This is a genomic window from Hyphomicrobium sp. NDB2Meth4 (assembly GCF_900117445.1).
GTDB lineage: Bacteria > Pseudomonadota > Alphaproteobacteria > Rhizobiales > Hyphomicrobiaceae > Hyphomicrobium_A.
In genome coordinates this window covers 1095242-1149301 of sequence record NZ_FPEJ01000001.1, presented here as the reverse complement: position 1 = coordinate 1149301, position 54060 = coordinate 1095242, and the positions used below count along the sequence as shown (strand labels likewise).

At 63.4% G+C, this 54060-nt stretch carries 63 protein-coding genes (2 of these 63 only partly in view); 30 read left to right on the top strand and 33 right to left on the bottom strand.

Translation table 11 applies throughout. The features are described 5' to 3' along the window. From creD to NDB2M4_RS05475, 3 genes are all read left to right on the top strand, one after another. Positions 1-356 carry the 3' end of a cell envelope integrity protein CreD gene (gene creD, locus NDB2M4_RS05485; protein ID WP_171988028.1) on the top strand. 1030 nt of this gene lie to the left of the window's left edge, so only the last 356 of its 1386 coding nucleotides appear in the window; the start codon falls outside the window, past its left edge; the stop codon is at positions 354-356. A 125-nt stretch (positions 357-481) separates the two neighbouring features. After that, a complete protein-coding gene (locus NDB2M4_RS05480; protein ID WP_072371120.1) occupies positions 482-685 on the top strand; it encodes a hypothetical protein in 204 nt (67 codons plus the stop codon). Between the two features lie 42 nt (positions 686-727). Further along, complete coding sequence (locus tag NDB2M4_RS05475) at positions 728-1981, top strand: aminotransferase class I/II-fold pyridoxal phosphate-dependent enzyme (protein ID WP_072371117.1); 1254 nt, start codon at positions 728-730, stop codon at positions 1979-1981. Between the two features lie 36 nt (positions 1982-2017). Here NDB2M4_RS05475 and NDB2M4_RS05470 read toward each other — a convergent pair whose 3' ends face one another. Then, the gene (locus NDB2M4_RS05470) at positions 2018-3001 is read right to left on the bottom strand and encodes an Ntn hydrolase family protein (protein WP_244536047.1); all 984 of its coding nucleotides are present in this window, start codon (positions 2999-3001) and stop codon (positions 2018-2020) included. A gap of 293 nt (positions 3002-3294) precedes the next feature. On the opposite strand from NDB2M4_RS05470, the gene rplU reads away from it, so the two are divergent. The 7 genes from rplU to NDB2M4_RS05435 all read left to right on the top strand — a co-directional run bounded on the left by rplU (position 3295) and on the right by NDB2M4_RS05435 (position 10247). Beyond that, positions 3295-3606 carry a 50S ribosomal protein L21 gene (rplU, locus tag NDB2M4_RS05465; protein WP_072371111.1) on the top strand — a complete coding sequence of 104 codons (312 nt, stop codon included), beginning with the start codon at positions 3295-3297 and terminating at the stop codon, positions 3604-3606. Positions 3607-3640: 34 nt separating this feature from the next. Further along, positions 3641-3913 carry a 50S ribosomal protein L27 gene (gene rpmA, locus NDB2M4_RS05460; protein ID WP_072371108.1) on the top strand — a complete coding sequence of 91 codons (273 nt, stop codon included), beginning with the start codon at positions 3641-3643 and terminating at the stop codon, positions 3911-3913. A gap of 113 nt (positions 3914-4026) precedes the next feature. After that, the gene (locus NDB2M4_RS05455; RefSeq protein WP_072371106.1) at positions 4027-4551 is read left to right on the top strand and encodes a GNAT family N-acetyltransferase; all 525 of its coding nucleotides are present in this window, start codon (positions 4027-4029) and stop codon (positions 4549-4551) included. Beyond that, the gene (gene obgE / locus NDB2M4_RS05450; protein ID WP_072371103.1) at positions 4548-5591 is read left to right on the top strand and encodes a GTPase ObgE; all 1044 of its coding nucleotides are present in this window, start codon (positions 4548-4550) and stop codon (positions 5589-5591) included. Before NDB2M4_RS05455 ends, obgE begins: the two co-directional genes overlap by 4 nt. A gap of 172 nt (positions 5592-5763) precedes the next feature. After that, positions 5764-7974, top strand: coding sequence for a bifunctional diguanylate cyclase/phosphodiesterase (locus NDB2M4_RS05445; RefSeq protein WP_083555816.1), 2211 nt, complete (start codon positions 5764-5766; stop codon positions 7972-7974). Positions 7975-8073: 99 nt separating this feature from the next. Further along, positions 8074-9636, top strand: a complete 1563-nt coding sequence (locus NDB2M4_RS05440; RefSeq protein WP_072371099.1) for a phytoene desaturase family protein — start codon at positions 8074-8076, stop codon at positions 9634-9636. Between the two features lie 53 nt (positions 9637-9689). Then, positions 9690-10247, top strand: a complete 558-nt coding sequence (locus NDB2M4_RS05435; protein ID WP_072371097.1) for an HdeD family acid-resistance protein — start codon at positions 9690-9692, stop codon at positions 10245-10247. A gap of 22 nt (positions 10248-10269) precedes the next feature. Here the strand turns inward: NDB2M4_RS05435 and NDB2M4_RS05430 are convergent, their stop codons facing one another. Together NDB2M4_RS05430 and NDB2M4_RS05425 are read right to left on the bottom strand one after the other, a co-directional pair. Then, positions 10270-10863, bottom strand: coding sequence for a class I SAM-dependent methyltransferase (locus tag NDB2M4_RS05430; protein ID WP_072371095.1), 594 nt, complete (start codon positions 10861-10863; stop codon positions 10270-10272). Positions 10864-10872: 9 nt separating this feature from the next. Further along, the gene (locus tag NDB2M4_RS05425; protein ID WP_072371093.1) at positions 10873-12012 is read right to left on the bottom strand and encodes a WD40 repeat domain-containing protein; all 1140 of its coding nucleotides are present in this window, start codon (positions 12010-12012) and stop codon (positions 10873-10875) included. Positions 12013-12225: 213 nt separating this feature from the next. Between NDB2M4_RS05425 and proB the strand changes: the two genes are divergently transcribed. The 4 genes from proB to NDB2M4_RS05405 all read left to right on the top strand — a co-directional run bounded on the left by proB (position 12226) and on the right by NDB2M4_RS05405 (position 15962). Next, positions 12226-13359: a glutamate 5-kinase gene (proB, locus tag NDB2M4_RS05420; protein ID WP_072371905.1), complete on the top strand. Its 1134-nt coding sequence runs from the start codon at positions 12226-12228 to the stop codon at positions 13357-13359. Then, positions 13356-14642 carry a glutamate-5-semialdehyde dehydrogenase gene (locus NDB2M4_RS05415; protein ID WP_072371090.1) on the top strand — a complete coding sequence of 429 codons (1287 nt, stop codon included), beginning with the start codon at positions 13356-13358 and terminating at the stop codon, positions 14640-14642. The genes proB and NDB2M4_RS05415 overlap by 4 nt, the downstream gene beginning before the upstream one ends. 17 nt (positions 14643-14659) lie before the next feature. Beyond that, positions 14660-14878 carry a hypothetical protein gene (locus tag NDB2M4_RS05410; protein ID WP_072371087.1) on the top strand — a complete coding sequence of 73 codons (219 nt, stop codon included), beginning with the start codon at positions 14660-14662 and terminating at the stop codon, positions 14876-14878. Between the two features lie 82 nt (positions 14879-14960). Then, positions 14961-15962, top strand: coding sequence for an NADPH-dependent aldehyde reductase Ahr (locus NDB2M4_RS05405; RefSeq protein WP_072371084.1), 1002 nt, complete (start codon positions 14961-14963; stop codon positions 15960-15962). Positions 15963-16045: 83 nt separating this feature from the next. Here NDB2M4_RS05405 and NDB2M4_RS05400 read toward each other — a convergent pair whose 3' ends face one another. The 4 genes from NDB2M4_RS05400 to NDB2M4_RS05385 form a co-directional block, all read right to left on the bottom strand. After that, a complete protein-coding gene (locus tag NDB2M4_RS05400; RefSeq protein ID WP_083555808.1) occupies positions 16046-18244 on the bottom strand; it encodes a putative bifunctional diguanylate cyclase/phosphodiesterase in 2199 nt (732 codons plus the stop codon). A 306-nt stretch (positions 18245-18550) separates the two neighbouring features. Further along, positions 18551-19117, bottom strand: a complete 567-nt coding sequence (locus NDB2M4_RS05395; protein ID WP_083555806.1) for a PRC-barrel domain-containing protein — start codon at positions 19115-19117, stop codon at positions 18551-18553. Positions 19118-19177: 60 nt separating this feature from the next. Next, positions 19178-19657 (bottom strand): YybH family protein, encoded by a 480-nt coding sequence (locus NDB2M4_RS05390; RefSeq protein WP_171988027.1) that lies wholly within the window; start codon positions 19655-19657, stop codon positions 19178-19180. A 21-nt stretch (positions 19658-19678) separates the two neighbouring features. Further along, complete coding sequence (locus NDB2M4_RS05385) at positions 19679-20686, bottom strand: serine hydrolase (RefSeq protein WP_083555803.1); 1008 nt, start codon at positions 20684-20686, stop codon at positions 19679-19681. Positions 20687-20924: 238 nt separating this feature from the next. Between NDB2M4_RS05385 and NDB2M4_RS05380 the strand changes: the two genes are divergently transcribed. The 16 genes from NDB2M4_RS05380 (at position 20925) to NDB2M4_RS05305 (ending at position 33058) form a co-directional block, all read left to right on the top strand. Further along, on the top strand, positions 20925-21557 hold the full coding sequence (locus NDB2M4_RS05380; protein ID WP_072371073.1) for a nicotinate-nucleotide adenylyltransferase: 633 nt from the start codon (positions 20925-20927) through the stop codon (positions 21555-21557). 216 nt (positions 21558-21773) lie between these two features. Beyond that, positions 21774-22187, top strand: a complete 414-nt coding sequence (rsfS, locus tag NDB2M4_RS05375; RefSeq protein WP_072371071.1) for a ribosome silencing factor — start codon at positions 21774-21776, stop codon at positions 22185-22187. A 72-nt stretch (positions 22188-22259) separates the two neighbouring features. After that, the gene (rlmH, locus tag NDB2M4_RS05370) at positions 22260-22739 is read left to right on the top strand and encodes a 23S rRNA (pseudouridine(1915)-N(3))-methyltransferase RlmH (RefSeq protein ID WP_072371068.1); all 480 of its coding nucleotides are present in this window, start codon (positions 22260-22262) and stop codon (positions 22737-22739) included. A gap of 166 nt (positions 22740-22905) precedes the next feature. Beyond that, complete coding sequence (locus NDB2M4_RS20325; RefSeq protein WP_210186507.1) at positions 22906-23331, top strand: hypothetical protein; 426 nt, start codon at positions 22906-22908, stop codon at positions 23329-23331. 382 nt (positions 23332-23713) lie between these two features. After that, positions 23714-25600 (top strand): methyl-accepting chemotaxis protein, encoded by a 1887-nt coding sequence (locus NDB2M4_RS05360; protein ID WP_072371062.1) that lies wholly within the window; start codon positions 23714-23716, stop codon positions 25598-25600. Beyond that, positions 25575-25901 (top strand): STAS domain-containing protein, encoded by a 327-nt coding sequence (locus NDB2M4_RS05355; protein ID WP_072371059.1) that lies wholly within the window; start codon positions 25575-25577, stop codon positions 25899-25901. Before NDB2M4_RS05360 ends, NDB2M4_RS05355 begins: the two co-directional genes overlap by 26 nt. Next, the gene (locus NDB2M4_RS05350) at positions 25901-26266 is read left to right on the top strand and encodes a response regulator (RefSeq protein ID WP_072371055.1); all 366 of its coding nucleotides are present in this window, start codon (positions 25901-25903) and stop codon (positions 26264-26266) included. The genes NDB2M4_RS05355 and NDB2M4_RS05350 overlap by 1 nt, the downstream gene beginning before the upstream one ends. 33 nt (positions 26267-26299) lie before the next feature. After that, a complete protein-coding gene (locus NDB2M4_RS05345) occupies positions 26300-28525 on the top strand; it encodes a chemotaxis protein CheA (protein WP_083555925.1) in 2226 nt (741 codons plus the stop codon). 5 nt (positions 28526-28530) lie between these two features. Then, complete coding sequence (locus NDB2M4_RS05340) at positions 28531-29013, top strand: chemotaxis protein CheW (protein WP_072371049.1); 483 nt, start codon at positions 28531-28533, stop codon at positions 29011-29013. Further along, positions 29010-29903 carry a CheR family methyltransferase gene (locus tag NDB2M4_RS05335; protein ID WP_072371046.1) on the top strand — a complete coding sequence of 298 codons (894 nt, stop codon included), beginning with the start codon at positions 29010-29012 and terminating at the stop codon, positions 29901-29903. Before NDB2M4_RS05340 ends, NDB2M4_RS05335 begins: the two co-directional genes overlap by 4 nt. Next, entirely contained in the window at positions 29900-30970 is a 1071-nt protein-coding gene (locus NDB2M4_RS05330; RefSeq protein ID WP_072371044.1) for a protein-glutamate methylesterase/protein-glutamine glutaminase, read from the top strand. Before NDB2M4_RS05335 ends, NDB2M4_RS05330 begins: the two co-directional genes overlap by 4 nt. Further along, the gene (locus NDB2M4_RS05325; protein WP_072371042.1) at positions 30970-31359 is read left to right on the top strand and encodes a response regulator; all 390 of its coding nucleotides are present in this window, start codon (positions 30970-30972) and stop codon (positions 31357-31359) included. Before NDB2M4_RS05330 ends, NDB2M4_RS05325 begins: the two co-directional genes overlap by 1 nt. After that, entirely contained in the window at positions 31359-31889 is a 531-nt protein-coding gene (locus NDB2M4_RS05320; protein WP_072371039.1) for a chemotaxis protein CheD, read from the top strand. The genes NDB2M4_RS05325 and NDB2M4_RS05320 overlap by 1 nt, the downstream gene beginning before the upstream one ends. Before the next feature lie 31 nt (positions 31890-31920). Then, a complete protein-coding gene (locus NDB2M4_RS05315; protein WP_072371036.1) occupies positions 31921-32295 on the top strand; it encodes a hypothetical protein in 375 nt (124 codons plus the stop codon). Next, complete coding sequence (locus NDB2M4_RS05310) at positions 32280-32732, top strand: hypothetical protein (RefSeq protein ID WP_072371033.1); 453 nt, start codon at positions 32280-32282, stop codon at positions 32730-32732. The genes NDB2M4_RS05315 and NDB2M4_RS05310 overlap by 16 nt, the downstream gene beginning before the upstream one ends. 137 nt (positions 32733-32869) lie before the next feature. Further along, positions 32870-33058, top strand: coding sequence for a hypothetical protein (locus NDB2M4_RS05305; protein WP_072371030.1), 189 nt, complete (start codon positions 32870-32872; stop codon positions 33056-33058). 28 nt (positions 33059-33086) lie between these two features. Here the strand turns inward: NDB2M4_RS05305 and NDB2M4_RS05300 are convergent, their stop codons facing one another. The 26 genes from NDB2M4_RS05300 to motA form a co-directional block, all read right to left on the bottom strand. Beyond that, complete coding sequence (locus NDB2M4_RS05300; RefSeq protein ID WP_072371027.1) at positions 33087-33446, bottom strand: hypothetical protein; 360 nt, start codon at positions 33444-33446, stop codon at positions 33087-33089. A gap of 47 nt (positions 33447-33493) precedes the next feature. After that, a complete protein-coding gene (locus tag NDB2M4_RS05295; protein ID WP_072371025.1) occupies positions 33494-34057 on the bottom strand; it encodes a transglycosylase SLT domain-containing protein in 564 nt (187 codons plus the stop codon). After that, positions 34014-35453, bottom strand: coding sequence for a flagellar hook-length control protein FliK (locus NDB2M4_RS05290; protein WP_072371022.1), 1440 nt, complete (start codon positions 35451-35453; stop codon positions 34014-34016). The genes NDB2M4_RS05295 and NDB2M4_RS05290 overlap by 44 nt, the downstream gene beginning before the upstream one ends. After that, positions 35450-36625 carry a hypothetical protein gene (locus NDB2M4_RS05285; RefSeq protein ID WP_072371020.1) on the bottom strand — a complete coding sequence of 392 codons (1176 nt, stop codon included), beginning with the start codon at positions 36623-36625 and terminating at the stop codon, positions 35450-35452. Before NDB2M4_RS05285 ends, NDB2M4_RS05290 begins: the two co-directional genes overlap by 4 nt. Beyond that, complete coding sequence (locus tag NDB2M4_RS05280) at positions 36625-37731, bottom strand: flagellar motor protein MotB (RefSeq protein ID WP_072371016.1); 1107 nt, start codon at positions 37729-37731, stop codon at positions 36625-36627. Before NDB2M4_RS05280 ends, NDB2M4_RS05285 begins: the two co-directional genes overlap by 1 nt. Continuing rightward, a complete protein-coding gene (locus NDB2M4_RS05275; protein ID WP_072371013.1) occupies positions 37728-38336 on the bottom strand; it encodes a hypothetical protein in 609 nt (202 codons plus the stop codon). Before NDB2M4_RS05275 ends, NDB2M4_RS05280 begins: the two co-directional genes overlap by 4 nt. Position 38337: 1 nt before the next feature. After that, positions 38338-39984 carry a flagellar basal-body MS-ring/collar protein FliF gene (gene fliF, locus NDB2M4_RS05270; RefSeq protein ID WP_072371010.1) on the bottom strand — a complete coding sequence of 549 codons (1647 nt, stop codon included), beginning with the start codon at positions 39982-39984 and terminating at the stop codon, positions 38338-38340. Between the two features lie 136 nt (positions 39985-40120). Then, complete coding sequence (locus NDB2M4_RS05265; protein WP_072371007.1) at positions 40121-41059, bottom strand: flagellin N-terminal helical domain-containing protein; 939 nt, start codon at positions 41057-41059, stop codon at positions 40121-40123. A gap of 309 nt (positions 41060-41368) precedes the next feature. Further along, positions 41369-42307: a flagellin N-terminal helical domain-containing protein gene (locus NDB2M4_RS05260; protein ID WP_072371004.1), complete on the bottom strand. Its 939-nt coding sequence runs from the start codon at positions 42305-42307 to the stop codon at positions 41369-41371. A gap of 210 nt (positions 42308-42517) precedes the next feature. Continuing rightward, positions 42518-43459, bottom strand: coding sequence for a flagellin N-terminal helical domain-containing protein (locus NDB2M4_RS05255; RefSeq protein ID WP_072371002.1), 942 nt, complete (start codon positions 43457-43459; stop codon positions 42518-42520). Between the two features lie 130 nt (positions 43460-43589). Then, positions 43590-44384: a flagellar type III secretion system pore protein FliP gene (locus NDB2M4_RS05250; protein WP_072371000.1), complete on the bottom strand. Its 795-nt coding sequence runs from the start codon at positions 44382-44384 to the stop codon at positions 43590-43592. Further along, the gene (locus tag NDB2M4_RS05245; RefSeq protein ID WP_083555798.1) at positions 44381-44869 is read right to left on the bottom strand and encodes a flagellar basal body-associated FliL family protein; all 489 of its coding nucleotides are present in this window, start codon (positions 44867-44869) and stop codon (positions 44381-44383) included. Before NDB2M4_RS05245 ends, NDB2M4_RS05250 begins: the two co-directional genes overlap by 4 nt. Positions 44870-44882: 13 nt before the next feature. After that, positions 44883-45599: a flagellar basal body L-ring protein FlgH gene (gene flgH / locus NDB2M4_RS05240; RefSeq protein ID WP_072370997.1), complete on the bottom strand. Its 717-nt coding sequence runs from the start codon at positions 45597-45599 to the stop codon at positions 44883-44885. Continuing rightward, positions 45596-46450 carry a MotE family protein gene (locus NDB2M4_RS05235; protein WP_139247089.1) on the bottom strand — a complete coding sequence of 285 codons (855 nt, stop codon included), beginning with the start codon at positions 46448-46450 and terminating at the stop codon, positions 45596-45598. The genes flgH and NDB2M4_RS05235 overlap by 4 nt, the downstream gene beginning before the upstream one ends. After that, positions 46450-47523, bottom strand: coding sequence for a flagellar basal body P-ring protein FlgI (gene flgI / locus NDB2M4_RS05230; RefSeq protein WP_244536067.1), 1074 nt, complete (start codon positions 47521-47523; stop codon positions 46450-46452). The genes NDB2M4_RS05235 and flgI overlap by 1 nt, the downstream gene beginning before the upstream one ends. 95 nt (positions 47524-47618) lie before the next feature. Beyond that, complete coding sequence (flgA, locus tag NDB2M4_RS05225) at positions 47619-48098, bottom strand: flagellar basal body P-ring formation chaperone FlgA (protein WP_072370992.1); 480 nt, start codon at positions 48096-48098, stop codon at positions 47619-47621. Between the two features lie 2 nt (positions 48099-48100). After that, positions 48101-48883, bottom strand: a complete 783-nt coding sequence (gene flgG / locus NDB2M4_RS05220) for a flagellar basal-body rod protein FlgG (RefSeq protein ID WP_072370989.1) — start codon at positions 48881-48883, stop codon at positions 48101-48103. Between the two features lie 12 nt (positions 48884-48895). Continuing rightward, positions 48896-49216: a flagellar hook-basal body complex protein FliE gene (locus tag NDB2M4_RS05215; RefSeq protein WP_072370986.1), complete on the bottom strand. Its 321-nt coding sequence runs from the start codon at positions 49214-49216 to the stop codon at positions 48896-48898. After that, on the bottom strand, positions 49216-49635 hold the full coding sequence (flgC, locus tag NDB2M4_RS05210) for a flagellar basal body rod protein FlgC (RefSeq protein ID WP_072370983.1): 420 nt from the start codon (positions 49633-49635) through the stop codon (positions 49216-49218). Before flgC ends, NDB2M4_RS05215 begins: the two co-directional genes overlap by 1 nt. A 2-nt stretch (positions 49636-49637) precedes the next feature. Further along, entirely contained in the window at positions 49638-50018 is a 381-nt protein-coding gene (gene flgB, locus NDB2M4_RS05205) for a flagellar basal body rod protein FlgB (RefSeq protein WP_072370980.1), read from the bottom strand. Between the two features lie 42 nt (positions 50019-50060). Continuing rightward, complete coding sequence (locus NDB2M4_RS05200; protein ID WP_244536046.1) at positions 50061-50549, bottom strand: hypothetical protein; 489 nt, start codon at positions 50547-50549, stop codon at positions 50061-50063. Continuing rightward, complete coding sequence (flhB, locus tag NDB2M4_RS05195; protein WP_072370975.1) at positions 50546-51640, bottom strand: flagellar biosynthesis protein FlhB; 1095 nt, start codon at positions 51638-51640, stop codon at positions 50546-50548. The genes NDB2M4_RS05200 and flhB overlap by 4 nt, the downstream gene beginning before the upstream one ends. Positions 51641-51648: 8 nt before the next feature. Beyond that, the gene (locus NDB2M4_RS05190; protein ID WP_072370972.1) at positions 51649-52677 is read right to left on the bottom strand and encodes a flagellar motor switch protein FliG; all 1029 of its coding nucleotides are present in this window, start codon (positions 52675-52677) and stop codon (positions 51649-51651) included. Positions 52678-52686: 9 nt separating this feature from the next. Then, positions 52687-53061, bottom strand: a complete 375-nt coding sequence (fliN, locus tag NDB2M4_RS05185) for a flagellar motor switch protein FliN (RefSeq protein ID WP_072370970.1) — start codon at positions 53059-53061, stop codon at positions 52687-52689. Positions 53062-53099: 38 nt separating this feature from the next. Beyond that, the gene (locus tag NDB2M4_RS05180) at positions 53100-54032 is read right to left on the bottom strand and encodes a FliM/FliN family flagellar motor switch protein (protein ID WP_083555793.1); all 933 of its coding nucleotides are present in this window, start codon (positions 54030-54032) and stop codon (positions 53100-53102) included. A 3-nt stretch (positions 54033-54035) separates the two neighbouring features. Next, positions 54036-54060: the 3' end of a flagellar motor stator protein MotA gene (gene motA, locus NDB2M4_RS05175; protein ID WP_072370967.1), read on the bottom strand. Its footprint extends 866 nt past the window's final position; 25 of the gene's 891 nt are visible here — the last part of the coding sequence; its start codon lies beyond the right edge, outside the window; its stop codon occupies positions 54036-54038.

Genomic DNA, 54060 nt, shown 5'->3' with positions numbered 1-54060 from the left:
CGGGACGGAGCGTGCATCCGGTGCAGTACTTGTTCGTCGGACTGGCGATGACGTTCTTCTATGTGCTTCTGTTGTCGTTTGCCGAGCAGGTCGGCTTTCTTGCAGCGTATCTGGTAGCGGCCCTGGCGACGGGCGGGCTGATCTCGCTGTACGTGGCAAAGGTTCAGCAGAGCTTCGGCAAAGGCCTGATCATGGCGGGCGTCCTCGCGGTGCTATACGGCCTGCTCTACATGATCCTGCAGCTGGAAGACTATGCGCTGATGGCAGGCGCCATTGCCGGCTTCGTGATGCTGGCCATCGTGATGTTCGCGACGCTCAACGTCGACTGGTCGGGCAAGTCGCGCAGCGCAGACTGACGGCTAGTGCCGATTGATTGGCGGATGGCGTCGTGTTCCAGCCGGAACAGCGGCGCCTAAGCATTTTCATAAAACTCTCCCCGACTGGCGCCGCGTAGCAAGGCGCAAAGCACAGGGAGAGTAACATGAATGCTCCTTCTGACCCGCACGCCGGCAGCGAACCATCGCCACCCTATCCGGGTCATCCTTTCGGCGGCCTGATCCGCGACGGCGGCGCCGGCATGCGCGCCGTCGATCCACGCGATGACAATGCTCGCCGCGACGAGCGGGCCGCTGAAGAAGAATCCGGCGGCTTCGATTTTCACCTCGGTGTCTACGCACGATTTTGATCAACGAGCGCGCGCAGGACGCGCGTCGCGAGGAGTATCGCCATGAACATCATGCCTCAGGCGCTCAACAAACTGCGCGCCAAGCTCGACTACGATCTCGTCGCCAGCCCGTTTTCGGCACTGCCGGAATACAAGGCCGTCCGGAACCACGAGAACCTCGGCGCGCTACTGGGCATCAAGAACCCCTTCTTCCGTTCGACAGAGGGACTGCAGGGGCGGCACACGCTGATCGACGGCAAGCCGGTGCTGAACTTTGCATGGTGCGATTATCTCGGCCTCAGCCAGCACCCGGAACTGATCGCGGCGTCGAAGGCGGCCATCGACACATATGGCACGTCGGTGTCGGCGAGCCGCATGGTTTCGGGCGATACGCCGCTGCATCGCGAACTGGAGAATGAGATTGCGGCAACGATCGGCGTCGATGCGGCGCTGGTGTTCGTCAGTGGCCATGCGGCCAACGTCTCGACGATCGGCACGATCATGACGGCGGACGATCTCATCGTGCATGACGAGTTCGTGCACAACAGCGCCGTGGTCGGCATGCGCCTTTCGGGCGCCACGACAATGAGCTTCAAGCACAATCGGCTCGACCAGCTGGAACGTATTCTGCGCGAGGAGCGCACGAAGTACAAAAACGCGCTCGTCGTCATCGAAGGGCTCTATTCGACGGAAGGTGACATTCCCGACCTAGCGCGCGTGATCGAGCTGAAGGAACGCTATGGCGCTTGGCTGATGGTCGACGATGCGCACGGATGCGGCGTGCTGGGCAAAACCGGAGCGGGGCTCGCGGAGCACTGCGGCGTTGCCGGCGACAAGGTCGATATCTGGATGGGCACGCTGAGCAAAGCATATGCCTCATGCGGCGGCTACATCGCGGGAAGCTCCGACCTGATCCAGGCGTTGCGCTATTCGGCTCCGGGGTTCGTGTTCTCCGTCGGCCTGCCGCCGAGCATGACTGCGGCGGCGCTCGCCGCAATGCGCGTCGTGAAGCGGGAGCCGCACCGGGTGGCAAGGCTGCATGAAAACGGCGCCTACTTCCTGCGCGAAGCCAAGCTGCGCGGCCTCGATACCGGGCGCGCAGTCGGGATCGGCATGCTGCCGGTGATGGTCGGCGCCACGACCCGCGCGGCGAAGGCGGTGACGTCCGTGCTCGAGCGCGGGATCAACGCCTCGCTGATCATGGCGCCAGGCGTGCCGGTCAATGCGGCGCGGCTGCGGTTCTTCCTGACGGCGGACTTCACGCCCGATGAGATCTCGCGGGCACTGGACGTGACGGCGGAGGTGCTGCGGCGCTGACACCTTCTGCCCGGCCCTCCCCGTCAGAGGGAGACATTAGGGAAGCTGGAGGGGCGCCGTTGCGGGAGCGGCGGTGTGGCCGATCACCTCGTAGCCGCGGGCGACGAGCCGCCCCTCCGACGCGTCGGCGACCATGGCAAGGCGCGTGTTCCAGTTGAGGATCGGGCGCGTCAGCCATGGGAACTCCGGGTCGAGTTCGGTCGGCACGGAATGCATCTGATAGGCGCGCCCAGCGCTGTCGATGCCGCGCGTGTGGCCGCGCCATCCGGGGGCCTGCCAGTGGTTGGCGATGGCGTTGCCGCCCTCGTGCACGTGGGCCTCGGTCTCAGTGCGCTCGATGACAGCGGTCTCGGTTGGCTTGATACCGGCGAGGGAAAAGATCGCTGGAGCGGAGATTGGGCGGGTCGCAAGTATCTCTTTTGCCGCGGCGAACGAGGGTGCCGTCTCGAAGACTTCGCGCAGCAGGTGCGCCGCCGTGACGTGGCGCATGCGCCAGACCCGATGGCGGTTGATGGCCCAATCGATGTGATAGTGGCCGACGCGATGGCGCATCGGAGCTTGATTGAGCGCGGCCGAGAAGCGGCCCGGGGCCATGCCTTGGAGGACGCCCGTGTATCCAGGCCAGGTGAGCGTCACGAATGGGCCGGCTGCCCCGGCGACGCGGGCGGCGATCACGTAGCGGCCGAGACCGTGGGTTATCCAATCGAGCACGCGCACGAGGCGGGCGCTCGTTCCATCGGGCGAGGGCGCGACGCGACAAGTGCAGCCCCACTCATAGTTGACCGAGAGGAAGTAGGCGCCCGGGCGGCCGAGCTTGGCGGCAATGGCGTCGATCTCGGGTAGATAGGTGCTGTCCTGCTTGGCGAGCCAGCGGCGCGAGACGGCGTCGAGCGTGTGCAGCACGCGGCGGGGCACACCTTCGGTTGCACCGTCCATCAGCGCGTGGGCTCGGGCGGCCTCAAGCTCCAGGGTTTCGAGGGGGAACGCCGGTCCGGTATCGTGGACGGGAATGGACTGCATGGGTTGCATCGCCCTCCTTCGGGACCCGTAATGCTGGCAGCTCGCTTGGTCTATATGGTGACGCCGGCCGAGTTCGGCGGACCGGAAAGCGACCCAACCCAGGATGCCCGGCCAGGGCGCGGACCCGGTTGACAATTTCTGGGGGCTCGACGATAAACCCGCCTTCTCGCGCTCCCTTAACCGGGGGCGCGCAATGCGCTGCCCGAGGCCTGATTGCCCTTAAAAGAGGCGATCCATAGAAGTTCGCAGCTCGACTGCGACGCCACAGGGCGCGGTAACGCAAGGGAATTGCCATGTACGCTGTCATCAAGACGGGCGGCAAGCAGTATCGTGTTGCTGCTGACGACGTCATCACTATCGAGAAGGTCGCCGGTGAGGCCGGGTCGAACGTAGAGTTCGCCGAAGTCCTCTTGATCGGCGGCGACAACCCCAAGATCGGTAGCCCGTTCATCTCTGGCGCCAAGGTCGTCGGAGAGTTCGTCGAGGCCACCCGCGGCCCGAAGGTCATCTCCTTCAAGAAGCGCCGCCGCAAGAATTCGCGCCGCAAGCGCGGTCATCGTCAGGACCTCGTCAAGGTCCGCATTACGAGCATCGTTGGCGCCTAAGCGGCTGCCTGAACCAGATTTGAGGTACTGACCAATGGCACAAAAGAAAGCTGGCGGCTCAACTAAGAACGGCCGCGACTCGCATAGTAAGCGCCTCGGCGTGAAGCGCTTCGGCGGCGAGCACGTGATCCCCGGCAACATCCTGGTGCGCCAGCGCGGCACGCAGTGGCATCCGGGCACGGGCGTCGGCATGGGCACCGACCACACCATCTTCGCGGTGGTCGAGGGCAACGTCGAATTCAAGACCAAGAGCAACGGCCGGGTTTACGTTTCGGTGCGCGAGGGCGAGGCCGTCGCTGCCGAGTAGCGCCGCCTCCGACGTTCAGGAAATTCCAAGGGGGATGTCGCGGCATCCCCCTTTTTCGTGGCAGAACGGTAGCCTCAGGGCAGGCCGACAGCAGGACCGGAGCGCGCGGCGCCATGCGCTCGCAACGTTTGACTTATCGACCGATCGACGCGCGCGACGCGAGCCGCATTGCGGTGCTGGCAGGCGACTGGGACATCGCGCGCATGACGGCGCGCATCCCACATCCCTATTCGCTGGTCGATGCAGACCAGTGGATCTCGTCCATCGAGAGCGACGAGTTCGTGCGCGCGGTAGAACGGGACGGGGAGCTGATCGGCGCTGTGGGCTACATCCAGCGTGATGCCGAACAGGCCGAAATCGGCTATTGGATTGGCAAGCCCTGGTGGGGCAACGGTTACGCCACGGAAGCAGCGAGCGCGCTGATGGACTTCTGCTTCGGAGAAGCCGGCTTCAAAAGGCTGACCTGCGGCCACTTCATAGATAATTCAGCGTCGGCACGCGTTATCAAGAAACTGGGTTTCCGACGCGTCGGCAGCGACCAGCAGTGGTGCGAAGCGCGCAAGAGCGAAGTGCCGACGATCCGATATGTACGCCGGCGGCCGTGGCTCGGTCGCCTTTGGCGAGGTGGTAAGCGATGAAATTTCTCGACCAGGCGAAGATCTACATTGCATCGGGAGCAGGCGGTAACGGCAGCCTGAGCTTCCGGCGCGAGAAGTTCATCGAGTTCGGCGGCCCCGACGGCGGTGACGGCGGCAGGGGCGGGGACGTATGGGCGGAGTGCGTCGACAATCTCAATACGCTCATCGACTATCGCTACCAGCAGCATTTCAAGGCCAAGCGCGGCGGTAATGGCGCTGGCCGCAACCGGGCGGGCGCCAACGGCGATGATTGCATCCTCAAGGTGCCGCCGGGCACGCAGATCTATGCTGAAGACCAGGAGACGCTGCTCGCCGACCTGGAGAAGCCGGGGGAGCGTGCGCTGCTGGCGCGCGGTGGTAACGGCGGTTTCGGCAACGCGCACTTCAAGTCATCGACCAATCAGGCTCCACGCCGGGTGAACCCCGGCCAGCCAGCTGAAGAGCTGACCATTTGGCTGCGATTGAAGCTGATTGCGGATGCGGGCATCGTCGGCATGCCGAACGCGGGCAAGTCAACTTTCCTCGCGGCGGTAAGCGCAGCGAAGCCGAAGATCGCGGCCTATCCGTTCACGACGCTGCATCCCAACCTCGGCGTGGTGCGCGCGGGCGATTTCGATTTCGTGCTGGCGGACATTCCCGGACTGATCGAAGGGGCGAGCGAGGGCGCCGGCATCGGCACGCGCTTTCTTGGCCATGTCGAGCGCACCAAGGTCCTGCTGCATCTCGTCGACGCGACAGAACCGGACGTGGCAGAGGCCTATCGCACCGTGCGGCGCGAGCTGAAGGCCTACGGCGGCGGGCTCGACAAGAAGAAGGAGATCGTGGCGCTCTCGAAGTGCGACGCGATCGACGAGGCCACGCTGGCAGAGCAGGTCGAGGCACTGAAGAAAGCCGCCCGAAAGAAGCCGCTGGTGCTCTCGGCGGTTTCGGGCAGCGGTGTGCGGGAAGCGCTGTTTGCCCTGGCGCGGGAAATCGACCGCGGCAACAAGCAGGAAGCCGAGGAATCGCAGCCGGCCGACAAAGAGACGTGGCGGCCCTAGTCGCAACCGCTGCGAGAACTGTCCCGTTTAGAGTCGCAGGCCCGCCCCGCGTTAACAAACCGGTCACTGCGAATGCATCGATTGTCCGGAAATTACGGGCTGTTCAGTGCCTTAGAGCAATCCTACTCACCAAATTAGCCGATTAAGCCGGGTGCCGTCGGCGGGTGAATGATTGCAGCATAGACGCGACACGACCTTTGTGACCTTACCGATCGTGGCACTCGCTGCCGCGGGGTTCGGCGTTGTATTGGCGTCTCTGGCAATCGGCGCGCGCGAGGTGGACACCATCGCACTGGAGCGCCAGCGGGCGACCATCGAGCAAGCTATCGATCAGTTCGGGCTGTCCCTTGCGCGCGAGTTGCGTGTGCAGTCGGTGTGGAACGAAGGCTATGAGAAAGTGCACGCGGAGGATCTGCCGTGGCTGCACAAGTATTATGGGACGTATCTCAACCAACTGTTGGGGTACGACCGGATCTACGTACTGTCGAGCGACGATAAACCGGTCTACGGGTTCGATGCTCAAAATCCGGGTGTCCGCTCGGACTATGCCAAGATTGCGCCGGGCCTGAGTGACCTCGTCGAGGCAATGCGGGTCCCGAAGCCTAAGCTTCCTGCCGACAACATCCTCAATACGGAGATTTCGGTGGGCCAGGGCTACAAGGTGCATCACCGCGCCGTGGCAGACGTCCGCGCTATCGATGGCCGCCCGATGACCGTTGTCATCTCCACGATCGTGCCGGACCATGCGCCGCCCGATGCGAATGAGCCGCGCCCCTATTTGCTGGTCGCCATCGAGAATCTCGACAAGGCATTCACGCAGCAACTCGGCACCAACTTCGGATTTCGCGATCTTCAATGGATCAGCGGCGATGTGCCCACGGGGTACGATACCGAGTTGGTGCGCGCTGCCAATGACGGGATTGTGGGCACGCTGGCGTGGCGTAAGGATAGGCCCGGTCTAGACTTCATGCTGCGGGCCGCGCCGGGCCTGATGCTGGCGCTGCTGCCCATCGCGCTGTTGACGTACCTGCTCATCGTGTGGGGAAAGCGGCAATTGAAGCGCATCCTCGAAAGTGAGCAGGATGCAACGCGCGCCGCCCGCACCGATGCTCTGACCGATCTTCCCAACCGTGTGGCGCTGCGCGAGCGGCTTGGGCTCATGCTGGATGCTGCCCGGGCTAAGTCATCGACGGTTGCAGTGGTGTCGGTCGACCTCAATCACTTCAAAGGCATCAACGACGCATTCGGCCATGCAATCGGCGACAGTGTGTTGAAGGCCTGCGCCCGCCGCCTGGAAGGCCTTGTGGGTGACGACTGCCTCGTCGTGCGGCCCGATGGCGACAGCTTCGCCGTTCTGGCCCCTGGCCTCGACAATACCGGCGTCGCCCAGCTCGCCAGCAAGGTCATCGAAGAGCTTATCGAACCTTTCGACGTCGATGGTACCCGGGTGTTCGTATCAGCGTCTGTCGGCTACGCCCTGGGTTTGCGTGACGGCGACACCGGCGACGAGCTGATGCGCAGGGCCGAGCTGGCGGTCGGCAAGGCGAAGGAGGAAGCCGATAGCGTTGCGATTGCCTTTGCGCCGGACATGGATGCGGAAGTCACTTATCGGCTCATGCTCGAGACGGCGCTGCGGGCTGCTGTCGCCGATGAGGCAATCGAAGTCGTCTACCAACCGCTCATGGACGCTAGCGGTAAGCGCGTGCTCGCTGTCGAAGCGCTGGCGCGCTGGACCGATCCGGATTTCGGAGCGATTTCCCCCGACATCTTCATACCGCTGGCCGAGGAAACCGGGCTCATTCAGGCCATCGGAGGGTTGGTGTTGCGCCGTGCGGTGACCGACTGCAAGGCATGGCCGGACGTGTCGGTTGCCGTCAACGTGTCGGCCTCGCAGATTCACCACGGCGACGTGGTCGACGTGGTGCGGAAGGCGCTCGCCGAGAGCCGGACGCCGGCGCACAAGCTGGAGATCGAGATCACGGAAAGCGTGCTGCTCACCGACGAGAAGCGCGCCAACGAGCAGATGCGCGGCCTGCAGGGGCTCGGTGTGCGGGTGGCGCTCGACGATTTCGGAACCGGTTACTCGAGCCTGCAATATCTGCGGCGGTTCGGCTTCGACAAACTCAAGATCGACCGCAGCTTCATCGATGGCGCCGGTGATCCGATGGGCAGCTCGGTGGTGCTTGCGTCGATCATCAAGCTGGGGCAGGACCTCGACCTAACCATCACCGCGGAAGGCGTCGAGACAGAGGAACAGCGGCGCTGGCTGCAGGCAGCGGGCTGCCACCAGCTGCAGGGGTTCTTGTTTTCTCGTCCGTTGACTGCGACGGAGATGACGGCATTCATTGCCTCGCATCGGAAGAACAGAGCCGTGGCGAGTTGAAACAGTCGGCTTTGCCAAGCAGCAAATTGCTCGACTTGGGTTGATCGACCGATTAGCTGGCCCTGTCGAGGGGTAACGGGACGGGACGCCAATATCAGCATGAACGACAGCTATGACGTCATCATCATCGGCTCGGGCCTAGGCGGGCTGACCGCTGGCGCGCAACTGGCCAAGGCCGGCTGCAAGACGCTGCTCATCGAACGCAACACCAGCGTGGGCGGAGCTGCCTCGACGTACAAGGCCGGAGATCTGGTGATCGAAGCCTCGTTGCACGAGACGTCCGCGCCGGATGATCCGAGCGACCCCAAGCATGCCGTGCTGAGCGACATCGGCGTGCTCGACAAGGTGACGTGGGTGCCTACGGGCTCGGTGTACGAGGTGCGCGGCGGGCCGCTCGGTGCAGCGTTTACGCTGCCGGATGGCATTGCCGACGCGCGGGCAGCGATGATCGACCGCTTTCCAACGCTCAGCGAGGGGATCGGCGACATCCTCTCGGAGATGGAGCGGATTGCGAGCGGCCTGGGGCAGCTCAGCCGCGGGCGCGCTTCGTTCGACGATCCGCTTGCCGGGCTTTCTGCCCTGATGAAGGCGATGCCGGTGGTCGGCGGCTGGCGGCAATCGCTGTCGCAGCGGCTCTCGGCAGCATTCGGCGACAACGAAGGCGCCAAGTGCGCGCTGGCTGCGAACCTTCTCTATTGGCACGATGATCCCGATGCCTTGTGGTGGATCCTGTTTGCGGTTGCGCAGGGCGGCTACATCGGCGCTGGCGGACGCTATGTTCAGGGTGGATCGCAACGTCTCAGCAATGCGATTGCAAAGGCGTTCAGAGCGTCCGGCGGAGAGCTGCTGCTGCGACGGACCGTCAGCGAAATCCTGATCGGCAACGATGGGCTTCCGGTCGGCGTCGTGCATGAGGGTCGTGAAGGCGATCGCGTCGAGGTGCGCGCTCGCGTCGTGGTCGGCAATGCCGCGCCATCGGTGATGGCGGCGATGCTGCCGGATGCAACGCGTCAGCGCTTTTTTGCGCCCTATGCCGAGCAACCGTTGTCGATATCTCTTTTTTCGGCAACGATCGGCGTCTCGGAGCCGCCGCAGCAGTTCGGGCTCAACTCGTATGCCACCATGCTACTGCCCGAGTGGATGCAGACGCTCAGCGATTATCGGCGTGGCTCAGATGTCATGGCGCGACTACCGGGCGAGGCACTGCCGCCGCTGGCGGTCGTCAACTATGCGGCAGTCGACAGCGGCCTCGGCGGGCCGCCCTATCCTGTCTCCGTGGTCGGCGTGGACAGGATCGCCAACTGGCGGGGGCTCGATCCAGAGGCTTACGAGGCAAAGCGGTCTGCTTGGCGCGATGCACTGATCGCCGCTCTCGACCGAACCTATCCGGGGTTTGCCGGCAGCGTGACCAATTGCGTTTTCAGCACGCCGGTGACGATGAACAGTTATCTGGGAACGCCCGAAGGCGCGGTCTACGGGTTTGCGCCGCTGCCGCCGAAGGCGCCTATCTGGCGCGGCCAGGTGCGCTCGCCGCGGACGGCAATCGACCGGCTTTTCCTAGCGTCGGCATTCGCGGGTTGCGGGGGCTACACGGGCGCCATTCTCGGCGGCGCGAATGCCGCCCGGCATGTGCTGGCAACGCTGCCGGTTAGCAAAAAATAGGCAGATGGCGTGCTAGGCCGGCGGCAATGGAAATGCCTGCCGCGGGGACGCACATGGACGATACCAAGGGACTGCGCTCGAAGCTGCATCAGAGCTGGGGCTGGCTGCTCGCGCTCGGCATTGTGCTGATGCTGTTCGGATTCCTTATCCTGACGACGCCGATGGGCGTTGTGACGGCATCGCTGACGACGGAGATCTGGATCGCGGCTGCGATGATTGCGGCCGGCGTGCTGCAACTCATGCACGGCGTTCGCGCGGGCGACTGGAGCCATTCGATGTGGCAGATCCTCGGTGGCGCGATCTTCATCCTCGGCGGCATCATGATCTTCCTCTACCCCACGCTCGGGCTCGTCTCGCTGACGATGATCATTGCCGCAACGCTGGTGGCACAGGGCATCACATCGCTGATGGTCGGCGGCGGCGTGGGCGATGTTTCCAGCCGCCGCTGGCTGATCCTTTCGGCGGTGATCTCGATCGTCGCGGGCCTCTTGATCCTGTTCGATCTGCCGTCCTCGGCCGGTTGGACGCTCGGCACCATCGTCGGGGCGGCGCTGCTGCTGCAGGGCATCAGCCTGACGCTCCTGTCGCTGGAAGTGCGCCGCGCCTCTTGAGCTTGCTTGCTGCGGCTGCTGACTACTGGCGCGCCTGCGCCAGCCAGACCGTGTGCCCGCCGCAATCGGGATCTTCGACGGCGTGGCGGATGACGTCGAAGCCGTTGGCGTCGAGGAGCCTGGTGTATTCCTCGGCGGCAAGGCTCGCGTGATAGAGGCGCTCGCCATAGAGCTGGCCCATGGCCTCACCGTCTCGTGGGCCGGACGTGAACAGCAAGAGACCACGCGCGGCGATGTGGTCGCGGAAGATGGGAAACATCGCGCGCTGCGCATCGCCGGTCAGGTGAAAAAAGCTGTCCCAGGCGACGATGGCATCGAAGCGCTGCGCCAGCGCCAGGGTGCGCATGTCGGCGACAACCCACGTCATCGCGGGGAAGCGTGCTGCGCATAGTTCAATCATCGCAGCTGCGCCATCCACGCCGGTCAGGCGGCATCCCTTGTCGATGAGGTAGCGCGCGATCGGCTCGCCAGCGCCGCACCCGAGATCGAGCACGCGACGCTCGGGCGGCAGCCTTTCGAGCAAGGCTTCGAGGTATTGGACCTCCATCAGATCACGGCCGCGATCGCGGTCGAATGCGGCGGCATTGGTCTCGTAGATGTGCAGAACTTCGGACATCGTTCCTCGTCAGTGCGGCTGATAGGCGGAGATGTCCCAGATTCTGCCGACGCCGTCGAATGTCGCTGTGACGAGGCGCTTGCCGTCCGGGCTGAATGCTGCCGCCTGGACCTCGCTGGCGTCGGTCGACAGGATGGCGAGTAGCTTTCCGGTCGCCGCGTCCCAGATGCGCGCGTTCTTATCGTGCGAGGCGGTGACGACGAGCTTTCCGTCGGGGTTGAAGGCGCCGTCCATGACGGGCCGGCCGTGACCGTCGAGCGTGAACAGCAACGCGCCGGTCGATGCGTCCCAGATGCGCGCGGTGCGGTCGCCTGAGGTGGTGAGGACTTTGCTGCCGTCGGGGCTGAACTCGATGTGCACGATACTGCGTTGGTGACCTTCGAGCGTTGCGAGGCGGGCGCCCGTGGCCGCATCCCAGATGATGCCGGTCTCGTCGCTACCGGCGGTCGCGAGGCGCTTTCCTTGCGGATCGAAGGCGGCGTCGAGCACCATGCGTTTGTGGCCGGTGAGCGTGGAGAGCGGGTTGCCAGTGGCGGCGTCCCAAAGTCGGGCTGTCTTGTCGGTCGAAGCGGTGACGACCTTGGTGCCGTCCGGGCTGAAGGCGGCCCGCATGACGGGGCTGGTGTGGCCAACGAGATCGGCAACGATCTTGCCGCTGGCTGCATCCCATACGGTCGCCTTCTTGTCGCGGGCGGCAGTGACGACGCGCGAGCCGTCCGGGCTCCAGGCTGCGTATTCGAGCATGCCCGCGTGGCCATCGAGCGTCAGCTGAAGTGCGCCGCTGGAAGCGTCCCAAATGCGGGCTGTGCCGTCGCGCGATGCGGTGACGATGCGCTTGCCATCTGGGCTGAACGCGGCGCTGCGGACGGCTTCGGTGTGGCCCTGAAGGTCAGCCAGCAGGGCGCCGGACTTGGCATCCCAGACGCGCGCCGTGTGGTCGCTGGAGGCGGTGACGACTTTCGACCCATCAGGACTGAAACTGGCACGTGCGAGGTCGCCTGTGTGGCCTTTGAGGACGAGGGCGGGCTTCGGTGCCTCGACTGCCGGGGCTTCGGCGCTGGCGCCGCCGGCGGCCAGGAGGACGGCCGTCGCAGCAAGAAATGCCAGGGCAATGGAGCGCCCGAAGGCCCTCGGCGGAAATACGGTCATGCGCTTCCCCCAAACGTGGTCGGGCGGCCCCTTTCGCTGGGGCTGCCTCGTTGTTCGCCAGTGCCACGCTTCAGGGCCAATCAGGCCTTGTTTTTGGGGTGAGGCTACCGCTTTTGGCGCGACTGGGCTATCAGGCTGCCTCAAAGCTGCGATCCTCAAGCCCGCGCCGAAGCGCAAGCCATGACAACAGAAGCAAAATCCGCCCCCAAATCAATCGTGCGTCCTGAGTGGACCAATGCGCGACGCATCGTCGTCAAGATCGGCTCGGCGCTGCTGACCGACCGTGCAACCGGCACTTTGAAAGCGGAGTGGCTCGCCACGCTGCTGGATGATGTCGCTGCGCTGACCGCCGCAGGCAAGCAAGTGGTGCTGGTGTCGTCGGGCGCGATTGCGCTCGGCCGCCACACGCTGAAGCTGCCAAAAGGGCCGTTGGAGCTGGAGCAGAGCCAGGCAGCAGCGGCCGTGGGGCAGATCAGCCTGGCGCACGCCTATCAGGAGATGTTCGGCGCGCGCGGCCTTGTTGCGGCGCAGGTGTTGATGACGCTGGGCGATACCGAGGAGCGGCGACGGTATCTCAATGCGCGCCACACCATCGAGACGCTGCTGGACCTGAAGGCGGTTCCGGTCGTCAACGAGAATGACACTGTGGCGACGACGGAAATCCGTTACGGCGACAACGACCGCCTTTCGGCTCGGGTTGCCTCAATGGTATCGGCGGACTGCCTGGTGCTGCTGTCGGATATCGACGGACTTTATACGGCGCCACCGAATGCCAACGCGGACGCCAAGCGCCTCGACACAGTGACGGCGATCACGCCGGAGATCGAGGCGATGGCCGGCGATGTCGGCACCGAGCTGTCGAAGGGCGGCATGAAGACCAAGGTCGAGGCGGGCAAGATCGCGCTCGGCGCGGGCACGCACATGGTGATCGCCAGCGGCAAGGTCATGCACCCGCTGCGCTCGATCGGTGAGGGTGCGCCGTGCACGTGGTTCCTGGCGCATTCCGATCCGATAACAGCGCGCAAGCGCTGGATCGCCGGACAATTGGAGCCGAAGGGCTTCGTTTACGTCGATGCGGGTGCAGTGGCGGCACTGGCGGCAGGAAAGAGCCTGCTGCCGGCAGGCGTGGCGCGGATCGAGGGCAATTTCGACCGCGGGGACGCGGTGATCATTCGTGCGCCGGACGGGCGGGAGCTGGGCCGCGGGCTCATTGCCTATGCGCGGGTCGACGCGGAACGCATCATCGGCAAGAAAAGCGCGGAGATCGCCACTATATTGGGGGTGTCGCGGTGCGATGAGCTGATCCATCGCGACGACATGGCCCTGCACCGGAGCTCGAGCACATGAACAAGCCTGAGCGGATAGACGCTGCGACCGAGGAGACGATGCTCGCCATGGGCCGGCGGGCGCGTGCGGCTGCGCATGCTCTTTCGCTCGCTGCGCCGGAGGCGAAGACTGCGGCGCTGCGGGCTGCTGCCAAGGCGATGCGCGACGCAACCGCAACAATCCTTGCGGCAAGCGAAAAGGACCTTGCGGCGGCGCGCGCGGCCGGGCGCCCTGCGGCCTTCATCGACCGGCTGATGCTGAACGAGGCGCGCATCGAAGGCATCGCCAAGGGCATCGAGGAGATCGCCGAATTGTCCGATCCGGTCGGCACGGTGCTGGCGGAGTGGGCGCGGCCGAACGGATTGCGGTTTCAGCGCGTGCGCGTGCCGCTTGGCGTGATCGGTATCATTTTCGAGAGCCGGCCGAACGTGACGGCGGATGCCGGTGCGCTGGCGCTGAAAGCCGGCAATGCCGCCATCCTGCGCGCGGGCTCGGAGAGCTTGCATTCGTCCCTCGCCATTCATGCGGCGCTGGTCTCGGGCTTGAAGAGTGCCGGGCTGCCGGAAGCCGCCATTCAGCTGGTGCCGACGCCTGATCGCGCGGCGGTGGGGCATATGCTCGCCGGTCTCGAAGGTTGCATCGACGTGATCGTGCCGCGCGGCGGCAAGAGCCTGGTCGAACGCGTGCAGAAGGAAGCGCGCGTGCCGGTGTTCGCGCATCTGGAAGGTCTGTGCCACACGTATGTCGATAAGGACGCCGATCTCGACATGGCGGTGAGCATCGTCGTCAACGCGAAGATGAGGCGCACGGGCGTTTGCGGGGCGACAGAGACGGTGCTGATCGACAAGGCGGCGCCCGCGCAATTCCTGCCGGCGCTGGTCAAGGCGCTGATCGAAGCCGGGTGCGAGGTGCGCGGCGATGCAACAGCGCAGGGCGCCGATGCGCGCGTCATCGCTGCGAGCGATGCCGACTGGGCGACGGAATATCTCGATGCAGTGGTTGCCATGAAGATGGTCGACGGCGTCGGTGGGGCGATCGATCACATCGCGCGCTACGGCACGCAGCACACCGATGCCATCGTGACAGCGAACGCAGAGACGGCGGAGCGCTTCCTGCGCGAAGCGGATTCGGCAATCGTGCTGCACAACGCCTCCACGCAGTTCGCCGACGGCGGTGAGTTCGGGTTCGGCGGAGAAATCGGCATCGCGACCGGCAAGCTGCACGCGCGCGGGCCGGTGGGCGTCGAACAGCTCACGAGCTTCAAGTACGTCGTGCGGGGGAACGGCCAAATCCGGCCGACTTGAGCCGGGAAAGGAGTGTCATGCGTTCCCTGACATCGCTCATCGCCATGCTTATCGCGGCATCTGTGGCGGTTTCCATTCCAGCGGAGGCGGCCAAGCGCAAGGCGCTTCGGTCGTGGAAGCCGGCGCCCGTCCTCAAGGACTGCACGCGGCTCAACGGCCGGTTCGGGTACTACGGCAATCCGTGGTGCTCGCCGGCGGAGCAACGCGCATGGGATCGCGCCACGTCGCAGCGGTAATCCCGCTCTGGTTTCATGGCCTAGTGCAGTTTCCTCGACGCGCGTAAGTTGCGCGGCCGATGCCACGCGAGGAGCACACACCATGATCAATGCCTGGGCCGCGACAGCGGCGAAGCAGAAACTCGAGCCATTCTCATACGACCCGGGCCCGCTCGGCGCCAAGGAGGTCGAGGTGGCAGTGGAGCACTGCGGGCTGTGCCACTCTGATCTATCGGTCATCAACAACGAGTGGGGCTTCGGCAATTATCCGGTGGTGCCCGGACACGAGGTCATCGGGCGCGTCGTGGCGCTCGGCGATAATGCCAAAGGACTGAAGATCGGCGAGCGCGTGGGCATCGGCTGGAGCGCGCAGAGCTGCCTGCACTGCCATGAGTGCCTCGGCGGCGATCAGAACCTTTGCGCGGAGGTGGTGCCGACGATCGTCGGGCACTACGGCGGGTTCGCCGACCGCGTGCGGGCGCAGTGGCCCTGGGCCATCCGCATTCCGGAGGCTTTGCCGCCGGCCGATGCGGGACCGCTGTTGTGCGGTGGCATCACGGTGTTTGCGCCGTTCAAGGTATTCGGCATCAAGCCGACCGCCCGTGTCGGCGTGGTCGGCATCGGCGGCCTCGGGCATCTGGGCCTCAAATTCGCCAACGCGTGGGGCTGCGAGGTGACGGCATTCACATCGACGGACAGCAAAGCCGACGAGGCGCGCTCGTTCGGTGCGCATAACGTCGTCAACAGCCGCAACTCCGCCGACATCGCGAAGATGGCCGGCACGCTCGACATGCTGTTGGTGACCGTCAATGTTCCGCTCGACTGGCGGGCGATGCTGGCGACGCTGCGGCCGAAGGGGCGGCTGCACGTGGTCGGGGCGGTGCTGAAGCCGATCCCGGTGCTGGCGTTCGATCTCATCGCACAGCAGAAGAGCGTTTCGGGCTCTCCGACCGGATCGCCGGTGTCGATCGCGGAGATGCTAGAGTTCGCCGCCCGGCACAACGTGCTGCCGCAGACAGAGCACTTTCCGATAGCGAAGGTGAACGATGCCATCCAGCATCTGGTGGATGGCAAGGCGCGCTATCGCATTGTGCTCGACATGTAGCAGCGAAGGGGGCGGCAGAAAAACAGCGCGCCCGTGGGTGGCGCGCTGCTCTTCTCGTGGGCGAACTTACCGTGTGTGCGTGGTCACGCCACGTGGCGGCGCTGGTTTTCGTTCAGAAGCTTGATGACTTCGGCCTGCGGGCGCGCCTCGCTGAAGAAGAAGCCCTGACCTTCCTTGCAACCTTCGGCGGCGAGGCATGCGAGATCTGCCTGCGTCTCGATGCCTTCGGCAACCACCTTCATATCGAGGCCGGAGGCGAGGCCGAGAATGGCACGCACGATGGCGAGCGTGTGCCGGTTGCCGGTCAGATCGCGCACGAACGAGCGGTCGATCTTGATCTTGTCGAACGGGAACGACCGCAGATAGCTGAGCGAGGAATAGCCGGTACCGAAATCGTCCATCGAGATCCGCACCCCCAACGCGCGCAGGGCGTGAAGATGGGCGATAACGTGGTCAGTGCGGTCGAGCAGCACACTCTCGGTGATCTCAAGATCAAGCCGCGCGGGGTCGATGCCGGAAGCCGTCAGCGCATCCTTGACGTTTTGGTAGACGTTGCCGACGCGGAACTGCATCGGCGACAGGTTTACGGCAAGCTTGACGTGCTCAGGCCATTCGGTGGCATCTGCACAGGCACGCTTCAACACGAAGTTGCCGAGCGCGGTAATAAGGCCAGTTTCCTCGGCAAGGGGCACGAACTCGGCCGGCGGCACGAATCCGCGCGTCGGGTGCGGCCAGCGCAGCAATGCCTCGAACCCGACCACCTCGTTGGTCGATAGTTCGACGAGCGGCTGGTAGTACACCTCGATTTTCTCGGTGGCGATCGCTGCGCGCAGGTCGGTCTCGATCTGGCGGCGCGCCTGAGCCTTGGCGTCCATCTCCTGCTCGAAGAAGCGGAATGTGGACTTGCCTTCGGACTTACCGCGATAGAGCGCCAGGTCGGCATTGCGCAACAGGCGGTCCGCGTCCTCGCCGTCGGTGGGAGCGACGGCGATGCCAACGGTTGCACCGACCGTGAGCACGTGGCCCTCGATCATGTAGGGCTCGCTCACGGTGTCGATCACCCGCTGTGCGAGGATTGCAAGCTCCTGGGGCGTCTTCGAGTCAGAAACGAGGATGGCAAATTCGTCGCCGCCAAGCCGCGCGGCCATATCGCGCTGACGCGTCACGCGCTGGATGCGGTGCGCCACCTCCTGCAGAAGGCGATCACCCATTGGGTGACCCAGGGTATCGTTGACGAGTTTGAAGTTGTCGAGGTCGATGCAGAGCGCGCCAGCGAAGCCGCCTGAGCGGGCGCGGGCGGCGAGCGCGTCACCCATGCGCTGCCGGAACAGCACGCGATTGGGGAGTTCGGTCAGCGCGTCGTGGTGCGCCATGAAGGCGATGCGTGCTTCGGCCTGCTTACGCTCGGTTATGTCGACCACCGCCAGGAGAATCGCAGGGACGCCCTCGTATTCGAGCTGGCGTGAAAAGACGACGGCCTCGATCGTGCGCCCGTCGCGCGTCGAATGCTTGACAGTCACGACCTCGGTCTCGTGCGAGCAAGCTACGTCGTCGACGCGCTCGTCATGTTCAACGCGCAGATCATGCAGCTTCATTTTGAGAAGCTGGTCGCGCGTGTAGCCGTAATGGCTCTGGGCCGCCGCATTGGCGGCAATGAACGACTGCGTATCCCGGTCCAAGACGAACATGGGCACCGGATTGTCGTCGAACAGCAGGCGGAATGATGCCTCACGCTGCTTCAGCGTTGTAATGTCCATCCGAAGGCCGATGACTCCGCCGTCGCTGGTCTTGCGCTCCTCGATGAGGATGCAGCGGCCGTCGGACAGATTCTGCTCGTGGGGTCCGCGCGGGTTATAGAGTTGGTCGAGACGTTCCTTGATCCACTCTTCCTCGCGCCCCTTTGCTTCGGGGTAGTCGCCCCGGCCGACGCCGATGCGCAGCGTGTCTTCAAGACGGACGCCGACTTTGAACAAGTCAGCACTACGCTTGTAGATGTCTGCGTATTTCTGATTCCAAAGGATGTATCGGCCCTCATTGTCGAGGAACACGATGCCCTGAGGGAGAATTTCCAGTGCCGCGCGAAGACGCTCGTGCGCGGTTGCTGCGTTCGCTATCGCGGCGTCGGCAACGGCGCGTGCATTCTTCACCTTCGCGCCACCGCCATGCAGTGGATCGAGCATGGTCCAGCAGCGATCCTTTGCGGCCTCGAGAAGGCTGCGCGCGGAATCTAGCGCCGCCCTACGACGCTTCCCGCCATTCGTTTTCGTGAAACTCTTTGCCATCTGCTTCGCCGCTGCTGATCGATGGCGGCCAAAGTGCTTGGCTCAGACTAAAAAACAATTGCGCGTTTCTGCCCGGCATGCCGATGGCAGGGACGAAAAAGTCTATTTCTTGAGCACAGTTCAGTGCAGAGAATATCGGATAGCGGTCTTGGGCCAGTATTTGCGCCCACCTACGATGCGACTGCCCAGCGCTTGGACGTGCCTGCTCAAAGTTGCGCCATGTGAGGGCATGGCAAACATCTTCTTTACGAGGGTGTGAATTTAGAGCGCGCGGATGTTCTAATCCGCGCGCTCTAATGCGTGGGCTTAGTCGTGGTGCCACACCGGCAGGTCGGGGAGCTGCTCTTCGGTCACCTCAGTGACGAGGTTGCCGTCCTTCTGCTTCACCTGATCGAGCGTCATCACCGCGGCCTTCTCGCCGATGCCGAGGAAACCGCCGTATTCGATAGCGACGCCTTTGATCTCGCCATTCTTATCTTCGAGCAGTGACTCGACCTCGGCGATTTTCTTGCCGCTGGCGTCGTAGATATCCATGTCCTCGACGCGATCGACGGTCGCGCCCAGCGGAGCGACCATCTTGTTGTCGTCCTCGGTCTTGCGCAACTCGCCGATGATCAGCACGCCGACTGGGGCTGCCATAGGTGCAGCGGCTGACTTGTCCAGCGGCTCGGGCGCAGTGCTTGGCTGCGGAGCTGCCTGCATATTCGTCGAGGGCTCAGTACCGGATTTATCCATAGGCTCGGGCGTATTAGACGCCGGCGGGCTCTGCATCGTGGTCGATGGGGAAGAACCAGATTTCTCCATCGGCTCTTGGGCGAACACTGGTCCGGAAAGCAAAACGGCGGACGCAGCGAGTATCAGCTTGGTCTTCATTTGGACATCTCCTTTATCGACCACAGCAGTAACAACTCTTATTGTCCCCCGAGAGTTTCTTCAGCGGTTCTCCTCGGCGCCACTCACCGGGCGCTCCGGCACCTCGTACGCGATGTAGCGGACGATTTTCCACTTGCCGTCAGGCTGCTTGCGGAGCACGTCCATTCCCGGCTCGGTCGAGTTGACCGTTTGCCCGGTGGGTAGAGTGACGGTGAGCTTCCAGACAAGGCGCACCACGGCGAGGTCTCCCGACACTATGATCTCGCGGATGTCGAGGCTGTAGCTGTAGCGCTTACTCTTGTCGCGCAATGAGCGATGCAGCAGCGTGCAGATGTCGTCGTAGCCGCGCTCAGGATAGCCACGGAAGTCGTAGCGCAGCTCGGATGAGAACAACGCGCAGACGGCGTCGGCGTTTCCGCTGTTGAAGTCCTTGGTCCAGGCCTGCAGCGTGGCGCGGATTTTCTCCTCGGCGTCGTTGGCGAATGCCTCGCTGGCCGGCGCTGCGAACACAAACAGCGCGAGCAGGGCGGTCGCCAACATATTGTCGCCGCAGGGAAGCATCTAGGCGCGCGCCTCCGTCAATCGCTTGTGGACTTTGCCGAGAGCATCGGCGACGGCATCCTTGAAGGCGCCGGTGATCGCTTTCGCGTCTCCGTCCTTGTCCGTCCAGTTGTGAAGGAAAGCGACGGTAACAGGAACGTCGCGGACGATCATCTGGCCAGCCAATGCGAGGCAATGGAAGCCGTTCCAGTCAATGGAGCCGCCCTTCATGTAGGCCGCCGTGTTGACCGGGACGACGAGGGCGATCGCATCGGCCATCGCTTGGATGCGCTTAAATTCGGTGAGCGTTTCCGGCTTCTTGAAGAACTCACCGGCAAGAGCGCGCTTGTAATAGTCGACGAACTGCGATGCCGGTGCGGCCATCGTGTCGACGTCGTTGAGCGCAGACCGATATTTCGACGTGTCGGGCTTCTCAGAGTCAGCTGCCGCTTTCACCGCCTTCCAGCCGAGGTCGTCGCCTTTGGGGGCGCCGATGAGATAGGAAAAGAAACTGCGCGTGGAATCAGGGATGCGCACCTTTGTCAGCCCGGCCCCGGCAATGAATTCGCGCACCATCTGCGGCGTCACGCGCCTCATCGCCATGTCGGTTGCGGTGTTGTCGCTGTGCGCGATCATGGCTTCCAGCGCGCTGCGTGCTTGCGTCGTGCCGGTAAGATTCTCGAACACGGGGCTGACGAGCGAACGAACGCTATCATCGAGGGTGAGCTGCTCGAGCTCGTCGAGATTACCGGCTTCGACCTCGCGCAGAAATTGGGCGAGCACGAAGGTCTTGAAGCAGCTGCCGCAGAACAGCTCGGCGTCGGCGTGATACTTCACACGCCATGGGTTGGCCGCCTCGTCGACGTCGACTTGCGCACCTTTCTCTCCCGGCAACGCGACGAAGCCGTCGAGCAGGTGCGGGATTGCGTGTGCGTCAGGAGATTGGGGGGCGGCTTGCGCGGCGGTGCGCGTGAGCGTCATCGCCCCCGCCACTGATACGGCCGAAGCCAGGAACTGACGTCTACGCATACTGCCTCCTGATGACCGGCGGGGCGCAGCGCCGGTCGCCCACAGGAATGCAGAGCAATCATGACTGGCGCGTTACTAGCGTTGCATGTCGCACCGCTCGCGCACGGTTGGGGAGTGCTCGATGCAGTTGCGCCTGCCGGATGCTTCCAATCGATGCGATTTTTCCTATTGATCAGGAGCCTATCGCCTACAATCAGATGCAACGCCGAATAGTCATTGGTCGAAAACAACCAACGTGATGGACGAGTCCGCGCAGTCACCTTCATTCAGCAGCTCGATGCCGCCGTTGGCATATGCCGGCCAGCGCATCGGCGTGATGGGTGGCACGTTCAATCCCCCGCACGAGGGGCATGCGCTCGTTGCCACCACCGCGCTGCGCCGGCTGAAGCTCGACCAGCTCTGGTGGATGGTGACACCCGGCAATCCACTGAAGAGCGGCAACGGGCTGCCTCCCTTGGCCGAGCGCCTGGCGGCCAGTCGCCGTCTCGTTACCGATCCGCGCATCACAGTGACCGGCTTCGAGGAAGGGCTGGGGCAGTCCTATACCTATGCGACGCTGACCCACCTCACGACCCGAATACCCGGCGTGCACTTCGTCTGGGTGATGGGTGCGGACAATCTGGCAAGCTTCAACCGCTGGCGGCGCTGGCGCGACATTGCGGAGCTGGTGCCGATTGCCGTGGTGGATCGGCCTGGCTGGCGTTTCAAGGCCCTCGCCTCGCCGGCGGCGGTGCGACTCATGCCCTTCCGCGTCCCCGAAACCGCTGCCGGCGGATTGGCGACGATGCACCCACCGGCTTGGGTTTTCCTCAGCACACGGCTGTCAGGGGCGTCATCGACGGCCCTGCGAGGCACTGTCCGAGAATCGTAAGCAGCCGAAATATATACAATTTTTTACAATCCCGCGTTGCATATGAAAAAGCTTGCCATGCATTAACTATTGCTGGATGGCGCCCCTAGGCCTTATGTTTTGTGGTGGCGGGGAGCTGGTATGCTCTCCGCAGAAGAGCGCCGAGGGTGTGGGATTGCGCGAAGCACCCCGGTGCAGGCCCCAAGGGGTGCATGAGGAAGGGACAACCAGCACACGATGCGAACCGCACTTGAGGGTGCCCGTACGGGCGCGCCTCACGCCGAGCTTTTGTCAGACGGACAGAAATCGGCAGCACTGGTCCAGGAAATCGCCCACTGGCTCGACGAGGCCAAGGCCGAGGAGATCGTCACGATCAACCTCGCTGGAAAGACCTCGATCGGCGATTTCATGGTGATCGCAACAGGTCGGACCGACCGGCACGTCGGCGCAGTCGCCGACCAGATCAGCCGCAAGCTGAAGGAAAAGGGCCTCACCCGGGTTCGGGTCGAGGGTCTGGAAGCGTGCGACTGGGTGTTGATCGATACCGGCGACATCATCGTGCATGTATTCCGCGACGAGGTTCGCGAGTTCTACAACCTCGAGAAGATGTGGTCCGCGGAACGCCCGGGCGAGCCAACTACGGCTCACTGAGCGCGCTTCAGGCGGCACAATAGCGGCGACGGCGCCTCCCTGCGTGGGAGGCGCCAGCCGGGATGAGCGGTCATGCGCCTTATCGTTGCAGCAGTTGGCCGCCTCAAAGACGCGGAGAAAGATCTCTGTGCGCGCTATCACAAGCGCTTCGATGCTGCCGGCCGGTCGCTCGGGCTTGGCCCGCTCATCATCACCGAACTGAATGAAAGCCGTGCATCGGCAGCCGAGGCCCGCAAGGGCGATGAGGCCACACGCCTGCTCAAAGCAGCCGGCGCGGCGAGCCAAATCGTTGCCCTCGACGAAGGCGGCAAGCTGCTTTCGAGCGTAGCGCTGGCGGACTGGCTCGCAAGGCAACGCGATGATGGCTGCAAGGAGCTGGCGCTTCTGATCGGAGGCCCCGACGGCCATGGCGGAGAAGTTGCATCAGCCGCCACGCTGAAACTGTCCCTCGGTCCGATGACGCTGCCGCACGGATTGGCGCGTGCCATTCTCATCGAGCAGCTCTATCGCGCCACAACCATCCTGTCGGGCCATCCCTATCACCGCGCATGAGAAGGGGTGGGCGGCTCGGCCTCTTGCTCCGTCTTCTGATCTTAACGCGAGGTAGCAAACCTCGTTCAAGCGCGAGAGGCTCACTTTATCGAGTTTTCATGGCTGTCGATCAATGTAGTGCACTGTCGGCACGTTAGCTGACAACGGACTACGGAGGGAGATTTCCATGTCGAGATGCCGGCCGATTTTGGCGGCGAGTGTCAGCGTGCTCGTTGGCATGGCGGCACTTGCATCCGTTGCGGATGCCCGGGGATTTGGCGGTGGTGGCGGCTATGGCGGCGGTGGCGGCCACGAAGGCGGCTTCGGTCCCGGCGGTGGAGGCGTCGGCCCTGGGGAACATGGCTATGGACCGCCGAACGGCGGTTATGGTCCCGGCGGCGGCGGATATGGCCCGGTGCCAGGGCGCCGCAATCCCTGGGCGGCAGGTGCGGTTCCGTGGATAAACATGGACTACAACGACCTGCTGCAGACGCCGCCGAACAACTCAGGCTCGCAGCAGCCGAACGATTGCGACTATCTCTTCAAGAAGGCAATGGACGTGGGCACGCCACAGATGTGGAAGCTTTTCAACGACTGCGCGCACAATCGCTGACCTCACAGACTCGACGCCAAAACTTTGCAGAAGGCGCGCACGCACAGACGTGACTGCGCCTTCTTCTTTTTAGTCGCTGCGATCTTACCGCGCGGCGTCGCATAAAATCCCAAGACGCAATCTTCCGCCCGACGCTCCGTGTCGCTCCTATCGCGGACGCGGATGGGACGTGAGCGCATGAACTAGCTGCGCCAGGCCGCGTCCTCGACTTGATTCATTTCCCCAACACGCACGGCTAATCCATTGTTAGCACTACCCTCCTATAGTCCGCTCATGGCAGATTGGATGGCCCTCACGCCGCCAACGCGCATGATGCCGTTCTGCTATGCCGGTGCGAGCCCGGTATGTGTCCGCTAACCGCGAACCAAGGGCCGCCGGTACAATGTTGCTCGCCAATTTGAAGGTCTCGCGCAAGATTGCGTTGGGGCTAGCGTGTGTTCTCGTCGTGTTTGCATTCACGGGAACCGCATTTTTCTTCACTCTCCTTGCAATCGACCGCACGACCGAGGACGTCTCAGCGGCCGTCAGTGTGGAGAAAACACTCAGACGCGCGGCTTCGTACGTCTACGACGAGCAGCAGGCGCGCACCGCCAACGACGGCGCATCTGTCATCCAGGCCGCGTCGAGCAACTTCTCAGAGCAGATCAATAAGGCGCTCGAGAGCATCAAAGATCACCCGGAACTAGCATCGCTCGCCAGCGATGTGCACGCGATCGACAGCACTGCGGCCGCATGGCGCCGCGCTGCCGGTGGCGACGGCTTAACAGTCGGCGAGCGTGGCAATGCGACGGCCGCGTTCGATGCCTTCCGGGCTGCGGCAAAATCTGCAGAACAAAAGACCGATGCGATCGTTGCCGAGAAACAAGCGGAGCGAAACTCAGCGCTTTATTGGGCGCACGCTACGCAATTGCTCGGGAGCCTGTTCGCGATCGGAATGGCGTTGATGGCCGGCTGGTGGCTGTCGCGCGCAATCGCTCGGCCGCTGGCGCAGATCACAACGGCGGTGCACGGTCTGGCTTCGGGCGATCATGATATCGACGTCCCCGCAATCAAGAGCACCGATGAGATCGGCCTCATGGCGCAGGCGGTTGCCACGTTCAAAGAGGCCGCGATCGAAAAGCGGCGTCTGGAGCGGGAGGCCGAAGCTGCGCGCGTTGCTGCCGAAGAGGAGCGGCGCAAGCAGGAAGCAGACAGCCAGTTCTACATCGAAGCGCACAACACGTTCATGCGTGACTTCTCGGCTGCTCTGGAGCGTCTGTCGAAGGGTGATCTCACCTATCGTCTCAATACGCCCTTCACCGAGGACTACGAGAAAATCCGTCACGACTTCAACACGACTGCTTCGAGCCTGCAGGATGCGATCCTGACGATTGCTTCCAGCACGCAGGCGATCCGCTTCGCCACGAGCGAAATCTCGACGGCGGCGGACGATCAGTCCCGGCGCACCGCGCAACAGGCAGCAAGCCTGGAGCAGACCGCCGCGGCGCTGGATGAGATTACCGCGACAGTGAAGAAGACGGCCGACGGTGCAGGCCATGCACGCGAAGTCGTTGCTTCGGCGAAGTCGGATGCCGAAAAGAGCGATGAGGTGGTGCGCCACGCCATCTCAGCGATGGGCGACATCGAGCGCTCCTCGCAGCAGATCAGCCACATCATCGGCGTGATCGACGAAATCGCCTTCCAGACGAACCTGCTTGCTCTCAACGCCGGTGTCGAGGCTGCTCGCGCTGGCGAGGCGGGCCGCGGCTTTGCCGTCGTCGCATCGGAAGTGCGGGCGCTGGCGCAGCGCTCAGCGGAAGCTGCCAAGGAGATCAAGGGCTTGATCTCTGCGTCGACCAAGCAGGTCGAGCAGGGTGTCGGCCTCGTCGGGCAGATGGGCCAGGCGCTAGATCGGATCATGACCGAGGTCACGGAGATCAACACGATCGTCTCCGAGATCGCGGCAGGCGCGAAAGAGCAGTCTGTCGGTCTGCAGGAGATCAACACCGGCGTCTCGCAGATGGACCAGGTCACGCAGCAGAACGCGGCTATCGTCGAAGAGACCACGGCCGCAAGCCACGGTCTTGCTCGCGAGATCGAGAAGCTGCTGGATCTGGTTGGCCGCTTCGAGACCGGACAGGAGATTGCCGCCGAGCCCGCGCATCGCGAGCCGCGCGCAGCATCTCAGAAGACTCGCCCAGCCCTCAAGACCATCGGTGGTCGTGGAGTGCCGTCCGCAGTGCGCAAGCTAGAGGCGATCGCCAATGAGCAGGACTGGGAAGAGTTCTAAGAGCGGAACGCGAAGGGGCACGACCGGGAAGCTGCAGCTCGCTGAGGTTCTCGACCTCACGGCTGCAGCTCCTCTGGCCCAGTCGCTCCTTCCCCGCCGTGGCAGCGATCTCACGATCGACGCCAGCAAAGTTCGCCGCGTCGGAGCGCAGTGCCTGCAGGTGCTGCTTTCCGCCGAGGCCACGTGGAAGGCGGACGGTGTCCGCCTCACGGTAGAAAATCCAACCGATGAGTTCCTGGCGAGCAGCGAGCTGCTGGGGATTCAGATCAGTCAAGACACGGCACGAGCGGAGCCCGCCTGATGAGCAAGACGATCCTCACTGTCGATGACTCGCGCACCATGCGGGAGATGTTGCTGCTGGCGCTCGAAGATGCCGGGTACCACGTGTTGCAGGCCGAAGACGGCATCAAGGGGCTGGAGGTGCTGCAGGACAAGCGCGCCGACGTGATCATCACCGACATCAACATGCCGCGACTCGATGGCTTCGGCTTCATCGAGCACGTGCGTCGCGATACATCGCATAGAGCGGTTCCCATCCTGGTGCTGACCACGGAAAGCGACGCCGAGAAGAAGAGCCGTGCCCGCAGCGCAGGCGCGACCGGCTGGATCGTCAAACCGTTCCATCCCGTAAAGCTGGTGGATGCGATCCGCCGGGTTTCCGGCTGATAGATCGGAGAGGGGATAATGGCGGGGAACGAGATGGACTCGCTGAGACAGATCTTCTTCCAGGAGTGCGAGGAGCAGCTCGCTGAACTGGAGTCCGGCCTGCTGGAAATCGAAGGCGGCGGAGAGGATCCGGAGATCGTCAACGCGGTATTCCGCGCGGTGCATTCGATCAAGGGCGGCGCTGGCGCGTTCGCTCTCGATGAGCTCGTGCGCTTTGCACACGTGTTCGAGACGGTGCTCGATGAAGTGCGCAAAGGGCGTCTTGATCCGGCCGGTGCCGTCGTCGAGGTGCTGCTGCGATCGGCCGACGTTCTCGCGGACCTGGTGCGCGTGGCCCGCGATGGCGGATCGGTCGACGCGGAGCGCATCCGCACTGGAACGGAGGAACTGGCATCGCTGAGTGGCACGCCGGTGGCTACCGGCGATTTGGCCGAAGAGGACAGCGTCGAAGACCTCGGGTTCACGCCCGTGGCCGTCGCCTTTCCAACCTTCGACGACATAGCGGCGGAGCTGCCGACTGAGCCGGAGCCGACGGTCTTCGAATACACGGTAACCTTCAAGCCGCACGCCAGCCTTTACGCCAGTGCGAACGAGCCGGCGGTGCTGCTGCGCGAGCTTGGCCGTCTCGGCGAGATGACGGTCTCTTGCGACACGAGCTCAGTGCCTGCTCTCAGCGAGATTGATCCTGAAGGATCGTATCTCGCCTGGATGATCGAACTGAAGACGACGCAGTCGGAAGACGATGTGCGCGCCGTGTTCGAATTCGTCGACGGTGATTGCGATCTAACGATTACGGCGAACAACGGCGCCGCGCCGCCGGTTGAGGATGCCGACTTCGAAGCGCTGCTGCGCAGCATTCGCGAAGCGCCGGTCGATGTCGCCGCCGCTGCCGACGAGCCTGCCATCGCGGAAGCGGTCATCGCCGACGTTTCGGTTACTGCCCCCGAATTCCCCGTTGCTGTCCCCGATTTCGCTGCGAAGCCCGACAGCGCCAAGAGCGAGAGCAAACCAGACAAGGCGGAGAAGGGCGACAAGTCAGCAAGCGGAGAGGCTGCACAGCAGACGATCCGCGTCGATCTCGATCGCGTTGACCGGCTGATGAACCTCGTCGGCGAGCTGGTGATAAACCAGGCGATGCTGTCGCAGCGGCTGGGCGAGGCAGGACTTGCGCGCTCGGCCGAATTCGCGACCGGCCTCGACGAATTCGAGCAACTGACGCGCGACATCCAGGAAGGCGTGATGGCCATCCGTGCGCAGCCGGTGAAATCTGTGTTCCAGCGTATGCCGCGCCTCGTGCGCGAGGTGGCGGCCGCCACGCACAAGAAGGTGCGGCTCGTCACCGAGGGCGAGGGAACAGAAGTCGACAAGACGGTCATCGAGCGGCTCGCCGATCCGCTCACGCACATGATCCGCAATGCCATCGATCACGGATTGGAGAAGCCCGAGGACCGCATCGCCGCGGGCAAGCGCGAGGAAGGCCTCGTGAAGCTTTCGGCATCGCACCGCTCGGGACGCATCGTCATCGACATTGCCGACGATGGAGCAGGAATCAACCGGCCGCGCGTACGCGCGATCGCCGAGGAGAAGGGCCTTATTCCGGCCAATGCGCAGCTTACGGACGACGAGGTCGACAACCTCATCTTCCTGCCGGGCTTCTCGACGGCATCGACCATCTCGGACATCTCCGGCCGCGGCGTTGGCATGGACGTTGTGAAGCGGTCGATCCAGGCCCTTGGCGGACGCGTGTCGATCACGTCGCGCCCGGGCCACGGATCGACCTTCACGCTCAGCCTGCCGCTGACGCTCGCCGTGCTGTACGGCATGGTCGTCACGGTTGCCGACCAGACTCTGGTGGTGCCGCTCACTTCGATCATCGAAACGCTGAAGCCTAAGCCCGGCGATATCCATGGGTTTGGCGGTGAGGCGCGCGTCATCGCGTTGCGCAACAATTTCATTCCTTTGGTCGATGTCGGCCGGGAGCTCGGTTATCGCAACCACAGCACCGATCCAGGCGCTGGTGTTGCGCTGCTGGTTGAATCTGACGGCGGTGCTCAGAGCGCACTGCTGGTGGACGGCATCCAGGGCCAGCGCCAGGTCGTGATCAAGAGTCTCGAAGCCAACTATGGGCGCGTGCCCGGCATCGCCGCCGCGACAATTCTTGGCGATGGCCGTGTGGCCCTGATCGTCGATGTAGATGCCGTCGTCGCTGGTTCGCGTAACGGCGGCAACCCCGAATCTGTTCTTGCACTGGCAGGATGAATCCAATGAGCGAAAGCAGCGCAGCCCTTCTTCAATCCCGTTCCAGCTCCGCCCGGGAGCTGATTGCATTCGCTGTCGGTAAGCAGGAGTTCTGCATCGACGTCATGGCGGTGCGGGAGATCCGCGGCTGGACGCCGGCGACGGTCCTGCCGCACTCGCAGTCGTATGTGCGCGGGGTCATCAACTTGCGCGGCGCCGTGCTGCCGATCATGGATCTTGCGGTGCGGCTCGGCTTTCCGCCGGCTGAGGCGATGGGACGTCACGTCATCATCGTCGTGCAGGTCGGCAGCCAGGTTGTCGGACTGCTGGTCGATGCCGTGTCCGATATCCTTACCGTCACTGCCAGCGAGATTCTGCCTCCGCCGGACGTTGCATCGGACATGGCCAAGCACTTCGTGTGTGGCTTGCTGGCGATGGAAGGGCGAATGCTCAGCATCCTTTCCGTCGATAGCGTGCTGCCGGAACGCGAAGGGACCGAGGTGCAATGACATCCGCCGCTGCGAGCACTGCCGGCCGACGCGGTCAGCGGCTCATCGAGGGAGAGTTTCCGCTCACCAAGGACGATTTCCGCCAGATCGCGGATATCGCCTACAATGACGCGGGTATCGACCTTGCCGAGTCGAAGGCCAGCCTCGTCTATTCGCGACTGGCGAAGCGGTTGCGCGCGCTGCATCTAGAGAGCTTCCAAAGCTATTGCTCGCTGTTGATGCGAGACGAAGGCGCGGCGGAGCGCCAGGAGATGGTGGCGGCGCTGACGACCAACGTCACCCGTTTCTTCCGCGAGCCGCATCATTTCGAGCACCTGAAGACGCACGTGCTGCCGCCGCTCGTTTCAGTGGCCCGTTCCGGCGCTCCCGTGCGCATCTGGTCGGCTGCGTGCTCGAGCGGTGAGGAGCCCTATTCAATAGCGCTGGCGATCCTGTCGGTCATTCCGGATGCAGCTTCGCTGAATGTCAGAGTGCTGGCGAGCGACATCGACCCAAATGTCTTGCAGCGGGGCGAGGCGGGCATCTACAGCGATGCCGCCACCGTCTCTATTCCCATCGATGCGCGCAAGCGCTGGTTCAAGTCCGTCGATGGTCGTGACGGCAAGAGCTGGCGTGTCGGTGAGGAGATGCGCAAGCTCGTTGCGTTTCGCAAGCTGAACCTGATTGGTCCGTGGCCAATGCGCGGGCCGTTCCACGCCATCTTCTGCCGCAACGCGCTCATCTATTTCAAAGAAGCGACGCAGGTCGACATCTGGTGCCGCTTCGCACCGCTGCTGGTGCCTGGCGGGCGGCTCTATATCGGCCACTCGGAGCGCGTGTTCGGCGAGGCTGCGCCGCTCTTCGTCAACGAGGCCATCACAACCTATCGGCGGGAGGGCACTTCGGCATGACAACTGTACGTGTCCTGGTTGTCGATGATTCCGCCACCATGCGCGGGCTCATCTCGCTCGCGCTGCGGCGCGACCCGGAGATCGAAGTCGTCGGCACGGCGAGCAATCCGCTGACTGCGCGCGATGCCATCAAGACGCATAACCCGGACGTCATCACGCTCGACGTCGAAATGCCGGGCATGAACGGCCTCGAATTCCTGGAGAAGATCGTGCGGCTGCGGCCGACGCCGGTGGTGATGGTGTCGAACCTCACGGGCGAAGGCACGGAGACGGCGATCGAAGCCATGCAGATCGGCGCGGTGGAGTGCATTGCAAAGCCGGGGCCGGGCGATACCCTGCCTTTCGCCGAACTACCGCGGATCGTAAAGGCGGCGGCTGGCGCTCGTGTCCGCTCGCGTGCGATGGCGACAGCCACTGAGCCCGGCCCGCGCGAGCAGCGCCGCCCGCTCGTCAATGCCTATGATCCCGACGGGCGGATCGTCGCCGTCGGATCGTCGACCGGCGGCGTCGAAGCGTTGTCGGCACTGATCTCGCAGTTTCCAGCGAACTGCCCGCCGACGCTGATCGTGCAGCACATGCCGCCGGATTTCACGGCAAGCCTCGCGGCGCGGCTCGATCGCCTCAACGCGCCGAAAGTTTCGGAAGCAGTCGACGGCATGGTGATCGAGAACGGGCACGTCTACATCGCGCCGGGCGGGCCGAAGCATCTCGAGGTCGAGAAGAACGGTGGCGCCTTGCGCTGCCGGCTGCGCGCCGCTCCGGCTGTCAACGGGCATTCGCCTTCCGTGGACGTATTGTTCCATTCGGTTGCGCGACATGCCGGATCGAACGCGATCGGCGTCATCCTCACCGGAATGGGGCGCGACGGCGCGCAAGGTCTCAAGGAAATGCGCGAAGCCGGCGCACGCACAATTGGTCAGGACGAGGCGTCCAGCCTCATCTACGGCATGCCAAGAGCAGCTTTCGAAGTCGGAGCGGTGGAGCGACAGCTTCCCCTTGATCGGATCGCAAACGCGGTTCTCGTCATGACCAATCTCCGCGGTCGTCAAGGGAGGGAGAACAACTAATGGCACTCGCAGACCAACTAAAGATCCTCATCGTTGATGATACGACGACCAGCCGCATGCTGGTGCGCGATGGACTGCAGGAAATCGGGATCAAGAACATCTCGTTCGCATCGGACGGCGAGCAGGGACTGAAGCATGTGATGACGCAACAGACGCACCTCGTCATCTCGGACTTCAACATGCCCAAGCTCGACGGTCTCGGCCTGCTGCGCGCAATTCGTCAGCACACGCCGACGCAGAAGCTGCCCTTCATCATGCTAACGGGCAAGGGCGACAAGGAGCTGGTGCAGAAGGCGATCCAGTTCGGGATCAATAACTACCTGACGAAGCCATTCACGGTTCCGGCGCTGAAGACAGCGCTCGAAGCCGTCGTCGGCAAGCTCAATTGATGACGCAAACGCTTACCAGACGCCACGTGATGGAAGGCCAGTACCACGTCTCGGACGATCCCGATCTCGTCCTGACGACGGTGCTGGGCTCATGCGTGTCCGCATGTCTTCGCGATCCCGTGGCGCGCATCGGCGGCATGAACCACTTTCTGCTGCCGGGGGATGGTGAGCGGCTGAAGACGCGCGATGCCGAGCGCTACGGCGTGCATCTGATGGAACTGCTCGTCAACGGATTGATGTCGATGGGCGCTAACCGGGCGCGGCTCGAGGCCAAGCTTTTTGGCGGGGCGCGGACGATCTTCAAGAACTCGGACGTCGGCGGCATGAACGCGACCTTCGCCGAGGGCTTCCTGCGCAACGAAGGAATCGCCATCGTGAGCAGCAGCCTTGGCGGAAGTTCGGGGCGGCGGCTGGAATATTGGCCGGTTTCCGGCCGTGCACGGCAAATCTTTATCGGTGAGGCGGGTATCATAGCCAAACCCGCGGCGGTGCCGAAGCCGTTGCCGGATGGAGATCTCGAACTGTTCTGAGGGGCCGGGCGCTCTGCGACCGGAAGCGTACATGAGTAAGCCTGCTGCGCCAGACATTGCGCATACGCCGCTTCCAGCGTTGCTGGAGGTCGTCGGCGAAGAGTTGCATCAGCTTGCCGCCGATGTTGAGCGCCTGCACACGATTGTGGAGCTGCCGGGCGTGCGGCAATCGCTGCGCGATGCCCAGTGCTTCGATGTCCTGCAGGGCATCGATCATGTGACGCAGAACCTCGCCGGGCTTTCCAAGTTTCTCGCCAACATCGCAACGACCGCTCCGGACGCCTGGACGCTGGATACGCGCTCGGCATGCGATGCGGTGCTGCTCGCTGCGCTGTCAGAGCGCTTGAAGCAACCGAGCCAGCCGCGGCAGGCCAACGCGGGAGGCGAGGAATGCGAGTTTTTCTGAATCATGCGAAGGCGCGGCCCGGCTTTGCGCAGGTACTCGAAGAGGCCGCGCGAGCTGCCGGTCTCGATGGCGATCAGTGGCGCGAAACAGCACGACCGCGGCCTGTTGGTCCGTCGCTGCTCGACGTGCTCACCGATGCGGTCCGCGAGCTGCGCGTTTCCAACCTCTCAGTGATGGTGCAGGCCTACCTCGAACAGCAAAGCACGCGCAAGCCAACACCGCGGCGGCCGATGGCAACCGATCCGCAATCGATTTCGGCAGAGCTGCGCATCACCGACAAGATGACATCGCCCGAGCTTGCGCGTCTGCGGCGCCGGTTCGCGATGGCCAATCATCCCGACCGCGTGCTGGCGCACGAGCGCGAAATTGCGACGCGCCGCATGATGGTCGCCAACATGCTGATCGATCGCGCGATGAAGCGCAGGATGTGTCAGTGATGAGGTGCGGCAAAAACTTCGGACATACGAAAAGCAACAATTCGAACTATTGCTTTGAGGGGACGCGAAGACCTCTGAACTAAGATCGATCCAACGCGCCGAAGAGCGCGCAGTGCTTCAGTGGGGTTGGTCAATCAATGTCGGCCGATAGAAATCTGGCGGTGATCGAAGAACGCCGCGACAGCATCCGCGAATGGTTGCTAAGCCAGGCCGTGCAAACCAATCTGGAGCAGCGCCATCTGGATTCTGGATCGCGCGAGGAAGCCTACTGGCATCACGGCTACCAGGCAGCGCTCGACGATATGCTGAAGCTGCTCGGCCGCTAGTAGCAGCGGCGGCGATCGTCCACGGCGCTCAAGGCTTGGTGTGGTGGTAGATCTTGCAGCGCGGGCACTCCCACGTCGTTCCCTTAGGCCGGCTTGGATGGATGCGATTGCTGGGCGGGGCGAAGTCGTGAAACAACTCGCATTCCTTTTCGAATGCAGCGCGCGCCGAAGCGAAAAAGCCCACTTTGAACAGCGCATCTGAGCCGATGCATTCGCATAGGCGGCTGCGCACATCGCTGTCGGAACGGCCGACGTGCTTGACGCGGAAGTTGCCACCGGGATCGGTGCTGCCGAGCGCGAAAACTCCCGCAGTACGCCGCGCGACGGCGTGATTGATCCCGTCGTAGCTCAGCCGGTAAGGACCGAGCAGCCCCGTGTTTGCAGCCATCGTCCGTCCCCCTCGCGGCATTTCCCCACCGCCGCAATGATCAGTCACTAACGCCCGCAGTAGCTGCGTGCGTCCGTCGTCCACTCACCAAAGCCCGCCTCGACCATATTGCCAATGACACGGCAGACATAGGACTTTTGGGCCGGCAGATTGTTTGGCCCGGCGTGGTAGCGGGCGATCGCCTTCGTCCACGTACCCTCGCGTTCCTTCAGCTCGCTAAGAAAGCGCGCTGCGTAAGCGACGTTCTTGGCCGGGTCGAACATTTCCTCGAGCGAACCGAAGTTCTCCGAGTGGTAGCGGTGGTTGATCTGCATGCAGCCGATGTCGATGTGCTTGGCGCCGCCGCGGCTGGCCTGCCGGAACGTGCTGAGCGCCGCCGGCTTGCTGGGCTCATAGGCGGCGCGGCCATCGATGTTCAAAGCATAAGGCTGCAAGGTGCCGCCGTGGCCGGACTCTGAGAGGCCGATCGCATAGAGCATGCCGAGCGGGACGTTGTGGATGGCAGCGGCACGCACGAGCTCGCGCTCGCACACGTTTTCGCCGCTATCGAGCGCCATCGCGGGCGCGCTAGATATAAACGCCGCCACCAGAGCGAGTATTGGTCGTCTCATAGCTGTCGTTCCGGCTGATCTGGGGGTTAGTGTCACCGTTGGCCGAGCCGCGCTGCCCGTCTCCCTGTCCCTGGCGCTGGTGCGCCGACGGGCCGGACTGCGACTGCGCTTGCGATTGCAGGCTGGTTCCGGCGCCGGTCTGGGAAACCTGCTGCCCGGAGCTGCCCGCATCGGCGATGCGCACTGAAGCGGTGTCGATGTTGTAGCCCGCGCCGCGCAGAAGCTTGGCGAGCGTATCCTGATCGGCGCGGATCATATCGGCGGTGTCGCTGCGATCGGCCTCGACATGCACGGTGAGTTCCTGGTCCTTCAATTCCATGCGGACGGTCACTGTACCGAGGTCGATCGGCTGCAACTGAATGTGGAGGACCTTAAGCGCGGGCTTGCTGCCGGTCTGATCGGTCGGGGAGGCAAGGCGCTCGATGAACTCTGGGCCGATGCCAGCATCATTGACGATCTGATCGGCGATCTGCTGCGCCGGTCGCGTCATAGCGGAAGACAGATCGTCGGCGGAGGTGAGGATGCCATCCACGGGCGTCGCCGCAGATTGATCGGCGGGCAGCAGCTCTGCTCCCTGACCCGGCAACTTGCCGTCCTCATTTGTAGTGTGAGGTTGCGGCCCGGCCACCGGCGACGTAACCGGCGCGAAGTGCGCTTCCTGACGCAAAACGCTTGTGGTGGTGCGCTTCGTCTGGCCCGGCGGTTCGCTGCGCTGTGGCACCACCGCTGCTGCGCTGGCTGCCAGCTGCGCGGGCGGGAGCTCTGCATCAGCACTTTCCACCATAGCATCAGCCGGTGACGGCTGCTGTGCGCCGGGCAGAGCCCCGTCGACATCGGGACGGCCGGATGCTGCAGCGGCATCATTGGCCGAGGCGGCGGCGTTGGCGAGGTCTTGGGCAACGTCAGCGACGATCGGCACTGCAGTGTGCTGTGGCAAGCTCGGCTGCGGCTGCTGGGCTCCGGCCGCGGTAGCAACTGGCGTCTGCTGGGCATTGAGTGCCGCTGCGGCGATAGCACTGAGGCCAAGCACGTCTGCGGCCACCGCTTGGCGGGCAGGCACTGCGACGTCATCGGGCGTATCATCGCTGCCGAGGGTGAGATCAATTTCGGCAAAGAGATCGGCGGCGAAGTCCGTTTCGGGCGCATCGGCTGTGCCCGCGGACTGCTGGGTTTCGTCTTCCGCCTGCGCGTCAATGCGCTGATCAGATCTCGATGTCTGGCGCGGTGCCACATCCTTAGTGGCGCGGCCGTCGTCCTGCTCGAGCTTGTTGAGGACGTCGCCGAATCCGCTGTCGCCCTCGTCAGCGGGCGCATCGCCCTTCGAACCGGAATCGCGTGCACCAACTGGTGCAGCTCTGGTCGGGATTTGGGCGGCAACGCTTCCTGGCGTCGTCATTGGGCACCCTCATTCAAGAGCTGGTCGACACGAGCGATGGCCTGCTGCGCACTGCTGACGACCGGTGGCGTGTAGCCGGCTTCTGCCGGTTTATCGGCGGTTTCCGTCGCGGCTGCCGCTTGTGAGAGCGATGGGGCCCGAGAGATGTCTTTCGCCACATCGAGCGCGGCGTCGAGGAGCGCCTCCTCGTGGGCACTCAGCTTGGACCTGTCGATGCTCCAGAGAGCGCGCGAAGCCTCATCGAAATTGTCAGTCACGATGAGGGCGGCGGCCTCGAACAGACGCATCCGCGTGGCCTCTTGGGGGTACTGCTTGGGGTCGATAGCGGCGATGCGACCGGCAAAGCGCACCAGCTCCACATTTGCGATCGCAATCGCTTCCTCGGCAATGGCGAGAGAGGCCTCGATGCGCGGGACATCGGGTAGCTCCCGCAGTGCAGCGTCGAGCTTTGCCAGCCGCTTCTCGTCGTCCGCATACTTATGGGCGACGATCTCCTGCGCGAACTGGCGCGCGAACGTCCCAACGAAGATAGACGAGCCGAAGCGGCGAAGGTATTGCGCGGACAGTGCATCGAACCTGTCGAGCTGGCCCATCTTGGCGACGAGGATCGTCTCACGGCGCAGAGCCGATTCCTCAACGATCGTTCCCGGAGAAATGACCCGCGCCCTGTCGAGCAGGTTCGCGGCCTTGGCCTGGTCGTCCTTTATGATCAGCAGGGCGCGGACGAGGGCAACGTGTCCGCCAACGGTGCGGTCGAGGGCTTCAACATCGATGGTTTCGAATTGCTCGGCGGCTTCGGCGTCGCGGCGCTCGCTGTATGCCAGCGCGCCTTTGACCAGCCGCTCGTCGATGCCGAGTTCTTTGCCCGACGCTGTCAGGTTGCGCAGAATGCGCGGGTCACCCCCGCTCAGCACATAAATTACCGCGGCGCGAACGTTGCGCGGGTCGCTCCATGCCTGAGGCCCGAACTGGGTCAACTGCGTGGCGACCCTGGCGATGCGCTCGCTCTGCTCCTTGCGCGCGCGCGTGCCTTTGAGGGCTGCGTCGTCCTGATATTTCTGCAACTCGCGGACAAGCTCATAGGGCTGCTGCCCGGGCTCTTGTGCGGCCGCCGCCGGGGCGAGCGGCAGCACACCGGCAATCAGCAGAACTGAGCAGAGCGCAGCGCGCATCAAGATTTGTCCTTTGTGAGGAGGATCTCGATGCGACGGTTCTCGGCAGCAAGCGGATTGTCGCTATCCTTGAGCTGGTGATCGGCGTGTCCTTCGATGCGCATGACGCGCCCTTCGGGGATGCCGGATCGCATCAGCATGTAGTACGCCATTTGCGCTCTGGCGGTGGAAAGCCGCCAGTTGTCGTAACCGCCGGGTCGGAAGGGTCGGCCGTCGGTGTGACCGCGAATGACGATTTGCTCGGGACGGTCGACGAGGGTCTTGCCGATCTTTTCCAGCAGTACGACCAGTTCGGGCTGCGGCTCGGCCGACGCGATGCCGAACATCTCGAAGTCGGGCTGGTCGGTGATGGAAATCAAGACGCCCTCGTCGGTGCGGCGAACGTCGATGCCAGGGATCGGCGACAGGCCCGCCTGCTCGATCGCCTGCTCTAGGGGATGCCGCAGATCCTCCGGAGCATCCTTCATATCAACTCGCTGGGCGATCTGCGCCTCGAGGCCTTGCGGCTGCGATGCTGCGCCGCCTGCCCCGGCGGCCCCATCGTGCGCTGCGCCAGGCGACGTCTGACCCGGCTGAGCAGCTTCGAAGCGAGAGTCTGGATCGAAGGGATCGCGGAACGCCTCGCCGGCGTGACGAGGCGCAATACCGGTGCCGCCTTTAGCCGCTTCTTTCCCAGCTTCGGCGGCGAGCTTGTCGAGCGCTGCATAGGGCTCGCTGAACAGTTTGGCATCGTTGCCAGCGCCGTTCTCGGATTTCTTCTCCGACTTGCTGCCTTTGTGCTTCGAGGACGAATCCGGAGCAACCTTGTCGCCGTCGCCGTTCTCGCTACCGGGCTCGACGGCGAAAATGCCCTTCGGCCGCGCGGTGGAATCGTTGAGACGCACCGGGTTGAAGTAGTTTGCGACGCCAGTAATGGTCTTGTCGTCGGTGGCGTTGATCAGCCACATGACCATGAAGAACGCCATGAGTGCCGTCATGAAGTCGGCGTGGGCGATCTTCCAAACGCCGCCGTGATGCGGTGCGTCGTCACCGTTGCCGCGGCGACGGATGATGACCAGCTCGTGGTGTTGCGTATCCCCGCCGCTGTCGTTCTGCCCTGTCGTCATGCGGACTGTCCCTCGCTCGCTTGGAGCCACGATGCGATGCGGGTTTCGAGCAAGGACGCACCGGCTTTGATCTGAATGTCGGTCTTGTCGGTGACCGTATAGACCGGCTCTAAGATCGACGCAGGTAAGGTGTCGCGTACGATTGCGAGGAGATCTTCGGGACCTGATATCTGAAGGCCGATGCCCGGATTGGTGGCAGCGAGATCGACAATGATGTTACGCAGCTGCTGCACGGCCTGGGTGCGGGCCGACTGCGAAACCAACGGCATAAGAACGCGCTCTGCGGCCGTCGCGATTTGATCTTCCAACGCACCAAATGCAGCGGCGATCTGCGCGGAAATGCCGGCACCGGTATCCGCGCACCATGCTTCGCGCGCTTCGGCTGCGCTCTTTTCCCAGGCAGCTTTCTGTATCTGGAGTTCCGCGATGGCGTCAGCTTCGGCCAATCGCTTGCCTTCCTCGATGCCACGCGCGTAGGCGTCCGCGACGCGCTCTTCCCAGTCCGCTTCGGGCGTTACCGCGGCAAGCGGTTCCTCGGGCACCGCTTCGACCAGCGGTGCGGCACTGAAATCAACCAGGAAGTGCGCTACGGGGACGACGCTCAATCTATGTGCCTCCGCGCAGCCATTGCTTCAGGATGGCTACGACCTGGTCCTCGTCGTAGTCGACCATCTGCTCAAGCCGCTTCTGCGGTACGCGATTTATCTTGCTGGTCAGATCGCCGATGAGGTCAGGCGATGTGTCGGCCGCAAATTGCGGTTCGATGCCAGAGAATGCGGCGGCGATCTGCGGCTCGAACGGCAACTCGGCCGCGGCGCCAGCAGCTTCCGGAACGACCGGCCGCGGCTGGAATTCGAGCAGCATGCGCGTTGCGGGGCGCAGGCCGAACCAGACCAGGACGATCGTTGCGGCCATGATGACCAGCGCCTTCACGATCGTGCCGACCTGACCAAGAAGGTATGATCCGATGCCGGGCTCGGAGAGCGGCTCCATAGATTCGGACGGCGAGAGGAACTCGACCGCTGCCACGGTGATGCGGTCGCCGCGTTTCTGATCGGCGCCAGTCGCGGAGGCGACGAGGCTCTCGACTTCTTTCAGCTTCGCATCGACGGCTTCCTGCGAGGCGTTCGCGCCAAGGAGCGCCTCGAGTCGCTTGCGGTTGACAACGACGGCGACGGTCAGCGCCTCGATGCGATATCCATCGCTTACGGTGGAGATGGTCTTGGAGTTCGCTTCGAAGTTCTTCAGCTCCTCCTTGCGTTCACTGGAACGAGAAGAGCTGTTGGCGCTGGCGCTGGAGGTCGGCTGCTCGGCCGGCAGGTTCTGGTCGACGCCGACGGGCTGCGTATTGCCGGCATCGCGCGAGTTCGTCTGCTCCTTGACGGTGCGACGCGAGCGCTCGAACCGGGACTCCGGATCGAAGTTGGTCTCGTTGATCTGACGCTTGTCGATGTTCAAGCGCGCGGCGACGCTAAGCTGGAAGTTGTCGACCCCGATGTAGGGCGCCAGGGTCTGGCTGACGTTCTGCTTCAGCTCGCTGGCTACGGTGCGTTCCAGCTCCAGCATCTTGGTAGGCGCGACGTTGAAGCTGCCGTCACCGGAAGCCAGAACTGTGCCATCGGTGCTGAGCACACGAACCTTGTCGATGGTGAGGCCGGGGACAGCTGCAGCAACGAGGTGGCGGATGGCCTGGGCGGAGGAGAAATCCGATGAAGCGTCGGTTCTGATGACAACGGAAGCGGAGGGCTGCTGGGTGCTGCGGCGGAAAGAACCGGCGTCAGCCATGACGATGTGCACGCGCGCGGCGCGTACGCCCTTCATGCCTTGAATGGTGCGGCCGATCTCGCCTTCGAGAGCACGCACGCGCGTGATCTCCTGCATGAAGGACGTGAGGCCAATGGCGCCCATCTTGTCGAACAGCTCATAGCCGGCGCTAGCGCTGCTGGGCAGCCCCTTCTCGGCAAGCAGCATGCGCGCGCGGGAAGCCTGGCCGGGATGGACGAGAACTGCGGTTCCTTCGGTGTTGACGTCGAAGGCTATGCCGGATTCTTGAAGGGCAGCGCCGATGCGCGCCACGTCCTGTGATTCCAATCCGGTGTAGAGGGTCTCGTAGTCAGGCCGGCTCAAATAATAGCTGCCGAACCCGACGGCGATGAACACAGTGAGGCCGACGAGCCCGAGCACGGCAAGCCGCCGCGGACCCAGGGCCATCAGGTTGCCCCACAACTGCTTGAGCTGATCGCTCCAGACCATGCGCCTCCCCGGCAAATCGAATCCGGCTTATGAGTTTGGAGCGATCTTTGAGCGGGAACCTTGCGTGAAAATTGCCATAAGAAAAGCCAAGCCCCCTGAGAGGGCTTGGCTTTTCCGATTGTCGGAACTTGTGGCCTTAGCGGAACAGCGAGAGGATGCTCTGGCTCGACGAGTTGGCGATCGAGAGCGCCTGAATGCCGAGTTGCTGCTTCACCTGCAGAGCCTGAAGACGGGTCGACTCTTCGTTCATGTCTGCGTCGACGAGCTGGCTGATGCCGCTCTCCATCGCGTCCATGAGGCTGGAGACGAACGACTTCTGGATGTCGATGCGAGCGCTGGCGGCACCAAGCGTCGTTGCACCAGCGGCCATTTCGGTGATGGCGGCGTCGGCACCCTTGATGTAGCCGTCGAGGATCGCGAGGTCCGCAGTGCTGTCCGTCAGGGCCGAGATGTCGAGCGTGGCAATGGTGAAGGTACCAGCTGCGTCAACGGCGCCCGTCGTTGCGTTACGGGTCGAATCGAGGATGCCGCTAGCGGCAGCGTTCGAGTCGAACAGCACCATGGATGACGTGTCGACGGTGATGTTCTGGACGGACACGGAACCGCCAGCGCGGCTGATCGAGGCGACGATATTCTTGCTGGCGTTATAGCCTGCAGCGCTCGAGTCCACCGAGAGCCAGTTCTGACCCTGCAGCGTGGCTGAATCAGCCATGCCCTTGAGCTGGGCCTGGAGTTCGCCGATTTCCGTCTGGATCTTCTCGCGGTCAAGGCCGGGCTGCGCGGCAGCGACGAGCTTGTCCTTGATCTGCGAGACGATGTTCTTGGCTTCGTCGATGGCGGTGTAGGCCACGTCAACGACGGCGGCTCCGAGGCCGAGGGCGTCCTGCACGGTCGAAAGCGAGGAGACGTCCGAGCGCATCGTGGTCGCGATCGACCAGTAAGCGGCGTTGTCGGCAGCGGTAGAAACACGCAGGCCGGTGGAAATGCGGGCCTGGGTCTCGGTGAGAGCATTGTTGGTAGCGGTAAGCGACCGCAACGCCGTCATGGCGGCGACGTTGGTATTGATACTAGACATTGGGTTTGTCCCTTGGTTACGCGGTACAGAAACGGGGACATACCGGGTCGCTACCGGCATGACAGCTCGGCATCATGCCCTTGCGCCCGCAGAAGGACGCAACCTGTCATGCATCAGACATACGAAGCAGCGGTTGCGACATTGCTAAGAAGACGGCGGCAGCAACAGCCAAGCGCCTCGAACCACGCCAGTAGCCGCGGACGTGGATAATGCCGGATTAAATTCGCGATTGCAGACGTTCGAGTAGCTCGACCAATAAAAAAGGCCGGGCCCTTCTCAGAGCCCGGCCGGATCTTCGGTGCTCGGCTCTTACTGGAAGAGCGAGAGAATGCTCTGGCTCGACGAGTTGGCGATGGAGAGCGCCTGAATGCCGAGTTGCTGCTTCACCTGTAGAGCCTGGAGACGTGTCGACTCTTCGTTCATGTCCGCATCGACGAGCTGGCTTACGCCGCCTTCGATGGCGTCCATGAGACTGGAGACGAACGACTGCTGGATCTCGATGCGAGCGCTGGCGGCGCCGAGCGTCGTGGCGCCAGCGGCCATCTCGGTGATCGCCAGGTCGGCGCCCTTGATGTAGCCGTCGAGGATAGCAAGGTCGGCGGCGCTGTCGGTCAGGGCCGAGATGTCGAGCGTGGCGATGGTGAAGGTACCGGCAGCGTCAACAGCACCGGTCGTAGCGTTACGGGTCGAATCGAGGATGCCGCTGGCGGCAGCGTTCGAATCGAACAGAACCATCGTCGAGGTATCGATAGAGATGGTCTGTACCGACAGCGTGCCACCGGCACGGCTGATCGAGGAGACAACCTGGCGGGTCGCGTTGTAACCAGCGGCGCTGGAATCGACCGAGAGCCAGTTGAGGCCCTGGAGGCTCGCAGCGTCCGAAATGCCCTTGAGCTGAGCCTGCAGCTCTGAGATTTCTGTCTGGATCTTCTCGCGATCAAGGCCGGGCTGCGCAGCAGCGACCAGCTTGTCCTTGATCTTGGTGACGATGTTCTTGGCTTCGTCGATGGCGGTGTAAGCCACATCAACGGTCGCGGCGCCAAGACCGAGCGCATCCTGCACGGTCGAAAGCGAGGAGAGGTCCGAGCGCATCGTGGTTGCGATCGACCAATACGCGGCGTTGTCGGCGGCTGTGCCGACGCGCAGACCGGTGGAGATGCGGTCCTGCGTCTGGGTCAGCGCATTGTTGGTGGCGGTAAGAGAGCGCAGCGCCGTCATTGCGGCGATGTTGGTATTAATACTAGCCATGTGGCAGGTCCCTAAGATTAACGTTTCGGGGACATGCCGGATTGGGTCCGGCGCAACAGCTCGGCGTCATGCCCTTGAGCCGCGCGCACGCAGGCTCAACCTGTCATGCGTCGGCTTTTAGATAACTCACCTTGAAATAGGGTTAATGAATTGCAACGGAGGGTGGAGGCCGAGCGCAGTTCGGCCTCCACCCTCTGGGCGGGCCCCGGCTTAGTTCTGGAACAGCGTGAGGATGCTCTGGCTCGACGAGTTGGCGATCGAGAGGGCCTGGATGCCGAGTTGCTGCTTCACCTGCAGAGCCTGGAGGCGAGTCGATTCTTCGTTCATGTCCGCGTCGACAAGCTGACTAATGCCACCCTCGATAGCGTCCATGAGAGCGTCGACGAACGACTGTTGAATTTCAATGCGGGCGCTGGCGGCGCCGAGCCCGGTTGCGCCGGCAGCCATCTCGGTGATCGCCAGGTCGGCGCCCTTGATGTAGCCGTCAAGGATGGCGAGGTCGGCGGCGCTATCAGTCAAAGTGGAGATGTCCAGCGTGGCGATGGAGAATGTGCCGGCCGCATCGATGACTCCGGTGACTGCGTTGCGGGTGGAATCGAGAATCCCGCTGGCGGCTGCGTTGGCGTCGAACAACACCATCGCCGTCGTGTCGATCGAGATGGTCTGCACCGAAATCGTGCCGCCGGCCCGGCTGATCGAAGAGACGACCTGCTTCGTCGCATTGAAGCCGGCCGCGCTGGAATCGACCGAGAGCCAGTTCTGGCCCTGGAGACTAGCCGCGTCGGCGATGCCCTTGAGCTGAGCCTGCAGCTCGGAGATTTCCGTCTGTATCTTCTCGCGATCAAGGCCGGGCTGCGCAGCAGCGACGAGCTTGTCTTTGATCTTGGTGACGATGTTCTTGGCTTCGTCGAGCGCGGTGTAGGCGACATCGACGGTCGCCGCGCCAAGACCGAGCGCGTCCTGAACTGTCGACAGAGCCGAGTTATCGGAGCGCATGGTGGTCGCGATCGACCAGTAAGCGGCATTGTCGGCTGCGCTTGCGACGCGCAAGCCGGTGGAAATGCGATCCTGTGTCTGGGTGAGAGCGTTGTTGGTTGCGGTAAGAGACCGCAACGCAGTCATCGCGGCAATGTTGGTGTTGATGCTGGCCATTTGCGTAGGTCCCTAAGCCTGGTCCGATTGCTACTCCATGCCGGATCAGCTCCGGCGCGATGACGCGGCCTCATGCCTTCGGACCGGTGGGCGGTCCAAGCCATCGCAACGCACAGACAACGCACGCAAGCTACGCAAAGGAGCGAATCAAGCCCCCAACGAGTAGATTCCACCCGTCGATCAAAACAAAAAACAGAATTTTGAACGGCAGGGATATGACCGTCGGTGGCAGCATCATCATGCCCATCGACATGGTGAGCGTTGCGACGATCAAGTCGATTACGAGGAACGGCAGAACCATCAGGAAGCCGATCTCGAAACCGCGGCGCAGCTCCGAGATCATGAAAGCGGGAATGATGATGCGCAGGCCGAGCTCGCCGTCAGTGGCCGGCGGGGGCGGGGGCGGTGGTGGCGGCGCGGTGTTCGGCGCGCCACCGTTCTGTTTTGGCCAGAGATGCTCCTGTGCCAGATCGCTGAACAGCTTCAGGTCTTTATCGCGCACGTTGGCGAGCATGAAGCTTTTGAAGGGCGCTGAGATCTTGTCGTAGGCTTCCGCCTCGGTGATCTTGTTCTCCATCAGCGGGACCACGCCGTTCTGCCAGGCGCGATCGAAGGTCGGCGCCATGACGTAGAGCGTCATGAAGAGCGCGAGGCTTATGAGGATCAGGTTGGCCGGGGTGGTCTGAAGGCCGATGCCTGCGCGCAGGAACGACAGGGCGATGACGAAGCGCGTGAAGCACGTCACCATGATGAGGATGCCCGGGGCCACCGAAAGCACGGTGACGAGAATGACGATTTGGACGATGCGGCCTGCCGCGGTGGCATCTCCGGCCGGCATCAGCGATTCCAAGCTCGGCACCTGCTGAGCGGCGGCGTGGGCCGAACCTAGCAGCAACAGGCAAATGATGAGACCGATGCGCTTCATTCGACGATCAGCCCCTGAATGATGAGCTCGTTGACGACGCCGCCGCTGCGGGCGCGCACGCGCTCATTGAGATCCTCGGAAAGGTGCTGGAAGCCGGCGCCGCCTTCGATCTGCTTGACCGAAATCGTGCGCAGGAATGCGACGATGTCCTCGGAGATGCGCGCCGAAAGCGCTTCGACGTCGTCGGGAATCTCCTCGAACACGAGCGAGGATTCGAGCCTGATCCACACGACCGGCGTGTCGGCAAGATTGGTCACGATCGGCGCCAGCGGCTGAAGCTTGGCCCGTTCCATGCGCTGGCGCTCGCCCAAATAGCCGGCGGGCTGCGCGGTCTCGGCGCGCGGCGGTGCATCGGCCGTCGAGACGATCTGCTGGCCGCTGAGGAAGCCAACGGCCGCGGCAAGCAGCGTCAAGCCAGCGACGATGAGCAGGAACTGCATCACCGACAACTGGCCCTTAGGCTGTCCCTCCTCGGTCATCGCCATGCGCAGCGCCCGCTCACCATGGCAGCAAATCGTCGGCGAGCTGCTGCCCCCAGGGCGGCTGCTGCACTTCCATCAGGCGGCCGCGACCACCGTAGGCGATGCGCGCTTCGGCAATCTTCTCGTAGGCGATGGTGTTCTCAGCGGAGATATCGACCGGGCGCACGATGCCCGCCACGTTCAGGACGCGCAACTCGTAGTTGACGCGCACCTCCTGGGAGCCGCTGATCACGAGGTTGCCATTCGGCAGCACGTCCGAGACGACAGCCGCGATCAGCAGCTCGATCTTCTCCGAGCGCTCAATGCCGCCCTCGCTTTTCGTCTTGGTCTTCGATTCCGCGCTGGCGCCCAAGTCGGCGGCATTGGCGATGGTGATGTCGCTCGACGTTGCGCCGTAGGTCGCGCCGAAGTTCAGCTTGTTGGACGCATCGCGCTTACGTTCGGAGTCATTGGCGATCGACGCCTTGTCCTTGATGTAGATCTTGACGGTTACGGTGTCGCCGATTTTGCGCGCTCTGAGATCAGAGAACAGGTCGGCATGGGAATCCTGCCAGATCGAACTGTTTCCGCGGTACACCGGCGGCGGCGACGGCTCCGTCACCATCGACACGCGCTTCGGCACCATGCCGGATCCGACCGGGGTCATGTGCGGCTCGCGATTGAAATCACGCACGTCGACCGCGCAGCCTGCGAGGAGTATCGCCAGTGAGACAAAGCAGAGACGAGCGATCATGATCTGCCCTCACCGGGGTTGGGTGCAGGCGGCCGCGCCGCGGCTGCATTGGCCGCGGGCATGCGCGCTGCACCTGCGATCGTGGCGGCGAGACGGGCTGCCTTTTCGGGAGCCATCTCATTGAGAATGGCGCTTGCCGCTTGCGGATCCAGCTTTACCAGGAGCGAAGCGGCGGTTTCCTCGTCCATTGAAACGAGCTGCGAGGCGGCCGCATCCGGTTCCATCTGGGTGTAGATCTTCACGAGCGTGGTTGTGGCGCGCTTCAGGAACTGGTCGCGGCGCTCGACCCAGGATTTGTATTCGGCGCTCTTGGCCTCCAACGTCGCGATGCGGCGGCCGATCTGCTGCTCCATCTCCGCAAGCTTTGCTTTCTGCAAGGCGATGCGCGCTTCCGCTGCAGAGTTGGAGATACCGGCGCAATAGCCGCGCGCGAGATCACCGCCCTGGCCGTCGACGGCTCCGGTCGTCAGATCGCTGGAAGCCGCTTGGCCGTCTTCGGAAAACAAGCGGGCCGCATCGGCTGGCGATGGAACGCTATTTTCTTTGCTTTTGTTGATCGCTCCGGTCGTAACGTCATCGACAGGGATGAGCACGAGCTTCTTGCTTTTGTCGCGGTCGGGCTTGGGTTCGGGAACGGGAGGCGAGGCGACGGGAACACCCACCGGTCTGCGGGGTGGCGTACGCGGAACGGGCATAGCGTCCATGGCACGATGGATTGCCTCGGACTTCGTGATCGGCGCAACCGTTGGGCTCCAGCTCTGCTGCGCCAACGCCGGCGCAGAGGCGCACACCACGCAGACGAGCAGCGCCGCCGCCGCGTGCAAGAGCGGGATGACGCTGGCCATTCTCATTATTGCACCACGAGGTCGGCCTGGAGGGCACCGGACGTCTTGATCGCCTGCAGAACTGCGATGATGCCTTGCGGCTTCAAGCCCATGCGATTGAGGCCGCGCACAAGCACCTGAAGGCTGGTGCCACGAACGATGCGCAGCGCGCCGCCCTGCTCATAAGTTGAGATATCCGTTTCGGGCGTGACCACGGTCTGGCCTTCGGAGAAGGGCAGCGGCTGGGACACCTGCGGGGTTTCCGTAACCGTCACGTTGAGGTTTCCGTGACTGACGGCGACGGTCGATATCTGCACGTCGCGGCCGATCACGATCGTGCCGGTGCGTTCGTCTACGACCACGCGCGCGGGCACGTCCGGCTCAACGATAAGCTCACCGATCTCCGCCATCAGGCGCGTTGGCGTGATGCCGGGCGGGCGCTTGACGGCTACGCTGCGCAAGTCGGCGGCGCGCGCCAACTGCACGCCAAAGCGGTCGAGACCGTAAGCGTTGACGGCGTCGGCGATGCGAATTGCCGTTGAGAAGTCCGGGTTGCGCAGCTCGAGACCGATGAATTCGACGTCCATGAACTGGCCGGGCGCTTCGCGCTCGATAAGGGCGCCATTGGGAATGCGGCCGGAGGTCGGCACGTTTTGTGTGACGGTCTGGGCCGCGCCGGTGACTTGGTAGCCGGACACGGTGACGGGCCCCTGCGCGACGCCGTAGACGAGATTGTCGGCGCCGTAGAGCGGCGTCATGATGAGCGTGCCGCCGAGAAGCGAGGTTGAATCACCCAGAGACGACACTGTGACGTCGATGGTGACACCGGTCTGGGCAAACGCCGGCAGCTCGGCGGTGACGATGACCGCGGCGGAGTTGCGCGTGCGGGTATTGAGCTTGCGGACGTTGACGCCCATGCGATCGAGCATCGACTGCAGTGACTGCTCGGTGAAGGGCGAGTTGCGAAGGCTGTCGCCGGTGCCGTTCAAACCGATGACGAGACCATAGCCGACGAGCTGGTTCGGGCGCACGCCCTGCACGGACACGATGTTCTTGATCCGCGTGGGCGAGCCGAAATTGGGAAAAGCAGAAGGCCCCATGTCGCCGTCAAAACGGCCGATGTCGCCGCTGCGCGATGCGCTCGGCGCTCCGACCATGCAGACAAGAAGGATGGCGACGAGGGCGATGGCTCGCTTCATTGATCACTCACGTGAACCGCGCCATCGGCGCCGATAGTGCCTTTGATGATGCGACCGCTATCGGTGTTGCGCACCGATACGGTGTCACCGGGTCCGCCTGACTGCAGGGCGATACCGCTCGCGGTAATGGTGAGCGCCCCGCTCTGGAAGATGACGGACGCCGCCTGACCCTGCGTGACCGAGTGCGGGGCGCGGATGGAGTCGTTGTAGATGGGTTGTCCGGGGAGCAGCGTTTGCTTGGCGACTTTGCCCACGAGACCGTCGCGGGATGGCAATTGGGTGGAGGATGCATCGTCGTTGGTACGGAACGCACGGTCGACGAGCATTGCCTGCTCGATCACTTGTCCAGGATAAATCGTGACGCGCGGAACGGGCAGTTGCAGCTGGCCGGCGGCGAGCGGGCTCGCGCAGCCGACGATAGCGACTACCGCGAGAACCCATTGCGTCGAACGAGATTTGAACCAGGACAGGATCATGGCTATCCCCTCGATATCGTGCTGTACATCTCGTCGACGGCCTGGATGACTTTGGAGTTCATCTCGTAAGACCGCTGCGCCGTGATGAGCTCGGTGATTTCCTTGACCGGGTCGACGTTCGAGAGTTCGAGATAGCCCTGCTGCACCGTGCCGAAGCTCGGATCTCCGGGGATGCCGACGGTCGGCGTGCCAGATGCCGGGGTCTCGCGATAGAGGTTGCTGCCCAACGCTTCGAGTCCCGCGTCATTGGCAAAGTTGGCCAATGCGAGCTGACCCAGCGACTGAAGATCGGTCTGATTGCTGATGCGCGCAAACACCTCGCCCGTCTCGTTGATGATCACCTCGGTGGTATCGTTCGGAATGGTGATCTGCGGCTGTACGATGTTGCCGTCCATGGTGACGAGCTGACCATCGGCGTTCTTGTTGAAGGCGCCGGCGCGCGTGTAGAACGTATCGCCATTGGCTCCCTCGATCTGGAACCAGCCGCGACCGTTGATGGCCAGGTCCAGGCTGTTGCCGGTGCTGGTCAGCGCGCCTTGAATGTGCAGGTTGCGGATGGCGGCGGTGCGTACACCGAGCCCGAGCTGCGCGCCTTCCGGGATCGGCGTCTGGTTGCCGCGGTTTGGTGTGCCGGCAGGACGCTCGGTCTGATAGAGCAGATCGGTGAATTCTGCGCGGGCGCGCTTGAACGATGTCGTGTTGATGTTCGCGATGTTGTTCGCGATCACCTCGACGTTCAGCTGCTGCGCGTTCATGCCAGTCGCTGCGATGGCCAGTGCTCTCATTGGACCTGCTCCTTAGATTGCCATCCGGCTGACTTCCATGTACGCGGAGACAACCTTGTCGCGCACCGCGATCGCCGTCTGTAGCGACTGCTCGGCGGCCATCAACGTTTCAACGACCTGCTGAACCGTCGCCTTGTCCTTGATGCCGGCAACAGAGACTGCTTCTGCCTGCTTCAGGCTGTCGACAGTGTCACCAGCCATACGCGCGAGCATGCTGCCGAAATCGGCGCCTGGCTCGGAGACGGCGGCGGCGCTAGCCGATCGCATCGTCGCGTCGCCCTGCACGGGCGAGCTTTGGCCGACGCCGAGAGCGGGGAGGATCTGATCGATCATCAGCTGCCCCTCAACAGGTCGACGGTCGACATCACCATGGCGCGCGACTGTTTCATCATCTGAAGATTAGCCTCGTACGAGCGATTGGCCTCACGCATGTCGGCCATCTCTACGAGCATGTTGACGTTCGGGTATTTCACGTTGCCGTCGGCGTCGGCGGCGGGGTGACCCGGGTTGCGCTCGATGCGGAAGGGCGTCGGATCGGTGCCGATTTGCTCGACGCCGATGACGTTGGTGCCCAGCATCTCGTCGAAGTCGTTGGAGAAGACGATCGTCTTGCGCGCGTAAGGGTCGCCGCCGGGCGTGTTGGCCGTCGATTGCGCGTTCGCCATGTTCTCGGCGATGACGCGCATGCGGTGCGACTGAACGTCAAGTCCAGCAGCGGCAATCTTCTGAGAAGCGTTGAGCGGATCGACCACGGTTAGCCCTTAGTGCTGGTTAGCAGCATGCGGTGGAACGCTTTCACCACGCCGTTATTCAACGCGAAGGCACTGTTGACCTCGCCGGCCTTGACCAACTCCTTCTCGAGGCTGACCGAGTTGCCGGAATCGTAAGTGGCCCAGTTGTCCTCGTCAGTCTGCGGGGCGGCCGAACCGGTGGCGATCGGCTCTCCCAGGTGCGCGGGATCGCTCGTCGCCATGGACAACTGCTCGGACTGGAGCACGGCCTCGAAAGGTTGCACATCGCGCGCGGCATAACCCGGCGTGTTGGCATGGGAGATGTTGCTGGTGATCGTCTCCTGCCGGAGAGACAGCCACTGGCTCCGCTGCGAGGCGATGTCGAAGAGGTAAAGTGAGCTCATGCCGGTCGCTATGCGTTGATGTTCGCATAGCTGAATAAATGCTTAAGCTTGTCCCAGGCTTGTCGCGACCTGACCATCGGCCGGCAGGGGGGCGTCGTCGATGGCGGGGACGGGCATCAGGCGGGCGTCGGCAATGGCTTCAACAAGCCGCCGCGTGTTCTCATCGGGCTCATCGGAGGCCCCTTCAAACGCGACATACGTGATCTCGACGCCGGCGCGTTGCGCTTCGAGCACAAGGCGGAAATAAACGTTGACGCACATGTGGCGGAATTCCATGTCGAGCGCGACCGTGGGCGGGTGGTCCCAGCCGACATCGACGTCGCCAGAATGGCCGAACGATATGGTTCCGGGCTTGAAGAACAGCTCCGCCGAGGACGCAATGAGATTGGCGATGTTGGCGAAGCGCTCGGTGCGCACGAAGTTTATGTAGTCGGCCGGCTCGACGAGGCGCAGGTCCGAGGCCAACTCGCGGATGCCATGCCCCAAAGCACGCTCGCGCTCGTAGGTGAATCTATTGGTCTGCTTCATCATCGAATGGGAGCGCCTGTCTGCGCAGGCCGGCCACGGGACATGATGTATAGGATCACGTTTGCAACAGCCCTGTAGAATTCCGGGGGGATGAGCTGATCGACCTCGACCTTATCGTACAGCGACCTTGCGAGAAGCTTGTCTTCAACGACTGGAATGCCATGGCGTTCGGCTTCGGCGCGAATTTTTAGCGCGACGAGGTCCAGCCCCTTGGCGACGACGAGCGGCGCGTGGCTCTCGGTGCGGACGTAGCGCAGCGCGATGGCATAGTGGGTCGGGTTGGCGATGACGACGGTTGCGCGTGGAACGCGGGCAATCATGCGCTTGCGGGCGCGGTCGCGGGCCAATGAGCGCAGCCTCGCCTTGATGATCGGGTCGCCGTCGGATTGCTTATGCTCGTCCTTGACCTCCTGCTTGGTCATGCGCAGCTCGCGGCGCCAGAACACGCGTGACCAGACGAGGTCGGCAACAACGAGCACGACGAGCGCGGCCACGACAGACAAGAACAGGCGAACCGTCATGCTCTTGAGCAGCTCGGGCAGCGCGTATGGCGACATGAACATCGCGTTGAAGACGTCATAGCGGGCGGCGCGAACGATCAGGTAGGCGAGGACAGAAAGCGCTGCGAGCTTGAACACGCCCTTGGCAAACTCGACCCAGCCCTGGACACCGAAAAGCCGCTTCCAACCGGCTTTGATCGATAGGCGGGAAAGCTGCGGCTGGATGCGATCGAAGACGATATTGGGTGAGTTCTGGAACAGGGAGCTTGCCAGACCGGCGATGGCGAGCACCAGGACTGCCGGTCCGAGGACGCGGGCTGCGTCGAGGTTCAGCGCGCCGAACACCTGAACGACATCGGCGGTGTTCTCCAGCGGCCAGCGGCCCGGATCGTCGATGAAGCTCTTGAGCGACGAGGCAAGTTCGATCGCGCCGCCGACGATGAAGAAGCTCGTGATGATCAGAAGGCCAACCAGTGAGGCGAACGTCGGAAGCTCCTTAGAGAACGGCACGCTGCCCTTCTCGATGGAGTCGCGGAGCTTCTTCTCCGTCGCTTCCTCTGTTTTACTTTCCTTGTCCTGATCGTTATCGGCCATTCAGCGCGTCAATCAAATTCGTTGTCGTTGTCGCGATCTTCGAGCGTGATCTCGCCACGCGCCATGAGTCCGAGAACAACGGCGACGATGCCGCGCCGCGCCTCGTCGATGTCGCGTTGCCGTGCCGGAGGTGCTGCCTCCAACTCGGCTTCGACCATGCGGCGGACACGCGAGGTGAGCGTCGACAGAACGGCTTCCTGCAGGTCCGGGGCGGAGCCGTTGAGGGCGAGCACGACTTGCTCGGTCGGGACCTTCTCGAGAATGAGGCCACGCGCGCGCGGCTTGAGATTGGCGATATCGGCGAACGAGAAGAGCATGCTCTTGAGCTCGTTGGCGTCCTCCGGCCTCGTTGCCGCGATGCTCTTCAGGATCTCGTTTGCCTGCGAACCATCGAGCTTATTCAAGATGCCGGCGATGGTCCTGCGCGTTTCGGGGTTCGGCGAAGAAACGATCGTGGCCATGAGGTCGTCACGCAAGCCGTTCTCGATTGCCGTCATGGCGCTATCGGATACGCCGCTGAGGCCGAGCATGCGACGCAAGAGCGAATGACGGAACTCGGGCTCCAGCGAGCGCAGAAGGCGCGCGCCGACGTTCGAATCGATGCGTGAAAGGATGACGGCGATGGTCTGCGGATGCTCTTTCATGATGAGCGACTGCAAGACATTGTCGCGCAGCGGGACGAGCTTCTCCCACACCGACTGGGTGTCGTTGGGCTGGTCGCGCATGTACTGCGCGATTTCATCAGCCGACATGACATCCGCCAGCAGATTCTTCACTTCATCGGCGGAACCGGAAAATCCCATGCCCCCGGTAAAGCTCTGAGCGAACTCCTCGATGAGGTCCTCTACCTCGTCGGAGCTGACAGGGCGCAGGCGTGCACTGGAACGCGTCAGCAAGCGCAGCTCTTCGGGATCGAGACGACGCAGTAGTTGCGCGGCCTTCGTCTTGCCGAGCGCAAGCAGCAGGACGCCGACCTTTTCAGGGCCGGAAAGCGCGTTGCGCTTGGAACTGCTGCGATGCTGGGAATAAGCGCTCATGGTGCGTTGTTAAGCAATGGTCTCGGTGCCGGGCGGACCGACGACCTCGGTCAGCGAAATTCCCAGGCGCGAAGGGTCATCGTCCATGACCACCACCTCACCCCGCGCCACGACGCGCCCATTGACGATGACGTCAACCGGCTCGCCCAGCTTTCGGTCGAGCGGGATCAAGGCGCCGCGACCCAGCTTCATCAGCGCTGCGACGGGCATCGACGCAGATCCCAGCACGATCTTCACCGTGACAGGGATGCGCATGATGGTATCGAGGCTCAGACCCTCGGCGGATGTTGCAGCGGGAGCGGCAGCATACGCGGGTGGTGCTTTTCCATAACCATCAGCAGGGTCGCCTTCGGATTGCAGATTGAGTGGATCGAAATTCGACATGCGCTTTCCTTGATCGGGGTCTCGTTCACGGCTGAGCCTCAGCCGGCGAGAATGTCATCCATGAACTCTTGATGCTGATCGATAAAGTCGCGAACGCGCAGCGCATACGCACCATTGGACTTGCCGATCTCGCAGTTGAGCAGAGCCTCGCCGTTGCATTCGACGCGGAGCACACCTTCGGGCGAGGCGCTCAAAGGGAGGACCTGGCCGACCGAGAAACGGGCGACATCGGCCAACGTCAGCTCCTGCTCGTCCAGCACAGCAACGAGACCGACACTCGCCCGCGAGACCTCGCTCTGGATTTTCTGGCTCCAGGCAGGATCGGGGCGAACAGATTCCGGACCCGCAGTGCGTGACAGCTCGTTGCGCATCGGGCTCAGCACCGACTGCGACAGCAGCAGCGTGACGCCGCCCCCGAGCCCAACGGCGAACAGGTGATATTTGGCGGCGACGAGGGGGACTGTCAGTCGCCCGAGCACCTCGAAGCTGACACGGGGAGCTACCTCACCGACGAGGAAATTGGTGGGAGCAACGACCGAGAACGCCTGTTCCAGCGCATGGGCGAACTGCGTGAAAGCGAGCTGCGCCAGGCCCAATTCGGTTCGGGTGAGCGGCCGGTCGGGCATCGGTGCGGGCTCGGAGCCGTCTCCACCGAGCAGCAATTCAACAACGGTGAAAACGAACTCGTAGTCGGCGCACAGGATGAGACGCGCGTTCCATTTCGATGCTTCGAGGACGCAGGCGACGGCCTGGTTGGCGGTGCCGGCGATCATCGCATCGGCCGGGCCGCTTTCGACGCCGACCAGAACGACCTCAGGAGCCTTCGTTACGATATGGGTGAACTGATCGGCCCAATCGCTCGCCACCTTCTGCAGGATGGTGCGCAGCATCGGCAGGCGTTCGACGAGGTCCTGGGGACCCGCGAACAAACCTTCGAGGCTTTTACGCGTGGCGGCGGCGGGCTGTGCCATGCGTCAGGCCGCCTCCGCAGTCGCCGTC

Excerpts from the sequence above, each read along its gene's own strand:
- NDB2M4_RS05395 (WP_083555806.1), bottom strand. The coding sequence starts at position 19,117 with ATGAAGACCAAGCTGATACTCGCTGCGTCCGCCGTTTTGCTTTCCGGA.
- NDB2M4_RS05425 (WP_072371093.1), bottom strand. The coding sequence starts at position 12,012 with ATGACCGTATTTCCGCCGAGGGCCTTCGGGCGCTCCATTGCCCTGGCA.
- rlmH (WP_072371068.1), top strand. The coding sequence starts at position 22,260 with ATGCGCCTTATCGTTGCAGCAGTTGGCCGCCTCAAAGACGCGGAGAAA.
- NDB2M4_RS05325 (WP_072371042.1), top strand. The coding sequence starts at position 30,970 with ATGGCACTCGCAGACCAACTAAAGATCCTCATCGTTGATGATACGACG.
- flgA (WP_072370992.1), bottom strand. The coding sequence starts at position 48,098 with ATGATCCTGTCCTGGTTCAAATCTCGTTCGACGCAATGGGTTCTCGCG.
- NDB2M4_RS05390 (WP_171988027.1), bottom strand. The coding sequence starts at position 19,657 with ATGTTGGCGACCGCCCTGCTCGCGCTGTTTGTGTTCGCAGCGCCGGCC.
- NDB2M4_RS05435 (WP_072371097.1), top strand. The coding sequence starts at position 9,690 with ATGGACGATACCAAGGGACTGCGCTCGAAGCTGCATCAGAGCTGGGGC.
- NDB2M4_RS05255 (WP_072371002.1), bottom strand. The coding sequence starts at position 43,459 with ATGGCCAGCATCAACACCAACATTGCCGCGATGACTGCGTTGCGGTCT.
- NDB2M4_RS05285 (WP_072371020.1), bottom strand. The coding sequence starts at position 36,625 with ATGCGCGCTGCGCTCTGCTCAGTTCTGCTGATTGCCGGTGTGCTGCCG.
- NDB2M4_RS05335 (WP_072371046.1), top strand. The coding sequence starts at position 29,010 with ATGACATCCGCCGCTGCGAGCACTGCCGGCCGACGCGGTCAGCGGCTC.
- NDB2M4_RS05245 (WP_083555798.1), bottom strand. The coding sequence starts at position 44,869 with ATGGCGATGACCGAGGAGGGACAGCCTAAGGGCCAGTTGTCGGTGATG.
- fliF (WP_072371010.1), bottom strand. The coding sequence starts at position 39,984 with ATGGTCTGGAGCGATCAGCTCAAGCAGTTGTGGGGCAACCTGATGGCC.
- NDB2M4_RS05310 (WP_072371033.1), top strand. The coding sequence starts at position 32,280 with ATGCGAGTTTTTCTGAATCATGCGAAGGCGCGGCCCGGCTTTGCGCAG.
- NDB2M4_RS05300 (WP_072371027.1), bottom strand. The coding sequence starts at position 33,446 with ATGGCTGCAAACACGGGGCTGCTCGGTCCTTACCGGCTGAGCTACGAC.
- rplU (WP_072371111.1), top strand. The coding sequence starts at position 3,295 with ATGTACGCTGTCATCAAGACGGGCGGCAAGCAGTATCGTGTTGCTGCT.
- NDB2M4_RS05340 (WP_072371049.1), top strand. The coding sequence starts at position 28,531 with ATGAGCGAAAGCAGCGCAGCCCTTCTTCAATCCCGTTCCAGCTCCGCC.
- NDB2M4_RS05470 (WP_244536047.1), bottom strand. The coding sequence starts at position 3,001 with ATGCAGTCCATTCCCGTCCACGATACCGGACCGGCGTTCCCCCTCGAA.
- NDB2M4_RS05405 (WP_072371084.1), top strand. The coding sequence starts at position 14,961 with ATGATCAATGCCTGGGCCGCGACAGCGGCGAAGCAGAAACTCGAGCCA.
- NDB2M4_RS05410 (WP_072371087.1), top strand. The coding sequence starts at position 14,660 with ATGCGTTCCCTGACATCGCTCATCGCCATGCTTATCGCGGCATCTGTG.
- NDB2M4_RS05430 (WP_072371095.1), bottom strand. The coding sequence starts at position 10,863 with ATGTCCGAAGTTCTGCACATCTACGAGACCAATGCCGCCGCATTCGAC.
- NDB2M4_RS05475 (WP_072371117.1), top strand. The coding sequence starts at position 728 with ATGAACATCATGCCTCAGGCGCTCAACAAACTGCGCGCCAAGCTCGAC.
- NDB2M4_RS05320 (WP_072371039.1), top strand. The coding sequence starts at position 31,359 with ATGACGCAAACGCTTACCAGACGCCACGTGATGGAAGGCCAGTACCAC.
- NDB2M4_RS05265 (WP_072371007.1), bottom strand. The coding sequence starts at position 41,059 with ATGTCTAGTATCAATACCAACGTCGCCGCCATGACGGCGTTGCGGTCG.
- NDB2M4_RS05415 (WP_072371090.1), top strand. The coding sequence starts at position 13,356 with ATGAACAAGCCTGAGCGGATAGACGCTGCGACCGAGGAGACGATGCTC.
- flhB (WP_072370975.1), bottom strand. The coding sequence starts at position 51,640 with ATGGCCGATAACGATCAGGACAAGGAAAGTAAAACAGAGGAAGCGACG.
- rpmA (WP_072371108.1), top strand. The coding sequence starts at position 3,641 with ATGGCACAAAAGAAAGCTGGCGGCTCAACTAAGAACGGCCGCGACTCG.
- NDB2M4_RS05330 (WP_072371044.1), top strand. The coding sequence starts at position 29,900 with ATGACAACTGTACGTGTCCTGGTTGTCGATGATTCCGCCACCATGCGC.
- obgE (WP_072371103.1), top strand. The coding sequence starts at position 4,548 with ATGAAATTTCTCGACCAGGCGAAGATCTACATTGCATCGGGAGCAGGC.
- NDB2M4_RS05440 (WP_072371099.1), top strand. The coding sequence starts at position 8,074 with ATGAACGACAGCTATGACGTCATCATCATCGGCTCGGGCCTAGGCGGG.
- NDB2M4_RS05200 (WP_244536046.1), bottom strand. The coding sequence starts at position 50,549 with ATGATGAAGCAGACCAATAGATTCACCTACGAGCGCGAGCGTGCTTTG.
- NDB2M4_RS05180 (WP_083555793.1), bottom strand. The coding sequence starts at position 54,032 with ATGGCACAGCCCGCCGCCGCCACGCGTAAAAGCCTCGAAGGTTTGTTC.
- NDB2M4_RS05355 (WP_072371059.1), top strand. The coding sequence starts at position 25,575 with ATGAGCAGGACTGGGAAGAGTTCTAAGAGCGGAACGCGAAGGGGCACG.
- NDB2M4_RS05380 (WP_072371073.1), top strand. The coding sequence starts at position 20,925 with ATGGACGAGTCCGCGCAGTCACCTTCATTCAGCAGCTCGATGCCGCCG.
- NDB2M4_RS05190 (WP_072370972.1), bottom strand. The coding sequence starts at position 52,677 with ATGAGCGCTTATTCCCAGCATCGCAGCAGTTCCAAGCGCAACGCGCTT.
- NDB2M4_RS05215 (WP_072370986.1), bottom strand. The coding sequence starts at position 49,216 with ATGATCGATCAGATCCTCCCCGCTCTCGGCGTCGGCCAAAGCTCGCCC.
- flgG (WP_072370989.1), bottom strand. The coding sequence starts at position 48,883 with ATGAGAGCACTGGCCATCGCAGCGACTGGCATGAACGCGCAGCAGCTG.
- flgI (WP_244536067.1), bottom strand. The coding sequence starts at position 47,523 with ATGGGGCCTTCTGCTTTTCCCAATTTCGGCTCGCCCACGCGGATCAAG.
- NDB2M4_RS05360 (WP_072371062.1), top strand. The coding sequence starts at position 23,714 with ATGTTGCTCGCCAATTTGAAGGTCTCGCGCAAGATTGCGTTGGGGCTA.
- NDB2M4_RS05290 (WP_072371022.1), bottom strand. The coding sequence starts at position 35,453 with ATGACGACGCCAGGAAGCGTTGCCGCCCAAATCCCGACCAGAGCTGCA.
- NDB2M4_RS05305 (WP_072371030.1), top strand. The coding sequence starts at position 32,870 with ATGTCGGCCGATAGAAATCTGGCGGTGATCGAAGAACGCCGCGACAGC.
- NDB2M4_RS05385 (WP_083555803.1), bottom strand. The coding sequence starts at position 20,686 with ATGCGTAGACGTCAGTTCCTGGCTTCGGCCGTATCAGTGGCGGGGGCG.
- fliN (WP_072370970.1), bottom strand. The coding sequence starts at position 53,061 with ATGTCGAATTTCGATCCACTCAATCTGCAATCCGAAGGCGACCCTGCT.
- NDB2M4_RS05400 (WP_083555808.1), bottom strand. The coding sequence starts at position 18,244 with ATGGCAAAGAGTTTCACGAAAACGAATGGCGGGAAGCGTCGTAGGGCG.
- NDB2M4_RS20325 (WP_210186507.1), top strand. The coding sequence starts at position 22,906 with ATGTCGAGATGCCGGCCGATTTTGGCGGCGAGTGTCAGCGTGCTCGTT.
- NDB2M4_RS05280 (WP_072371016.1), bottom strand. The coding sequence starts at position 37,731 with ATGACGACAGGGCAGAACGACAGCGGCGGGGATACGCAACACCACGAG.
- NDB2M4_RS05260 (WP_072371004.1), bottom strand. The coding sequence starts at position 42,307 with ATGGCTAGTATTAATACCAACATCGCCGCAATGACGGCGCTGCGCTCT.
- NDB2M4_RS05235 (WP_139247089.1), bottom strand. The coding sequence starts at position 46,450 with ATGAGAATGGCCAGCGTCATCCCGCTCTTGCACGCGGCGGCGGCGCTG.
- NDB2M4_RS05480 (WP_072371120.1), top strand. The coding sequence starts at position 482 with ATGAATGCTCCTTCTGACCCGCACGCCGGCAGCGAACCATCGCCACCC.
- NDB2M4_RS05250 (WP_072371000.1), bottom strand. The coding sequence starts at position 44,384 with ATGAAGCGCATCGGTCTCATCATTTGCCTGTTGCTGCTAGGTTCGGCC.
- flgH (WP_072370997.1), bottom strand. The coding sequence starts at position 45,599 with ATGATCGCTCGTCTCTGCTTTGTCTCACTGGCGATACTCCTCGCAGGC.
- NDB2M4_RS05350 (WP_072371055.1), top strand. The coding sequence starts at position 25,901 with ATGAGCAAGACGATCCTCACTGTCGATGACTCGCGCACCATGCGGGAG.
- NDB2M4_RS05295 (WP_072371025.1), bottom strand. The coding sequence starts at position 34,057 with ATGAGACGACCAATACTCGCTCTGGTGGCGGCGTTTATATCTAGCGCG.
- rsfS (WP_072371071.1), top strand. The coding sequence starts at position 21,774 with ATGCGAACCGCACTTGAGGGTGCCCGTACGGGCGCGCCTCACGCCGAG.
- NDB2M4_RS05345 (WP_083555925.1), top strand. The coding sequence starts at position 26,300 with ATGGACTCGCTGAGACAGATCTTCTTCCAGGAGTGCGAGGAGCAGCTC.
- NDB2M4_RS05315 (WP_072371036.1), top strand. The coding sequence starts at position 31,921 with ATGAGTAAGCCTGCTGCGCCAGACATTGCGCATACGCCGCTTCCAGCG.
- NDB2M4_RS05455 (WP_072371106.1), top strand. The coding sequence starts at position 4,027 with ATGCGCTCGCAACGTTTGACTTATCGACCGATCGACGCGCGCGACGCG.
- flgB (WP_072370980.1), bottom strand. The coding sequence starts at position 50,018 with ATGAGCTCACTTTACCTCTTCGACATCGCCTCGCAGCGGAGCCAGTGG.